Genomic DNA, 56,413 nt, shown 5'->3' on the forward strand with positions numbered 1-56,413 from the left:
TCGGCGCGCTCGCGTCGCTGTATGCGATCGGCCGCATCGCACTGCTGGGCTGAAGTCGCATATGAGAAGCCGCACATGACCACCGCATACAAGATCACCGAACACAAGTACGACATGGTCGTCGTTGGCGCCGGTGGCGCCGGATTGCGCGCGACCTTCGGCCTGGCGCAGAAGGGCCTGAGCACCGCGTGCATCACCAAGGTGTTCCCGACCCGCTCGCATACGGTCGCGGCGCAGGGCGGCATCTCTGCCGCGCTTGGCAACATGGGCGAGGACGACTGGCGTTTCCACTTCTACGACACGATCAAGGGCTCGGACTGGCTGGGCGACCAGGACGCCATCGAGTACATGTGCCGCGAGGCGATCCCGGCGATCATCGAGCTGGAGCACTACGGGGTGCCGTTCTCGCGCACCGAGGAAGGCAAGATCTACCAGCGCCCATTCGGCGGCATGACGACGCACTACGGCAAGGGCACCGCGCAGCGCACCTGCGCCGCGGCGGACCGCACCGGCCACGCGATCCTGCATACGCTCTACCAGCAGGCGCTGGCGCACGACGCTTCATTCTTCATCGAATACTTCGCGATCGACCTGATCTTTGACGAAGAGGGCGTCTGCCGCGGCGTGCTGGCGCTGGACATGAACGAGGGCACGCTGCACTTCTTCCGCGGCCAGTCCGTGGTGCTGGCGACCGGCGGTTACGGTCGCGCGTATTTCAGCGCCACCTCGGCACATACCTGCACGGGCGATGGCGGCGGCATGGTGCTGCGCGCGGGCCTGCCGCTGCAGGACATGGAGTTCGTGCAATTCCACCCCACCGGGATCTATGGCGCAGGCTGCCTGATCACCGAGGGCGTGCGCGGCGAGGGCGGTTACCTCACCAACTCCGAGGGCGAGCGCTTCATGGAGCGTTACGCGCCCAACGCGAAGGATCTTGCCTCGCGTGACGTGGTCAGCCGCGCCATGACGATCGAGATCCGCGAGGGTCGCGGCGTCGGCGAGCACAAGGATCACATCCACTTGAACCTGATGCATCTGGGCGCCGAGGTGATCAACGAGCGCCTGCCCGGCATCGCCGAGTCGGCGCGCATCTTCGCCGGCGTCGACGTGGCGAAGGAGCCGATCCCGGTGCTGCCCACCGTGCACTACAACATGGGCGGCATCCCGACCAACTTCCACGGCGAAGTGGTGCAGCTCAAGGACGGCAACCCGGACTCGGTGGTGCCGGGCCTTTTTGCCATCGGCGAGGCCGGTTGCGTTTCGGTGCATGGCGCCAACCGCCTCGGTTCGAACTCGCTGCTGGATCTGGTGGTGTTCGGTCGCGCGGTGGCCAAGCGCTGCGCCGAGATCATCACGCCTGGCGCGGCGCAGAAAGATCTTCCGTCCAGCGTGCTGGACAAGGCTCTGGCGCGTTTCGATGCCTTGCGTCATGCCGACGGCGGCACCCCGACTGCCAGGATTCGCGCCGAAATGCAGCGCACGATGCAGCAGGACGCGGCGGTATTCCGCACCGGGGAGACGCTGAAGGAGGGCAAGCGCAAGATTTCCGAGATCCGTGACTCCTTCAAGGACGTCAAGGTGTCTGACCGGTCGCTGGTCTGGAACTCCGACCTGATCGAGACGCTGGAGCTGGCGAACCTGCTCGACCAGGCCGTGGCAACCATGCACTCGGCCGAGCAGCGCCTGGAAAGCCGCGGTGCGCACGCACGCGAGGATTTCCCGGATCGCAACGACGACGAGTGGATGAAGCACACGCTGGTCAAGGTGGACGAGGCGGGCAACTCGAGCTTCGAGTTCCGTCCAGTGCACATGTACACGATGACCGACGAGGTGGATGTGGTGCCGCCGAAGAAGCGCGTCTACTGATGGTGGCCCCGCCGACAATGTCCGCGGGGCCTCGCGTGTAGCAGGCGGTCGGGCCGCAGGCCCTCCTAACGAGATTGAAAGGTTCCGCACATGGCAGAGTTCACGCTTCCCAAAAATTCGAAGATCCAGCCGGGCAAGCACTTTCCGGCACCGGGCGCGAAGAAGCCGCGCACCTTCCGCGTCTACCGCTGGTCTCCCGACGACGGGCAGAATCCCCGCATCGACACCTATGAAGTCGACCTGGCCGCGTGCGGCCCGATGGTTCTCGACGCGCTGCTCAAGATCAAGAACGAGATCGACCCGACCCTGACGCTGCGCCGCTCGTGTCGCGAAGGCATCTGTGGATCGTGCGCGATGAATATCGATGGCACCAACACGCTGGCGTGCACCAAGGCAGTCGACGACTGCAGCGGCGGTGACGTCAAGATCTATCCGCTGCCGCACATGCCGGTGGTCAAGGATCTGGTTCCTGACCTGACCCACTTCTACGCCCAGTTTGCCTCGATCAAGCCGTGGCTCCGTACGCAGAGCCCGGCGCCGGATCGCGAGCGGCTGCAGTCGCCCGAAGATCGCAAGCATCTGGACGGTTTGTACGAGTGCATCCTGTGTGCCTGCTGCTCGACCAGCTGCCCCAGCTACTGGTGGAATGGCGACAAGTACCTCGGCCCGGCCGTGCTGCTGCAGGCATACCGCTGGATCGTCGATTCGCGCGACGAGGACACCGGGGCGCGGCTTGACGATCTGGAAGATCCGTTCAAGCTGTATCGCTGCCACACCATCATGAATTGCGCGCGCACCTGCCCGAAGGGTCTCAACCCGGCCAAGGCCATCGCGGAAATCAAGAAACTGATGGTCGAGCGCCGCGCTGCGTGAGCAGCTGCCGTTGATCCTTGTTCTGACGGGCTGCCTCGCGCAGCCCGTCGTGTATGGGCGCCTAGCGTCATGACTGGCAGGAACCGCGCACGTGGATGAAGCCCGCATCAAGCGTCTGCGTTGGCGTACCCGGCGGGGAACGCGCGAGCTCGATGCCCTGTTCGGCGGCTGGCTCGACACCTCTTTCGCTGCCGCCGACGAGCCGACGCGGCACGCCTTCGAGGAGCTGCTGGAAGTGCAGGATCCGGACCTGTGGGGCTGGGTCATGGGCCATGCGCGACCGGATCGCCCGGACTGGCAGGCAATCATCGATGACATCCGCGCCCGCCATCGGCTTTGAATATCGGCCGTCTCCGGCGCTGGCCCGGTTGCATGTGCTGGTGATCTGCCTTGCGCTGATTGGCGTTGCCTCGTGTGGCGCCGCGCTCTGGCTGAAGGTGTGTCTCGTCGCCGCGCTGGTCGCGGGACTGACGAGCTGGCGCAGCCGCAGGCCGGCGGTGCCGGCAGCGGTGGGGTGGAGTGCGCAAGGCGGCTGGACGCTGCGCCTGGGCGATGGACGTGACAGCGCTGCGCGGTTGGTGTCATCGCGGGCACTGGGTGCGATGGTGGTGCTTTGCCTGAACGCAGAAGACGGACGGCATGCACTGTGGTTGCTGCCCGACAACAGTGACGCCGACACCCGACGCCGAGTGCGGATGCGCCTGGCGGTGCTGGCCTCCGGCGCTCCTGAAGCGGGCGATTGAGACGGCGCGACGGTTGCTGCCCATGCTTCCATCGGGCACTCTGCGGCGCTGGCGTGGTCCATGATGTTCCCGGCTGACGGGCGCTTCCTGCGGCCACTGCGCAGGCCCACTTAGACAGGTTGCCATGTTCCGACCGCTCGAGCTCTTCATCGGCCTGCGCTACACGCGCGCAAAGCGCCGCAACCAGTTCATCTCCTTCATATCCACGGTATCGATCATCTGTATCTGCATCAGCGTCATGGCGCTGATCACGGTGATGTCCGTGATGAACGGTTTCGACAACGAGTTGCGCACGCGCATCCTCGGTGCGGTGTCGCATGCCACCATTTCTGGCGTTGGAGAAAGCATTCAGGATTGGCGCGGAGCGGTGAAGCTGGCCCAGACCAATCCGCACGTGGAGGGAGCGGCACCTTACGTGGAGATGCAGGCGTTCCTGCAAGGCAGTTACAGCTCCAGCGGCGCAATCGTGCGGGGCATCGAGCCGGGCGAGGAGCCCAAGGCGTCGGACATCGACCGGCACATGGTGCAGGGTCGCTTCGACTCGCTGACGCCGGGCAGCTGGAACATCGTGCTTGGCAAGGAGCTCGCCATGCAGCTGGGCGTCAACGTGGGTGACCGCATCACCATGTACGTGCCACAACTGCGTGCCACGCCGATGGGCTCGGTGCCGCGCATTCGCGGTTTGCATGTGTCCGGTGTGTTCGAGCTGGGCATGCAGCAGTACGACGCCGGGCTGGTGTTGATCAACATGACTGATGCCCAGAAGCTGGCGAGCCTGGCCGGGCCCACCGGTATCCGCCTGCGGCTTGACGATCTTTGGAGCGCCGGCCCGGTGGCGCGCGAGCTGAGTCAGCGGCTGGGCCAGCTCTACAGCGTGCGCACCTGGATGCAGGAAAACAGCAACTTCTTCTCGGCCATCTCGATGGAGAAGAAAGTCATGTTCATCATCCTGTCGCTGATCATCCTGGTGGCGGTGATCAACCTGATCTCGATGCTGATGATGCTGGTCACCGACAAGCAGGCCGACATCGCCATCCTGCGCACGCTCGGCGCCACGCCGCGCAGCATCATGGGCATGTTCATGGTGCAGGGCTTGCTGGTGGGGTTCGTCGGTATCGGGTTCGGGGTGGGGCTCGGCTCGCTGCTGTCGTGGAAGCTGCCGGCGATCGTCGACTGGATCCAGGACGTGTTCCACGTGCAGTTCCTGTCGCCGGACGTTTATTACATCTCCAACGTGCCCAGCAAGCTCGATCCAACCGACGTCGGCTGGGTGGTCCTGGTGACGTTTGCATTCTCGCTGCTGGCGACCCTTTATCCGGCGTGGCGCGCGTCCCGCACGCAGCCGGCGCAGGCGCTGCGCTATGAGTAAGCCGATGACCAAAAGCAATGACGTGGTGCTGCGCGCCAGCCACATCGCCAAGAGCTACCGCGAGGGCGACCTCCACACCGACGTACTCACAGACGTCAGCTTCGAGCTCAAGCGCGGGCAGACGGCCGCGATCGTGGGTGCTTCCGGTTCGGGCAAGAGCACGCTGATGCATATCCTGGGCGGGCTCGACACCCTGACCGGAGGCGAGGTCGAGGTGGAAGGGCGGCTGCTGTCGTCGCTTTCCGATGCCGAGCGCGGACGCGTGCGCAACCGGTCACTGGGTTTCATCTACCAGTTCCACCACCTGCTGCCCGAGTTCACGGCGCTCGAAAACGTGTGCATGCCGCTGCTCATCCGCGGTGTGGCGATTGCCCAGGCGCAGCGCGAAGCCAGCGAGTTGCTTGGTCGCGTCGGCCTGGCCGCACGCCTCCAGCACAAGCCGTCGGAGCTTTCCGGCGGTGAGCGCCAGCGCTGCGCCGTGGCCCGGGCCCTGGTCACCCGGCCTGCGTGCGTGCTGGGCGATGAGCCTACCGGCAACCTGGACGAGGCCAATGCGGCACAGGTCTACGCCCTGATGCTCGAGCTCAATCGCGAGATCGGCACCAGCTTCATCCTGGTCACACATGACACGCGCCTGGCCGCGCGCATGGACCGGACCCTGGTACTGCACAACGGCGTGCTCTCCGAGCCGCCGCGCACCGATGCCGCCGCGCTCGTGCAGGAGCTCTGAACCAGGCCGCCCCTTGCCCCGCGGAGCCGCGGGTAATTCGCCTACGCGTATTTCGCCGGGCGCCCAGGGTGGTTGCCGCTAGCCTTGATCGCCTCGAAGCGGGGAGGCGCAGGGATGTCGCCGGCGGGGACAAGTCGATCGACCGTAGCGAGCTGCAGCGTGTTCCTGCTGCTCGGCGTGCTGGCGGTGCAGTGGTGGCCGGCGCTGCCGCGGGGCACGGCGCTCCTGGTGTTGCTGGTCGCCCTCGTGGTGCTGGCCGCAGTGGCGGCGCGCTGGTCGCTCACCCGACCGGCCGCATGGATGATTCTCGGCATTGGCTGGTCGGTGTGGTGTGGCGCCAGCGCGATGCAGGCGCGCCTGCCGGTGCCGCTGGAAGGACAGGATCTCGTGGTGGTTGGCCGTGTGCTGGGGCTGCCTGATCCGGCCGCCGATGCCACCCGGTTCCAGCTTCAGGTGCTTGCGGCCAGCCAGGCGGGGCGGCCCGTGCCGCTGCGTGGGCGCGTGCAACTGGCCTGGTACGACGATGCGCCGCCGCTGGCGCCATGCGAACGCTGGCAACTGCGGCTTCGCCTGAAGCGTCCGCGCAGCATGCTTGACCCCGGTGGTGCCGACACCGAGCGCAGTGCGCTGCAGCGGGGTGTCGTCGCGGTGGGTTACGTCCGCGAGGATCCAGCCAACAAGCGGCTGGGGCGCCGGTGGTGCATACACGAGGTGCGAGCACGGCTGGCGCAGGGCATCGAACTGAGGGTGCCGGATCGGCACGACGCCGCTTTGCTGCGTGCGCTGGCGCTCGGCGACGTGCGCGGCCTGGATCCGGACGACTGGTCGGTGGCCCGGGCCAACGGGGTGTCGCACCTGCTGGCCATCTCCGGCTTCCACGTCGGCGTGGCGGCGGCCTTCGGCGCATGGGGAGTCATCGCGATCTATGCGCTGTGGCCTGCGCTGGCACTGCGTTGCCCGCGCGTCCAGGCGCAGGCGGGCGGCGCGCTGACAGCAGCCGTCGCCTACGGCGCGCTTGCTGGCATGGGGCTGCCGACGATGCGCACGCTGCTGATGATTGCCGTGGTGGTGGCCGCCCGTGGCTGGCGTCGCCACGTGCGCGCAGGCCACGGCCTGGCGCTGGCTATGCTCGTGCTCTTGCTGTCCGATCCGCTGGCGGTCCTGTCGGCCGGCTTCTGGCTGTCGTTCGTGGGGGTTGCCTTCCTGATCCTGTGCCTGACCGAACACGCGCATGGGCTGCGCGGCATCGTGAAAGGCCTGACCACCGGGCAGTGGGTGATGACCCTTGCGCTGCTGCCGCTGAGCCTGTGGTTCTTTGGCCAGACCTCGCTGGTGGGCGGGCTGTCGAACCTGGTTGCCGTGCCGGTGGTCAGTTTCGTGCTCGTGCCGCTGGCCTTGCTCGGCGTGCTGGCCTTGGTGATATGGCCGCCGTTCGCCGTGTGGCCGCTGTCGCTGGCCGCGCACGTGGCCCATGGTCAGTGGTGGCTGCTGCAGCGCATCGCGGCATGGCCCGGCGCCAGCTGCTACCTGCCCAGCGTCAGCGTCTGGGCGCTGGTACTGGGCATGCTGGGCGCACTGTGGCTGCTGGCACCGCGCGGCATCCCGACGCGCTGGCTCGGCGCCATGTTGTTCCTGCCACTGCTGTGGCCGCAGTTGCCACGCCCGGCGCCTTCGGCCTTCGAGGCGTGGGTGCTGGATGTGGGGCAGGGGTTGTCGGTGGTGGTACGCACGCGCGGCCACACGCTGGTCTACGACACCGGAGCACGCTATCCCTCTGGCTTCGACATCGGCGCTGCGGCGGTGGTGCCGAGCCTTCATGCCCTGGGGGTGCGGCGGCTCGACATGCTGGTGGTCAGCCATGCCGACAACGACCACGCCGGCGGCGCCGGTGCGGTGCTCGCGGCCTACGCTCCAGGGCGCCGACTGGCCGGGGAGCCACGCCGCATGCCCTCGCCGATGGCCGGCTGCCACGCAGGCCAGGCGTGGACGTGGGACGGCGTTCGTTTCTCCGTACTCGGTCCGCTTGACGATACCGGGGCAGGCAACGACCGCTCCTGCGTGCTGCTGGTGGACGGCGGGGCGGATCGCCTGCTGCTCACCGGGGACATCACCAGTCGGGTCGAGTCGGCTGTTGCTGCCGCGTTGCCGTCGGGCGGGTCCGTGGTGATGACCGTGCCGCACCACGGCAGCATGACCTCCTCCAGCGAGCCTTTCCTGACCGCGGTAGCGCCGTCGCTGGCCGTGGTTTCGGCAGGCTGGCGCAACCGTTTCCGGCATCCGCGGCCGCTGGTCGTGGCCCGCTACGGCGCAGCCGGGGTGCCGTTGCTGAACACTGCGACCGCTGGCGCCATCCAGCTGAGCTTCCCGGCTCGTGGCCACGCGCGGGTCGTGCGCCAGGAGCGACAGCGGCAGGCGCGCTACTGGCGCGAGAAATAACCTGCCATCGCACATCGGCTGCCGGACGCAGCCCACGGAACCGCGGGTACACGCTGGTATGATGCGCGCTTCGTTCTTGGCTGCATGGTGCGGGAGTCGTCGTGCTGGAAATCCTGATGGCGGGCGGTTGGGCGATGGCGCCCATCGTGTTTTGTTCGGCAATCGCGCTGGCGATCGTGCTGGAACGGTTCTGGAGCCTGCGGCGTGCTTCGGTGATGCCGCCCGGCCTGGGGGAGGAGGTGCGCGAGTGGGCACGCAGCGGGCGGCTCGATCCGCAGCATCTCGATGCGCTGTCCGCCGGCTCGCCGCTGGGTGAGCTGCTGGGCGCCGCGCTGCGGGTGCGCGACCGCTCGCGCGAGCTGATCAAGGAGCGCATCGAGGACACCGGTCGCCACGTCGCGCACCGCATGGAGCGCTACCTCAATACCTTGGGGACGATCGCACTGATCGGCCCGCTGCTGGGCCTGTTCGGTACGGTGATCGGCCTCATCCGCATGTTCCTCGACGTCATGCGTGGCGGCGTCGGCGATCCGATGAAGATGGCCGGCGGTATCGGCGAGGCGCTGATCTGCACGGCCTCCGGCCTGGTCGTGGCGATTCCCGCTTACGTGCTGCACCGCTACTTCCGCTCCCGCGTCACCGGCTATTGCGTGGAAATGGAGAAGCAGGCCACGGCGCTGCTGGACGACCTCACCGTCGGTGCCACGACCCCAGTGCCGCGTCCGCGCCGCGCGCCGGCGGCAGGCTGATAGCAATGCGTATCGGTTCGGACCGCCGACGCGATGATTTCGAGATCAACGTCATCCCGTTGATCGACGTGCTGCTCACGCTGCTGATGTTCTTCGTGCTCACCACCACCTTCGTGCAGCACTCGCGCATGCAGGTGACCCTGCCCAAGGCCAGCGCGGAAGAGCGTGACGTGCAGCAGCCCGTGCTCACCGTGATGATCGATCGCGACGGCCGCTTCTACGTGGGCAGCGACGAGGTGATGGGCGAGGGCATCGAGCCGCTCAAGCGCATGCTCGAGCAGAACGCGGGCGATCGCCGCGATGGCCAGGTGGTGATCCGCGCCGATGCGATGACGCCGCACCAATACGTGGTCACCGCCATGGACGCGCTGGGCCAGCTCGGTTTCACCAAGCTGTCGATCGCCACCACGCCGACGCTAGGGTCGGGACGGTGACCAAAAAGCCCGGCAAGGTGGGCATCTGGGATGCCGAGACGCGCAGGGTTTATGGCCGCCTGCTCGGCTATACCCGGAGCTACCGCACCGTGGCGCTGCTGGCGATGCTGGGTATGGCAATCGACGGTGGCGGCCTCGCCCTGTTCACCAGCCTGCTGCAGCCGATGTTCGATGACCTGTTCGCGAGGAAAGATCCCTATCTGATCTTCTGGATGCCGATCTGGATCATGGCGATCTTCAGCGTGCGCGGCATCGGCACGTTCGTCAGCAACTACGGCATTGCCTATATCGGTCGCAACGTGGTGCAGGCGATTCAGCGGGACGTGTTCGCATCCTATCTGCGGTTGCCGGCCACGTTCTTTGGCAGCGAGCCATCGGGGCAGCAGATTTCCCGGATCACCTACACCTCCGAGCAGGTGGCATCGGCGTCCACCGATGCAGTGAAGATCGCCGTGACCGAAGGCGTCACCGTCATCGGCATGTTCGTCGTAATGCTGACCAAGAGTGCATACCTTACGCTCGCCCTGCTGGTGATGATCCCGCTGGTGATGCTGATCGCTTCGGTAGTCAGTAGGCGCTATCGCGCCATCAGTCGGCGCATCCAGGGGTCGATGGGCTCGGTAACCGGTACGGTTGAAGAGTCTGTAGGTGCGCACCGCGAAGTGCGCATCTACGGTGGTCAGCCGCATGAGGCGGGTCGTTTCGACGACGTAACCATGCGCACGCGGCGCCTGAATCTGAAAATCGCGGCGACCAGTGCAGCGTCCAGTACCGCTATCCAGACGGTAGCGGCTGGCGCTCTGGCGGTTCTGGTGCTGCTGGCGACGCGCCCGGACGAGATAGACCAGATTTCCTCCGGTGTATTCATTGCGGTCCTTACCGCCATGGGCGCGATGATGCCGTCCCTAAAGCGCTTGGCCAACGTCCAGGCCAACATCCAGCGGGGCATTTCGGCGGCAGAAGATTTGTTCGAGGTCATCGATCTCTCTCCTGAAGCGGATCACGGCACCCGCGTGATCGAACGCACCGGCGGCGACATACGGTTTGAAAGCGTAAGACTGCGTTACCCGCGTAGCGAAGCTGAGGCATTGCGCGGCGTGGACCTGCGCTGCCAGCCCGGCACCGTCACCGCGCTGGTGGGGCGCTCCGGTAGTGGCAAGAGCACGCTGGTCAGCCTGCTGCCGCGTTTCTATGAGCCGAGCGAAGGCCGCATCGTGCTCGATGGCGAGGATTACCTGGGGTACACGCTGGGTTCGCTGCGGCGGCAGATCGCCTGGGTGGGCCAGAGCGTGGTGCTGTTCGACGGCACCGTCGCCGAGAACATCGCCTATGGCGAGCTGGCCGGGGCCAGCGATGGGGACATCGAGGCGGCGGCCGCAGCGGCCAACGCGATGGAATTCATCAGCCGCATGCCGATGGGGCTGCACAGCCCGATCGGGCAGGCCGGCGGCATGCTTTCCGGTGGCCAGCGCCAGCGCATCGCCATTGCGCGGGCCATTCTCAAGAATGCCCCCATTCTCGTGCTGGACGAGGCCACCAGTGCCTTGGACACCGAGTCCGAACGGTTGATCCAGCAGGCGCTGCAGCGTTTGATGAAGGATCGCACTACGCTGGTGATTGCCCATCGCCTGTCGACCATCGAGGGCGCCGACCAGATCGCGGTCATGGATCAGGGGCGCATCGTGGAGCGCGGCACGCATGCCGAGCTGCTGGCAATGCAAGGCCATTACGCGGCGCTGCATCGCATGCAGTTCCATCAGCCCGCCAGCGACTGACGGGCCGTGGCGCTGGCCGACACGCTGCAGGCGAGCTGGTACGGCACGCGCGGCACGCCGCTCTGGACGTATCCACTGGCGTGGCTCTACGGCGCGCTCACCGCGCTGCGTCGCGGCCTGCACCGCATCGGCTGGCTGCGCAGCACGAGGCTGGCAGTGCCGGTGGTGGTGGTGGGCAACCTCACCGCTGGTGGCACCGGCAAGACGCCGCTCACGCTGGCGCTGGTCGACGCCCTCATCGCGCGCGGCTGGCGTCCTGGGGTGGTCAGCCGCGGCTACGGCGGTACGCAGCGCGAGCCGGCGCTGCTGGACGATCAGCCCGATCCGGCCCGCTACGGCGACGAACCCTGCCTGATCCGCGCCAGTGGCGTGCCGGTGGCCGTGGGGCGCGATCGTCCCGCCGCCGCGGCGCTGCTGCTGCAGGCCGGCTGCAACATTGTGATTGCCGACGACGGGCTGCAGCACTACGCGCTGGCCCGCGACGTGGAGATCTGCGTGATCGACGGCGCGCGGCGGTTCGGCAACGGCCGGCTGCTGCCTGCCGGCCCGCTGCGCGAGCCGCTGTCGCGCCTGCGTCATGTCGATTTTCGCGTTTGCAACGGTGAGGCGGGGCAGGGTGAGTTCGCCATGCGGCTGGCCGGCGACACGGCGGTGTCGCTCACGGATTACGTCGTGCGCCCGCTGTCCTCATTTATCGGCGAGCCGGTTCACGCCGTTGCCGCCATTGGCCACCCCGATCGCTTTTTCGACAGCCTGCGCGCGCAGGGGCTCGACGTGACGGCACACGCCTTCGCCGACCACCACGCGTTTGTTCCCGACGACCTGGCGATCGCTGGCGACGGTCCGCTGCTGATGACCGACAAGGACGCCATCAAATGCCAGCGGTTTGCCCGGCCGGGATGGTGGCGCGTGCCCGTGCACGCCGTGCTGGACGGCGGCTTGATTGATGCCTTGTGCCAGCGGCTCGACTCGGCCGCGGCGGCGCACAGCCGGTCCATCCGCTGAGGAAACTCGCGGGAAGCCGCGCAGCAGCGGCAGGCCTGCCAGCAGAGGCCGGCCTCGACCGGCGGGACAGAAACCTCAATGCCGGTGCATTCCGCTTCGCTGCTCGGAAAGTGTGTCGGACAGCGCGCCGACGCGGCGTGCGAGTCGCATGGTCCGGCGCCCGGCGCAGCTCGCGGACCGCAACCGCACTGCGGCCGCATGCCCCTCGTCATGCCGCTCGACAAGGCTCCGAGGCCTCGCTAGAATCGTCGTATTGTGTTAACGCGTTAGTACATTATGAAGCGTCGCTCCGTCGATCCCGAGACACCTGCCGCGTCTGCGGAATTGAGCCTGTGCGAGGCGCTGCTGTCGCTGAAGAACGCCGGAGAGATGTCGGCGTTCCTGCACGACCTGTGCACCCCGGCGGAGCTGGAGGTGCTGGTGGATCGCTGGCGGGTGGTGCCGTATCTGCTCGACGGCGTGGCCTATCGCGAGATCCACGAGCGCACCGCGGTAAGCATCACCACCATCGGCCGCGTCGCCCGCTATCTCAACCAGGGCAGCGGCGGTTATCTGGCGGCGGCCGCGCACGGTGCGCGACGTCGTTCGGCATTGAAAAAGGACAAGGCATGAAAACGCGCGACCGCCTGCGCATTGCGATGCAAAAATCCGGCCGGCTCACCGAGCCGGCACTGGACCTGCTCAACCGCTGCGGCCTGAGCTTTCGGCAGAGCCGCGACAAGCTGTTCTGCTTCGGCGAGGGTGAGCCGGTGGACCTGCTGCTGGTGCGCGACGACGACATTCCCGGGCTGATCGCGCAGGGCGTGTGCGATCTGGGCATCGTCGGGCGCAACGTGCTCAACGAGTTCCAGCTCACGGCCGGGGTGGATGCCGCGCCGCTGCACGAGTGGCGTCCGCTGGGCTTCGGCCGCTGCCGGCTGTCGATCGCCGTGCCGCAGGAGATGGCCTACGCCGGCGCACCGGACCTGGGCGGCAAGCGCGTGGCCACGTCGTACCCGGGCCTGCTCGGCGAATGGCTGCGCTCGCACGGCGTGGATACGCAGGTGGTGACCCTGGCCGGTTCGGTCGAAATCGCGCCCAAGCTGGGCACCGCCGATGCCATCTGCGATCTGGTGCAGAGCGGCGGCACGCTGGTGGCCAACCAGCTGCGCGAGGTCGAGGTGCTGCTGGAAAGCGAGGCCGTATTGGCCGGCCCGCAAACGCTGCCGGCGGACGAGCGCGGCGACATGATCGAGCTGCTGCTCAAGCGGCTGGACGGCGTGATCCAGGTGCGCGAGTCGCGCCTGCTGCTGCTGCAGACCTCGCGCAGCACGCTGGAGGCGGTCACCCGCCTGCTGCCCGGGGGCCCGCAGCCCACGCTGCTGCCGGTGGCCGGCCAGCCCGACCAGCTGATGCTGCAGGCGCTTTGCGCGGGCGAGGTGAGCTGGCGCCAGCTGGAAGAGATCAAGAAGGCCGGTGCGCGCGAGATGTTCGTGCTGCCGGTGGAAAAGATGCTCGCCTGAGCGAGCCCGAGGACACGAGACCATGAAGCGGCTGGACTGGAATACCTTGGATCAAACGGCCCGACGCGAGGCGCTGGCGCGCCCGGCGCAGGCCCGCGCGGACGAGCTCAAGCAGGGCGTGGCGGCGATCATCGCCCAAGTGCGCGCGCACGGTGATTCGGCGCTGCGCGAACTGAGCGCGAAATACGACCGCTGCGCGCTCGACGCCATCGAGGTGACGGCTGCCGAATTCGACGCGGCGGAGGCGGCGCTCGATGAAACCCTGAAGGCCGCGATCCGCGAAGCGGCCGGTCGCATCGAAACCTATCACCGCGCCTCGCAGCCCACCCCGGTCGGCGTGGACACCGCGCCGGGCGTGCGCGTGGAGCGCATGCTGCGTCCGATCACCCGCGTCGGCCTGTACGTACCCGCCGGCAGCGCGCCGCTGCCGTCCACCGCGCTGATGCTGGGCGTGCCCGCGGCGATCGCCGGCTGCCGCGAGGTGGCGCTGTGTTCGCCGGCACGCGCCGACGGCACCTGCGATGAGGCGGTGCTCTACGCCGCGCGCATCACCGGCGTGCACCGCGTGTTCAAGCTTGGCGGCGCGCAGGCGATTGCCGCCATGGCCTATGGCACGGCGAGCGTGCCCAAGTGCGACAAGTTGTTCGGTCCTGGCAATGCGTGGGTCACCGAGGCCAAGTTGCAGGTGTCCGGTGATCCGGACGGCGCGGCCATCGACATGCCGGCGGGCCCGTCCGAGGTGCTGGTGATCGCGGACGGTGAGGCGAACCCGGCCTTTGTCGCCGCCGACCTGCTTTCGCAGGCCGAGCACGGCCCGGACTCGCAGGTGGTGCTGCTCAGCCCCTCCGCGGCGCTGCTCGACGCGGTGGCGGCGGAAGTCGATCGCCAGTGCGCCACGCTGCCGCGCAGCGAGACGGCGTTCAAAGCGCTGGCGCAGAGTCGCCTGATCGCAGTCGACTCGCTGGCCCAGGCAGTGGCGGTAAGCAATCAGTACGCACCGGAACACCTGATCATCCAGACCGCCGAGCCGCGTGCGCTGCTCGACGGCATTGAGAGTGCCGGCTCGATCTTCCTGGGCGCCTGGACGCCGGAATCGGTCGGCGACTACTGCAGTGGTTCCAACCACGTGCTGCCCACCTACGGCTATGCGCGCAGCTACAGCGGCGTGTCGGTGGCCAGCTTCGTCAAGCAGATCAGCGTGCAGGAGGTGAGCGCCGATGGGCTGCGCGCGATCGGTCCGTGCACGGTGACGCTGGCCGCTGCCGAGCAACTGGAGGCGCACCGCCGCGCGGTATCGATGCGGCTGGACGTGCTGGAGGGCCGCGCATGAGCGTGCTCGATCTGGCGCGTGCGGAGATCCGCGCAATGCAGCCGTACTCCTCGGCGCGCATGGAGGCCAGCGGCGGGCAGATCCTGCTCAACGCGAACGAGTCGGCGTGGGCGCCGTTCGGCGAGGCCGGTGCTGGTTGCCACCGCTATCCCGATCCGCAACCGGCCGTGCTGGTCGACGCGCTGGCTGCGCTTTACGGTGTGGGCCGGGACCAGCTGCTGGTGGGCCGCGGCAGCGACGAGGCGATCGACCTGCTGGTGCGCGCGTTCTGCCGCGCCGGTGAGGACGCGATCCTGATCCAGCCGCCGACCTTCGGCATGTACGCGGTGTGCGCGCGCATCCAGAACGCGGCGGTGATCGAGGCGCCACTGGCCGCCGACTTCACGCTGGATGTCGACACCGTGCTGGCAGCAGTGACCCCGGCGGTGAAGCTGGTCTTCGTGTGTACCCCCAACAATCCGACCGGGCAGGTGATTCCGCTGGCCGCGGTGGAACGCCTGGCGCAGGCGCTCGCCGGGCGCGCGCTGCTGATCGTCGACGAGGCCTACGTCGAGTTCGCCAACGCACGCAGCATGGCGGGGCTGATCGACCGCCATGAGCATGTCGGCATCCTGCGCACGCTCTCGAAGGCGTGGGCGCTGGCCGGAGCGCGCATCGGCACGCTCTTGGCAAACGCGGAAGTCATCGCGCTGCTGCGCCGGATCATGCCGCCGTATCCGCTGCCGTTGCCCTGCGTGGATGCGGCGCTGGCCGCGTTGTCGCCGGCCGGCCAGGCCCAGGCGCGCGGGCATATCGCTGAGATCAAGGCCGAGCGGGCGCGGATGCGCACGGCGATCGCCGCGCTGCCCGGGGTGCGCGAAGTGCTGCCGTCGCAGGCGAACTTCCTGGCGGTACGCTTCGATGACGCCGGTGCTATCTACCAGCGCTTGCTCGCCGCCGGCATCGTAGTGCGCGACGTGCGCCGCTATCCGAACCTGGGCGATGCGCTGCGCATCACCATCGGCACGGCGGAGGAAAACGCCCGCGTGCTGGACGTGCTTTCGGGAAATCCTGCATGAGCCGCAAGATCCTCTTCATCGACCGCGACGGCTGCCTGATCGTCGAGCCGCCGGACGAACAGATCGACAGCTACGAGAAGCTCGAGCTGCTGCCGGGCGTGATCGCGGCACTGCAGCGCTGCGTGGCCGCCGGCTACGAGCTGGTCATGGTCACCAACCAGGATGGCCTCGGTACCGCCAGCTTCCCGCAGGACACGTTCGACGGCCCGCACGCGCTGCTGCTGCGCATCCTCGCTTCGCAGGGCATCACGTTCCGCGAGCAGCTGATCGACCGCAGCTTTCCACATGAAGGGCTCGATACGCGCAAGCCGGGCATCGGCATGCTGCGCCACTACCTCGCCGACGATGGCTGGAGTCGTGCGGCGTCGGCGGTGATCGGCGATCGCGAGACCGATTTGCAGCTGGCCGCCAACCTGGGCGTGCGTGGTTTGCGCGTGGGGCCGCAGGGCGAGTCGTGGGAGGCCATCGCGCACCGCCTGCTCGATGCGCCGCGCACCGCCACGGTCCAGCGCAACACGAAGGAAACCCGCATCACGGTGAGCGTGGATCTGGATCGGGTGGCCGAGCCGAAGATCCACACCGGGCTGGGCTTCTTCGACCACATGCTCGAGCAGATCGGCAAGCACGGCGGCTTTGCGCTGGAGCTGACCTGCGACGGCGACACCCACATCGACGAGCACCACACGATGGAGGACTGCGCACTGGCACTCGGCCAGGCGCTGAAGCAGGCGCTGGGCGACAAGCGCGGCATCGGCCGCTACGGCTTCACGCTGCCGATGGACGAATCCTTCGCCAGCGCCGCGCTGGACCTGTCCGGCCGGCCGTACTTCGTGTTCGAGGGCAGCTTCCCGCGCGAGCGCGTGGGGGACATCCCGACCGAGCTGGTGCCGCACGTGTTCCGTTCGCTGTGCGAGACGCTGGGCGCCAACCTGCACCTCACGGTGAATGGCGACAACGCGCACCACATGGTCGAGGCCTGTTTCAAGGTGGTGGCGCGCACCCTGCGCCAGGCGATCCGCCGCGAAGGCAGCGAGCTGCCCAGCACCAAGGGGACGCTCTGATGGCCGTGGTGCTGGTCGATGCGGGCGGTACGAACATCGGCTCGGTGCGCTATGCGCTGCAGCGCCTCGGCGTGGAGGCGGCGCTCACCGCCGATCCGGACGCGATCCGCGGTGCCGACAAGGTGATCCTGCCCGGCGTGGGCGCGGCCGGTCCGGGCATGGCCCGTTTGCGCGAGCTGGGCCTGGTCGAGCTGATGCGTTCGCTGACCCAGCCGGTGCTGGGCGTATGCCTGGGCATGCAGCTGCTGTGCGCGCATTCGGAAGAGGGCGACACCGAGTGCTTGGGCGTCATCGATGCCCGGGTGCGCCGCTTCCGCGAGGCACCGGGCCTGCGCGTGCCGCACATGGGGTGGAACGCGCTGGCGCCGGTGCGCCCTCATCCGTTGCTGGCCGGACTGGTTGCAGGCGAGCAAGCCTATTTCGTGCACAGCTATGCGGTGCCGGTCGGCGACTACACGCTGGCCACGGCGGATTTCGGTGGCCCGTTCTCGGCGGTGATCACCCGCGGCAATTTCCACGGGATGCAGTTCCATCCCGAACGCTCTGCCGCGGTCGGCGCCAGACTTCTCAGGAATTTTCTCAGCCTATGAGCTTCGACATCATTCCCGCGATCGACCTTCGCGATGGCCGCGTGGTCCGCCTGCGCCAGGGCGATTATGCGCAGCAGACCACCTACTCGAACGATCCGGCGGAGCTGGCCCGGCGTTATCTGCACGAGGGCGCGTCCTGGCTGCACGTAGTGGATCTGGACGGTGCGCGCTCCGGCCAGATCGCGAACCTGGCGGTGATCCGGGCGATGGCGGCCGACGGCCTGCGGGTGCAGGCCGGTGGGGGTGTGCGCGATGAAGACGACCTGCGGCGGCTGTTCGATGTGGGGGTGCAGCGGGTGGTGCTGGGCAGCATCGCCATCGGCGATCCCGACACGGTTGCGGCATGGCTCGATACCTATGGCCCGGAGCGCCTTACGATCGCGCTCGACACCCGCCGCGTCGACGGCCGCTGGTCACTGCCCAGTGCCGGCTGGACCGAAACCGGCGCACGCACCCTGGACGAGCTCGCGCCGTGGTACGCGCAGCGCGGTGCACGCCATCTGCTGTGCACCGATATCGAACGCGACGGAATGCTGGCGGGCTTCAACCTTGAGCTCTATCGCCACCTGGCGGACATTGCGCCGGAATTGACCGTGCAGGCCTCCGGCGGCGTGCGCTCGCTGGCGGACATCCGCGCCGTGCGCGACGTCGGCGCCGGCGGCGTGATCCTGGGTCGGGCGCTGCTGGAGGGCCGCTTTGCGCTCGAAGAGGCGCTCGCATGCTGAGTCGCCGCATCATTCCATGCCTGGACGTGCGCGACGGCCAGGTGGTCAAGGGCGTGCGCTTCCGCGACCACGTCGTGATGGGCGAGATCGTCGACCTCGCACTGCGCTACCGCGACGAGGGCGCCGACGAGCTGGTCTTCTACGACATCACCGCCAGCCCCGAGGGGCGCAGCGTGGACCGCACCTGGGTGGAGCGCGTGGCGCGGGTAATCGACATTCCGTTCTGCGTGGCCGGCGGCATCCGCTCGGTGGAGGAGGCGCGCGCCGTGCTGCATGCCGGCGCCGACAAGATCTCTGTGAACTCGCCCGCGCTGGAACGTCCCGAACTGATCGACGAACTCGCGCAGGCCTTCGGCGTGCAGTGCGTGGTGGTCGGCATCGATTCACTGCGCGACGCCGACGGCCAGTGGCGCGTGCGCCAGTACACGGGCGATCCGGACAAGACCCAGGCGCTGTCGCGCGGCACGCTCGACTGGATGGTCGAGGCGCAGCGTCGCGGTGCCGGCGAGATCGTGCTCAACTGCATGGGCAGCGATGGCGTGCGCGAGGGCTACGATCTGGAGCAACTGCGTGCCGCTCGGGCGCTCTGCCACGTGCCGCTGGTCGCCTCCGGCGGTGCCGGGGCGGCGGAACATTTCCGTGAAGCATTCACCCAGGCCGATGTGGACGGTGCGCTGGCCGCCAGCGTTTTCCATGCCGGCACCATCGCGATTCCCCAGCTGAAGCAGTACCTGGCCGGGCAGGGCGTGGCGGTCCGGCCTGCGGACCCTGCCGCGTAACGCAGGCCAACGTCCGGGGCTGTCGCGACACCGCGCGCCTCCATTCCATCGTCCAGAAGAGTTTCCTCATGACCGAGCCCCAGAACCCGCTGTCCCGCCTCGACTGGGCCAAGGGCGACGGCCTCTTGCCCGCCATCGTGCAGCACGCACTCAGCGGCGAAGTGCTGATGCTGGGATACATGAATGCGGCGGCGCTGGAGGCGACACGGCAGACCGGCCACGTCACTTTCTTCAGTCGCTCCAAGCAGCGGCTGTGGACCAAGGGCGAGAGCTCCGGCCACGTGCTGGCGGTGCAGTCGATTCGTGCCGATTGCGACGCGGACACGCTGCTGGTGGGTGCGCTGCCCCACGGCCCAACCTGCCATACCGGCACCTCGAGCTGCTTCGGTACCGACGTCGTCCCGCCGCTCGGCTTTCTGGGCGAGCTGGATGCGCTGGTGGCGCAACGTCATGCCGAGCGTCCCGAGGGCAGCTACACCACGCGCCTGTTCGAGGGCGACATCCGCCGCATTGCGCAGAAAGTCGGCGAGGAAGGGGTCGAGACCGCGCTTGCGGCGGTGGTGCAAGGCGACGAAGAGCTGCTGGGCGAAGCCGCAGACCTGATCTTTCATCTCATCGTCGCGCTGCGCGCGCGCGGGCTGTCCTTGCGCGAGGTAGCCGACGTGCTGTCCGCCCGGCACGCCGCCCGCCAGTGACTGCGCCAAGCAGGCCACCCGCCTGTTGGGCGATTGCCCGCAGTCCTAGTTTCACGGCGTAGCGGCGGGCGCCACTCCGGTGTGGTGGCGGCGGGGAACCTGACTGCCCGAGCGGCCCGAGGGAGCCGGGTATGTGCTGCGGATTCGCTGCCGTTGCCGCATACTCGCCCCTGGGGTGGGGGAACTCCTGAAAGCGCGGTTCACGTGAACCCGAGACAGCGTTTTTGAACGGGCGAACCCACGTGTTCTGCGCCTTGTGCAGGCCTGACGGCGAGACGTGGAAGCGTCTGCCGCAGCCGGCCAGCGGCGCTGCCGGGGCGACGTCCGAGACGGCGCTCCGCATGGCAGGGAAGACCGCATTGAAGCCAACGATGGCGTCTGAAGTCCTCAACCGCGTGGTGTTGGCCGCGGTGGTGTCCGACGGCTCGCGCAGCGCGTCTGGAGGCTCCTCGCCGCACTCTCTTGCCGCCAGTGCCCGGCTCGCCTTCACGAGCCGCATCGGCTCGGCACGCCTGCCTGCACCCTTGGCGCAGCCGTTTGCCCGGCCAGTCGTTGCACCGGTTGCCCGTCATGCATGAGTTCCTCCAGACCTGTCTCACCTTCCCGACCGTGGTCTACAGCGTGCTGCTGGCGTTCTGCGTGGTGTACTGGCTGCTGGCCATGACCGGCCTTTTTCATGTCGACGCAATGGACGGCCTGCTGCTGGGGGACGCTCACGCTGCGCACGGCATGCCCGGGCATTCGGACGGGGTCGATTCGGTAGCCACCGCAGGCGTGCTCGCCAGGCTCGGGCTCGCCCGGGTGCCGATCATGATCGTGCTGACCGCGCTTTCCTTTTTTTGCTGGCTGGGCACGTACTTCGTGCACCTGGCGCTGCTGGGGCATCTGTCCCAAGGTTTACGCGTACTGGCCGGCATCGGAACCCTGCTTGCGGTGCTGGTACCCGGCGCGCTGCTGACCTCGTTGCTGCTGCGGCCGCTCAGCCGCTGGCTGGCCAGGCTGCAGTTCTCTGCCAACGCATCGATCATCGGCCGCGTGGGCACGGTGATCTCGCCCCAGGTGGACGCGCAAGGCGGGCGTGCGGCGTTCGACGACGGCGGCGCCGGCCTCATCCTGCAGGTGCGGTCGTCTGCCGGCGAAACGCTGGCGCGCGGCGAACGCGTGGTGTTGCTGTCGCATGACGCCCAGGCGCACACCCACGCCGTGATTTCCGAAGCCGAATTCAACCAGCGCTGACCTGTCCAAACGGCCGGGCGCAGTAGCCACGGCACAACGATTCCCGCAAAGGAGCAACCCATGTCACTTCCTCTTGTCCTCCCGTTTGCGATCGGGCTCGGCGTCCTGCTGCTGCTCGCGCTCGGCGTGTTCGGCCTCTTCAAGGCGTTCTACCGCAAGGTCGACCAGGGCACTGCGCTGATCGTCAACGACCTGAGCTCGCAGCCCAAGGTGCACTTCACCGGGGCGTTGATCATTCCGGTCTTGTACAAGGCCGAGGAAATGCAGATCAGCCTGATCACCCTGCAGGTGGATCGCCGCGGCAAGGAAGGCCTGATCTGCCGCGACAACATGCGTGCGGACATCGCGGTGGCGTTCTATCTGCGGGTGAACGAAACCGCGGCCGACGTGCTGCGCGTGGCCAAGGCGGTGGGCGCGGCACGCGCCTCGGACCGCAATGCGGTGGAAGAACTGTTCAACGCCAAGTTCTCCGAGGGCCTGAAGACGGTCGGCAAGCGCTTTGAATTCATCGAACTGTTCGAGAAGCGCCAGGAATTCCGCGATGCGATCGTGGACGTGATCGGCAAGGATCTCAACGGCTACGTCCTCGAGGACGTGGCCATCGACTACCTGGAGCAGACGCGCAAGGCGGACCTGGATCCGAGCAACATCATGGACGCGGAAGGTATTCGCAAGATTACCGAGCTCACCGCGATGCAGAACGTGCGCACCAACGAGCTGGAGCAGAACGAGCGGCTCTCGATCACAAAGAAGAACACCGAAACGCGCGAAAACATGCTGCAGATGGAGCGCCAGCAGGCCGAAGCGGTGGCCAAGCAGAAGCGCGAGGTCGCCACGGTGGAAGCGCGCGAGGAGGCCGAGACCGCCAAGGTTCGTGAAGAGGCGCGGCTGGTGGCGGAACGTGCGCGGCTGGAGTCCGACGAGCAGATCAAGATCCGCGAGCAGGAACAGCTGCGCCAGGTCGAAGTGGCCGAGCAGAACCGCCGGCGCGCGGTGACCATCGAGGTCGAGCGCGTTGCACGTGCGGGCCAGCTGGAGCAGGTCACCACCGATAAGGAAGTGCAGCTGCAGGGCGTCGAGCGCGACAAGGTGGTCGAGCAGGGTCGCATGGACGTGGCCAACGTGGTGCGCGAGCGCACCCAGATCGAACAGACGGTCGCCGTGGCCGAGGAGAAGATCAAGGAGACCCGCCAGGTGGCCGAGGCCGATCGTGCCAAGCAGGTGGCGATCCTGGCGGCGGAGGCGCAGGCGCAGGAAAAGCTGGTGATGGACGTGAAGTCGGCCGAGGCAGCGGAGCAGGCGGCGCGCCACCGCGCGAACGAGCTGACGGTGCGCTCCGAGGCCGAGCTGGTGGCGGCAGGCAAGCAGTCCGAGGCCAAGAAGATCATCGCCGAGGGCACCCGCGCAGAGCGGGCCGCACCCGGCCTGGCCGATGCGCAAGTCAAGGAGGCCATGGCCGGCGCGATCGAGAAGACCGGCGTGGCCGAAGCGCGCGTGATCGAGTCCAAGGCGGACGCCAACTACAAGCAGGGCAACGCCGAGGCCCGGGTGCTGGCCGAGCGCCTTGAAGCCGAGGCCGGCGGTCAGGCCAAGATGGGCCAGGCCAGGGCCGATGCCACCATGGCGATGGGCGTGGCCGAAGCCGATGCCGTGGGTCGCAAGATGTCGGCCGAGTCCGAGGGCCTCACGTCGAAGTTCGAGGCGATGGGCAGGATGAGCCCGGAAGCGCGCTCGCACGAGGAGTTCCGCATGCAGCTGGAGACGACCCTGCGGCAGGTGCTGGCGACGCTGGAAGCGGGCAAGGAGGTGTCCCGCGAAAGTGCCGGCGTCATCGGCCAGGCACTCCAGGGCGCGAACATCGAGCTGATCGGTGGCGACGGCGGCGTGTTCGATGCGTTGACCAAGGGCATGTCGATCGGCAAGGCGATCGAGGGCATCACCGGATCCAGCCCCGCGATGCAGCAGCTGCTGAGCAAGCTGACCGGTGCGCCCGCGTCGGATCTGTCGGCCGAGGCGTGAGGTAGTGAGCCTGTCCACGCGACGTGCGCGCTCGCGCTTTCGCCTTCCAAGGACTGAACGAGCATGACTGATCCGATCAACCGCGACGCCACCGACTCGCTGGACCAGGCGGTGGCGCAGGGCGGCGCCTACGAGGTGCTGCGCAAGCGCCTGACCGTGCAGGGGCGACGCCTGCACGAGACCGCCGAGGCGCTCAATGCCAGGCGTTTGCAGGAATTCGGCGATTCCAGGATGGAGATCGTCGGCCGTCTGCGCGTGCGCAGCGAACAGAATGCGGTCGGTCGCGACATCGTGCAGGTCGGTGAGCTGCTGCTGTTCGGCTACAACGTGTTTCTCGGCCTGAAGGCCAGCACCGCTGTCGCCGACGTGTTCAGCCTGTATCGCCTGGTGAAAACGGCCGAAGGTTATGACGTGACGCCGGTGGAGATCGCCGGCAGCTTCCTCGCCGAGCCGCAGTTCCAGCGCGACTTCAACGAGCTGTACGAGTACTACAAGGAAGCGCGCCTGCTGCAGCTGCAGATCAAGGAAGGCAAGCTGCTGGCCGCTTTTCAGGTGGGACTGAAATCGACCGACGCGCGCGTGTTCCGCTGGCAACTGTCGGCGCAGGGCGAGGTGAACTACATCGACAGTCGCGGCGAGCGCGACATCGCGATGCCGCCGGCCTTCGATTTCGAGTGGGTCCGGGCAACCAAGGACATGGAAGTGAGCGGGCGCTTTCCGCACCTGAACATCCTGGACACCTTGTTCGTCGAGACCATCGGCGGCGACCTCACCATCAAGGTCGAGAACAACACCGAAACCGGTCAGGGCGTCTACAGCGAGCCGGTGGAGGATCGCACCCAGTCGCTGGACGACGCACAGGTGGCATTCGCACGCGTCGGTTCACTGATTCTGCTCAAGGTGCTGCCTTATCGCGAGGCGCAATGGCGTGGGCTGGTGTTCAACACCACGACCGGCAAGGTCTCGCGAGTCGACGCGATCGTGCAGGCCTGCATCCAGTTGCCGGAAGACCACGGCATCATTTTTCCCGGCGGGTATTACCTGCAGAACGGTGAACACAAGGCGTTCGATGCCGCGGTTGCCGGCATGCAGTACAAGCGCACCATTCGTTCGCCCAACGGCGAAGACGTGCTCTATGTCTTCTATGAGCCGCAGGGCGGCATGGCTGCGCTGCTGGTCTACAACCTGGTTCAGCGCCAGCTGCAGCCGCCGATACTGGCGCACGGCCATGCGCAGTTGGCCGATGGCCGGATGGTGCTGTTCCACGCCGGCAACGATGAGCCCACCCGGGTGCACCAGATGCAGGTGTGGCAGACGCCGTTCACGAGCGACGAGTTCGCGGCACAGCGTCCCCCCAGCGGCACCTTCATGGGGCGGATCGGCAACGCCGAATGGGTGCGGGCGATTTCCAATGTCTATGACCTGGCCCGCGACATCGCGAGCGAGGACGTCAATGCCCGGCGCTACGAACTGCTCGCCCACAACACCCGTCGCCTGTTCGACCTTCATCACTGGATTGACGACGAGCACGTCGACGGGCTGGCCAGCCTGCTCCACGAGGTGGCCGCGACCAGTGAATCGGTGCTGGACGAGTTCCAGAAGGTGGTGGAGATCCGGCGCCAGTCCGATCAGGCGATGGAGCAGGCCAGGGCACAGCATCGCGCGCTGCTTGGCCGCCTGCAGCCGGACGGGTGGACCCGGGTCGAGGACTATGTCACCGGCCTGAAAGAGATCGCTGCCCTGCGCGGGCATCTGTTGACGATCCGCGACTACCGATACATCGACACCGCTGCCCTCGACGCGATGTCGGACGAGCTGACGCAGGCACATGAGCGCGTCGGCGCCGCCACCGGCAGGTTCCTCTCCAGCGCCACGGTGTTTGCACCGTTCGAAAAGCGTGTCGACGAACTCGATCAGCTGGCCCAGAAAGTTGCCACGGCGACCCAACTGGTCGAATGTCTCGAACAGATGCGGACGATGTCCGCTGACATGGACATGCTGTCGGAGTTGCTGGCGTCGTTGAAGGTAGACGACCCGGCCCAGCGCACACAGGTGGTCGACCGGCTGTCGGCGCTTTACGCGCGGCTCAACCAGGCCAGGGCGCGTGCGGAGCTGCGTCGCAAGTCGCTCGGATCGGCCGAAGCGATAGCGCAGTTCGGCGCCCAGTTCACGCTCTTCGGCCAGTCCGTCACCAGCGCGCTGGGCATGGCCGGCACGCCCGAAAAGGCCGACGAACAGCTGGCACGGTTGATGGTGCAACTGGAGGAGATCGAGAGCCAGTTCGGTGAGCACGAGCAGTTTCTGGGCGACATCCTCGACAAGCGCGAGGAGTTGCTTGAGGCGTTCCAGAGCCACAAGCAGGTGCTGCTCGACGAGCGCCAGCGCAAGGCGGCCTCGGTGATGGATGCAGCGCAGCGCATCCTTGAGGGGCTTGGCAGGCGCACCGAACGCTTCGACAGCGCGGATGCGCTCAATGCGTTCTTCGCCAGCGATCCGCTGATCCAGAAACTGCGCGAATTGGTGTTGCGCCTGCGCGAGCTGAAAGACTCGGTGAAGGCGGATGATGTCGAGGCGCGGATCAAGGCCGCCCGCGACCAGGCGGTCCGCGCCCTGCGCGACCGCAGCGACCTGTTCGAGGACGGCGGGAACGTCATCAGGCTGGGGCCGCGGCACCGCTTCAGCGTCAATACCCAGCCGCTCGACCTCACCTTGCTGCCAAGGGGCGACACGCTGGCTGTGCACCTCACCGGCACGGATTTCATGGAGCCGATCGAAAACCCGGAGCTGGCGGCGCTCGAGCCGTTCTGGTCCGTCTCGCTCGAATCGGAGTCGCCGGAGCTCTACCGGGGCGAGTACCTCGCCGGGCAGATGCTGGACGCCGCCGTCGCATCACGTGACGGCCTAACTCTGGCGCGCCTGCAGCAGCTGGCACAGGATCCCGATGCCCTGGCGAAGGCAGTGCGCGAGCATGCGGCGCCGCGCTACCGCGACGGCTACGAGAAGGGCATCCACGACCACGACGCAACGCTGATTCTGAAGGCCCTGCTGCACCTGCATCGCACCGCCGGCACGCTGGTGCAACCACCGGCCGCGCGAGCGCTTGCTTTCAGCTTCTGGGCACGCTCCAAGGCGTCCAGCGACGAGTGGACGGCGCGCATCCGGACGGCACGCGCCATCGATGCGCTCAGCACCGGCGCCGCCGCACTGGCGGGACTGCACGACGAGCTGGCCGAGGCCATCCGCAGCGATGCCTGTTCGGAGCCGTGCGCCATCCCGCAGATCAATGCGCGGGCCGCCGATGCGGCCGTCTACCTTATCGACAGCATTACCGGGGCAACCCCCGAGTTCGTGGCCAGCGCCAGCGCCGATGCGCTGGACAAGGCGCTGCGCGAAGCCCTGCGCGGCAGTGATGCCGGTGCGGTGTTCGAGGCAACCCTGGCGCAACACGAGCAGCGACCGCCGGTGCGATGGCTGCTGGTGCAGCAGGCGATCTCGGCGATCGCGGCACGGCCGGAGCTGGCCCGGCATGCACGCTTCGCCGCCGAGGCCGCTGCGCTCTACCTGCATGGGCGTGCGCTAAAGGTCACGGTGCGCAACGCGGACATGTCGGCGACAGTGACCGGCCTGCTGGGCCAGCACCCACGCATCGACGGCGGGCGGCTGGAGCTCTCGATCGATGACTCACTCGCGCGCTTTCGGCGACACCTGACCGAGTTCGTGCCGGGATTCCAGCGCTACCTCGCGCTGCGCGCCGAAGTGGTCCAGCAGGAACGGCAGGCCATGCGGCTGTCCTCGTTTAAGGCCAGGCCGTTGACCTCGTTCGTGCGCAACCGACTGATCAACGAGGTTTATCTGCCGATGATCGGCGACAACTTCGCCAAGCAGATGGGCACCGCCGGCGAGGGAAAACGCAGCGACCTGATGGGTCTGCTGATGATGATTTCCCCACCCGGATACGGCAAGACCACGCTCATGGAGTACGTGGCACACCGGCTGGGCCTGGTCTTCATGAAGATCAACGGCCCTGCGCTGGGCCACGAGGTTCGTTCACTGGACCCGGCTCGCGCTCCCGACGCCAACGCCCGCGAGGAGCTGGAGAAACTGAACCTTGCGCTGGAAATGGGCAGCAACGTGATGCTCTACGTCGATGACATCCAGCACACGAGCGCGGAGTTTCTGCAGAAGTTCATCTCGCTGTGCGACGGCACGCGGCGCATGGAGGGTGTGTGGCGAGGCCAGACGCGCAGCTACGACATGCGCGGCAAGAAGTTCGCAGTGGTGATGGCAGGCAACCCCTATACGGAGTCGGGCGAGGTCTTCCGGATTCCGGACATGCTGGCCAACCGCGCCGACATCTACAACCTCGGCGACGTGCTGGGCGGGATGGAAGAATCGTTCCTGCTCAGTTACATCGAGAACAGCCTGACGTCGAACCCGGTGCTGGCGCCCATGGCCACCCGCGACATGGACGACCTCTACCTGCTGATGGACAAGGCGAGCGGCAAGGAGGTGTCGAACAACGCGCTGAAGCATGGCTACAGCGGCGCCGAGATCAACGAGATCGTGGCGGTGCTGCAGCGCCTGATGAAGGTGCGCGACATCGTCTACCGGGTCAACAAGGCGTATATCGAGAGTGCTTCGCAGGCCGACAAGTACCGCGTCGAGCCTGCCTTCAAGCTGCAGGGCAGCTACCGCAACATGAACAAGCTGGCGGAGAAGATCTCGCCCGTGATGAACGACCCGGAGCTGCAGCAGATCGTGTCCGACCACTATCTGGGTGAGTCGCAGCTGTTGACGAGCGGAGCGGAGGAAAACCTGCTCAAGCTGGCCGAGATCCGCGGCATCATGAGTAGCGCGCAGCAGGCGCGCTGGGCGCAGATCAAGGTGGATTTCATGCGCAACAAGGCGATGGGCGGCGAGGAGGCTGACGTCGGCGGACGCATGGTGGCGCAGCTGGCCGACATCGCGGGCAATCTGCAGGCGCTCAAGCCGGCGGCAGCAGCGCCTGGCGCATCGGTGGACCCCGGCGCGGAAACGCTGCAGACGTCGATGTTCGACATCCTGCGCGCCACCCTGGCGCGGCAGAACATGCTCAACGAAGCGCTGATCGAACTGTCGGACCGGCTCGAGCAGGACACGGACGCGCCCGAAGCGGCCGTGGACAGTGGCAAGCGCAGGGCAAAGGCCAGGGAGGCGAGGGAGGTCGCGTTCGGTACCGAACTGGCGCGGTTGCGATTCCTGAGCGAACAGGCGCAGGCAGAGGCGTCGAAACCGGGTCAATCCGGCGAAGGGTCGCTCCCTTGATCACGGGCCCGGCACCGGCATCGGGGACCGGCGGCCCGGGAAACATCCCGGCGGATGACGGTGAACAACACCGTCGGCTGCAGCAGCAGGCTCGTGCCACGCTGGCGGCGTCGCCGGCACCGGGCCTGCTCGAGCACCTGCAGGCGATCCACCGGATCGTGCTGGCGGCGGAACCTGCCGCGCTGCGACGCAGCGTCGGGTGGCTGGGTCGTCTGCTGGGCCGAGATATCACGCTGCAGGTCGAGGCCAACGCCCTGCGCAGCGAGCTCGGGGTGCATGTATTGCAGGCCCGCCAGCAGCTAGGCCGGCTGGCCGAACATGATCAACAACTGGAGGCCCTCGGCGTTGCGCTGCGCGCCGCGATCGAGGAACTCGATCGGCAGTCCAGCCGGCTTGTCGGCCAGCCTCCGACTGACGAGCAACAGCGGGGGCTGCACCATCTGGCCACGCTGAGCACCAGCCTGAGCACGACCGCGAGCCACCTCGGACTGATGGTCATTCACCACCGGCAGCTGACCCAGCGGGCGCGGCGGATATTGCCCCACGTCGAAATGCTGCTCGACCAGCAGCGCATGCTCCGCGCCGGGCTGAGCGCGCAGGCGGCGCTTCAGGCAGCCATGGTTCGCTCGATTCCGTGCAGGACCTTGCATCGGATGCGCCGAGCGGAGCTCCACCGATTTCATTCTCTCCCGACGATTCCACGCCCCGATGAGGACGCTCCCATGACCGACCCCACCCCGAACGACCACCCGGCACCGATATCGCCGGCGCTAAGCGACGCAGCGCTCCGGGACCTGGGCCTCTCCACTGCGGACATCGAGCAGGTGATGGAGGCGGCCAGGGCACTGCAGGATCTCAGTCCCGGCAACCTTCACAGCTATGGTCGGGAGGCGGCCGGACGCACCACCACGTTCAGCACGCAGTTGCTGGAGAAGGTTCGCAATGCCGATCTCGACAGCAGCGGCGAAAAGCTGGGCGAGGTGGTGCGGATTGCCCGCAGCCTCAAGCTCGCAGGCCTGAACGAGCGATCGAGCGTACCGATCATCGGTCCGTTGCTGGATCGCATGAAGGCCGGGAAAGGGGAGTTGGTGCAGCGCTACAGCACCACCAACCAGCAGATCGATCAGTTGATGATCGATGTCGGCAACACGCAGTCCACGCAGCAGCAGCGCGTGCGCGAGTACGACCAGATGCACGAGATCGTGCGCGAAGAGCGCCACCAGCTCGGCATCCACATTGCCGCCGGGCGGGTGCGCATCGGCGAGCTGCAGCAGGAGCTGGAGGCGCTGCGCGGTCAGGATGATCCGGACTCCCGCGTGCGCCGGGCGGAACTGGACAACGCGCTGCGCCTCATCGACAAGCGGGTATCGGACCTGCAGGTACTGCAGCAGGTGGCGGAACAGACCCTGCCGATGATCCGGCTGATCCAGGCGAATGCGATCCAGCTGATCGAGAAGTTCAGCGCGGTTCGGGACGTGACCATACCCATGTGGCGCAACCAGTTCGCGATCCAGTTGTCGCTGGCCGACCAGCGCAGCGCGGTGGAGCTGGCCAACGCCATCGACGACGCCAGCAACGAGCTGATGCGCAAGAACGCCGAGATGGTGCACGCGGCCACCGTGGGCGCGGCGCGTGCCAACCAGCGATCGATCGTCGACCTGGAGACGTTGCGCACCGTCAATGAGACGCTGATCAGCACGGTCGAGGAAGTGCGGCAGATCCACCGCGACGGCATGGCCGCTCGCCGGAACCTCGCCGCGGAAATCGTGGCCATGCGCGATGATCTGCAGAAGCGGCTCGCCCAGGCCACCAGTGATCAAACCGATGTTCAGGAGACAGGTTCATGAAGGAACAACACAGCCACCTCGAGATCGCCATCGCCTCGATCAAATGCTTTCAGGATGACGGCCGGCTGGATCCGGCGGAACTCGATCAACTTGTTTCGATCGCCGAGCGCGATGGGTCGATCGACCCTGAGGAGGCGCGCGTGCTGGAGAGGATCATGGGCAAGCTCAGGCCCGAGGAGCTGGATGAGGCCATGCTTACGCGGGTCGAGGCGCTCCGGGCAAAGCTTCTGCCGCTGCTCTAGCCCTGCTTGATCCGGACGGCCCGCCGGGCGACGCCGTTCGCCTGTTTCCCCGGTATGCCGCGGGATTCGCGCTCACGCTGGCCCGGCATCCCGGCATCCCGGCATCCCGGCCGCCGTGGCGGAGCGGAGGGTTCGTCCTCACCGCGCAAGGAATGAGCAGGCGGTGGTGCACCCGTCTCAGCGCAAGCGTTCGGGCTATCTAGCTGTGGAACGGAAGGCCTCGACCGGGAGAGTGTGCTCCCACGATTACTGGGTCGCAGGTGCGCCGGTACGTTCGCCGGGTCGGAAGGGTAGCGGCGAGCCGGCGCGGATGCCCGCGCGCCATTTGGACAGTTGCTGTTCGATCCCCGCGCCCACCGCGATCTGTGGCTCGGACGGGGTGAGATGGTCGCGGGACTCCCAGCGGGCCACTTCCGCACTGGCGTCGCGAAACGCCTGGACGGGATCAGGTGTGCGGTTGAGTGCGTCGACGAGCCATGCGCGGCCGAAGTAGGTGGCGTCGGAGTCGCTGCCGCAGCCGAACGAGGAGCGGTCGCTGCGGGCTGCGGTCATCACCAGGGTGCCATCCCCCTGCAGGGGTGAGACGAATCCGCCGGAATAGCAGGCGTTCACCACCACGACCTTCCACTTGAACGGGTGCTCTTCCAGGATGCCGGCGAGGTCGCGGGCGCCGATCTGGTCCAGCGGCAGGGGATCCATGTCCACCAGCAGGTTGTGCTCCGGGTCGCCGTGGCTGGTGAGGTAAAGCATGAGGATGTCGCGCCGCGGGTCCATCACGCGCGACAGCGCAGTCAGCAGATTTTCCAGATTGCTCCAGCTGGCCAAGGGCAATGTGTCGAGCGTTGCAGGGTTGTTGGCGAGTACCACGCTGTGAGCGCGCCGGCCGTAGCGCTGCTCGAACAAACGGGCCGCGTATTCCGCCTCGTTGCGGAAGACGTCTTCGCTGCCATCCCCGGCGAACGTCACCAGATAGAGGTTGGGTACGCCTGCGACAGGCGGTGTCAGCTGATCGAGCGCGCGCCGCAACAGGCGGGGCTGGGCGTAAAGCACCTGCTCGGGCGAAGGAGCATCGACGGGCCATCGGTCCGGGGGCGTATCCACGGGCTCGGCGTCGGCGGCTGTCTTCACGGCAGTTGCCGCCGTGGCCGGTGGGTGTGGCACGAGGACAGCGGAGGGTGGCGACTGGTGTGCCACCGTTGCGGTCAACGCCGCGCCGGTGGCGAAAGCGAGCAGGGCAGTGAGCAGCAAGCGCACGGAGTGCCGCCCTGGTCAGACGCTGATCGCGTCGAAATCGCGATAGGCCGGATGCGCCGCCGAGGGCGGCAGCTCCTGCAGCGGATCGCGCAGCAGCCAGGCAGTCTGGAATCCCGCCAGCCGAGCCGCGTCGAGTTCCTGGAGGATGTCGGACAGGAACAGGATGTGCGCCGGCTGCTCCCCAATCGCTTCGGCGATGGCCGTATACGAAGCGGCCTCGCGCTTGGGGCCGGTCTGGGTGTCGAAGTAGCCGGCGAACAGCGGACCGAGGTCGCCTGCCTCGCTGTGCCGGAAAAACAGCTTTTGTGCCGGCACCGAGCCCGACGAGTAAACGTAGAGCTTGAGGCCCTGGGCGCGCCAGGCGCGCAGGCGCGCCGGCACCTCGCCGTAGAGGTGGGCACGGTAGTCGCCGGCCTCGTAGCCTTCTTTCCAGATCATTCCCTGCAGCGCCTTCAGGGCGGTCGACTTGCGGTCCTCGTCGATCCAGCGCAGCAGCATCTCGATCACCTCCTGCCGATCTGCCTCGATCAACCCTGCCTCGCGGGCCGCCTCATGCAGCCAGTGCTGCACTTCGGGCGTATCCACGTGGGTCTCGATGAAGGCCGGCAGGCGCTTGCGCGCGTACGGGAACAGTACGTCGCGAACGAAGTCGATCGAGCTGGTGGTGCCCTCGATGTCAGTGACGATGGCGCGGATCTCGATCATCGGTGTGTCCTTGCATCTGCCGGTGGCGCCATCAGGCGTCGCCGCTGCGGTGTGGCGTCATGCGGGGAAACCGGCCCGCTATCTCCGTGCCGGTGAAGTTGGCCACCCAGCCTTCCTTGTTGGTGAACAGGCGGATGGCGACGAAATAGGGCGATTCGCTCATGTCGAACCAGTGCGGCGTACCGTCGGGCACGCCGATCAGGTCGCCCTGTTCGCAGAGCACCTCGTAGACCTTGCCATCGATGTGCAGCGTGAACTGTCCCGCGCCGGCAACGAAAAAGCGCACTTCGTCCTCGCTGTGGGTGTGCTCGTCCAGGAATTTTTTTCGCAGCGCGGCCCGGTCCGGATGGTCGGGGGCGAGGCTGATCACGTCCACCGCCTGGTAGCCCCCGCTGGCCATCAGCCGGTCTATGTCGGCCCGATAGGCTGCGATCACTTCATCCTGGCTGGCGCCGGGAGCGACCGGCTGGGCCGCCTGCCATTGCTCGAAGCGGATGCCCACCGCCGCCAGCGCGGCCGCGATGGCCACATGGTCGTGATGCTCGGCCAGCGCCCCGTCCGGGCGGGTGTCTTCGTAGATGCGCAGACGGCTCATGCGGACAACCTCCTCAGATCCAGTTCGCAGGAAAGCAGAAACTCCAGCGCCTCCAGGTGACGACGCGTTTCTGCCATGGTGCGTCCCCAGGTGTAGATGCCGTGGCCGTCGATCAGATAGGCGTGCAGCGGCTTTCCTTCATCCAGCCACGCATCCACCCGGGCGACCAGCTCCGGCATCTGCTGAGTGTTGGGGAATACCGGTATCTCCAGCACGCTTTCATGCGTGTCGAAACCGGTGATCGCCTTCTGCAGCTCCCAGCCGCGCAGGCGGATGACCCCGTCTGCGGCAAATAGACGCGAAGCCACGCTCTGGGTGCGCGAATGGGTGTGTAGTACCGCCTGCATCGCCGGCCAGCGCCGATACACCTGCGTGTGCAACGCCGTTTCGGCACTGGGCCGCGCCTCGCTGCCAACGGCATGTCCATCGAGGTCGATCAGCATGATGTCGCCGCGATCCAGCTTGCCTTTGTCACGCCCGGAAACGGTGATGGCGGCGTGCGAATCGTCCACCCGCATCGAGAAATTGCTGCTGGTGGCGGGGGTCCATCCGAGCGCGGCGAGTTCTCGCGCGGACTGTGCAATCGCGTCGGCGCAGGCGAAGAACGCGTCGGATGAAATGTTCTGTGGCAGCGCTGGTGACATGGCTATTTGGACGTCCAAACGGGTCGAAAGGATAACATGAGCAGTCGGCGCGCCATCGGTTAATGCGAGCCATTCTCGCAAGTCAGGAAACATTGCGGTCAAAGGGTTAGCATCACGTAGTCAATCGCCGCGTCGGCGGCAGTTTATCCATGACGGAGGTTTGCCAATGTCCCACGAAGAAAGCACTGAGTCGCGTCGTCGATTCCTCAAGATCGCTGCCGGTACGGCCGCGGCGGCGGTAGTGGTTGGTACGCTGCCGCGCTTGGCACGCGCTGCCGATCTGCCGCATGTTTCGGAGTCGGATCCGACTGCGAAGGCGCTCGGTTACGTGGAGAACGCCAGCGAGACCAAGGATCCGAAGCACAAGGCCGGCGACAATTGCGCCAATTGCCAGTTCTACAGCGGGGGTCCCACCGGCTTCGGCCCCTGCCAGTTGTTCCCGGGCAAGGCAGTGAGCGCGAAGGGCTGGTGCGTATCGCACGCGGTGAAGGCGGGCTGATAGTTTTTCCGTCTGCTGCAGGATGAAAAGAAAGGCCGGCTGCGAAGCCGGCCTTTTTCGTTTGTGCGTACGCGGCGCCATGTGCGGCGATGCCTAAAAGTGCTGCCCGGCGCGTCGGGATGAGGAGCTGACCCTGTCCGACGCGCCGGGCGGCGATCCGGGGCCCACTGCCAAGTGATATACCCGCGGACCACGGATCATACTCTCGCCCCCGCCGACTTTGGCGGACCTGCGGCCAATTTTCCGCAGAAATATATCGTTAAATCGTTTTAATACAGCGACTTGCGACAAAAATTCCGGCCGGGACTTCCCTTGCCGACGGCGCGTGACCAGCACCACGGAATATCTGCCGATGGTCGACGATTCGGGAGATTTCTCTCCTTTTTGCTGCCGTTCGGCGCATTTAGACGCCGTTCGTTGCCTCCGAGGTTTGCTTCAGCACGCTGTGCTTGCGGCCGTAGAGGAAGTAAATCGCGAACCCGAGCAGCGTCCAGACGCCGAGCACGGCCCAGTTGAACCAGTCGAGGCTGAAGAGCAGCGCGAAGCAGCTGCCGACGCCGGCGATGCAGGTGAACCATACCCACGGCACGCGGAACGTCCGGGGCAACTCGGGCAGGGTGTGCCTCAGGATCAGCACGCCGGCGCAGACGGCGGAGAAGGCGATCAGCGTGCCCATCGAGGTGAGATTGGCCAGCAGATCTAGGGGAAACACCGCTGCCAGAAGCGCGATCAGGGCGCCGGTAATCAGCGTGTTGATGTGCGGCGTGCGATAGCGCGGGTGCACCTTGGCGAACACGCTCGGCAACATGCCGTCGCGGGCCATGATCATGAAGATCCGGGGCTGCGCAATGATCATCACCAGCACGACCGACGACAGCCCGATCATGGCGCCGATCTCGACGATCAATCGCAGCCAGTCCAGCTGAGGGTGCGCTGCAACGGCGGTGACCACCGGCTCGGACGTATCCAGCACGGTATACGGGACCAAGCCCGTTAGCACCGCCGCCATGGCGAGGTAGAGCACGGTGCAGATCACCAGCGAGACGATGATGCCGAAGGGCAGGTCGCGCTGCGGGTTCTTGCACTCCTGCGCCGCGGTGGAGGTGGCCTCGAAGCCGATGTATGCGAAAAACACCATGGCCGCACCACGCATGATTCCCGACCAGCCATAGCGCCCGTCGCCCTGGGGCTCGGGAATGAACGGATGCCAGTTGGCCGGGTTCACATAGCGGTAGCCGGCCACGACCACCACCACGATCAGCCCGACCTTGATCAGCACCATCAGCGCGTTCAGTCCCGAGGACTCGCGGATGCCCACGTAGCAGAGCCACGTCAGTGCAAGCACGATCGCCACGGCGGGCATGTTGAACAGGTGCCCGGTCGCGACCAGCCGCCCGTCGGTGAAAGCCAGCGGCGCTTCGGTGAGTGCCACTGGCAGGTGAACCCCGACATGGTCCAGCAGGCTGGTGAAATAGCCGGTCCAGCTGGCCGCTACCGCCGCGGCGGAGATGCCGTACTCGGCGACCATGTTCCAGCCGATGAACCAGGCCGCCAACTCGCCGAGCGATGCATAGGCATAGGAATAGGAGCTGCCGGAAATCGGGATCAGCGTGGCGAACTCGGCATAGCACAGGGCGCTGAAGCCGCTGCAGATCGCCGCGAGGATGAAGGAGATCAGCACCGCGGGGCCTGCGTGCTCCGCGGCCGCGGTCCCGGTAACCACGAAGATGCCGGTGCCAATGACCGCACCGATGCCCAGCGCCGTGATGCCCCACGGGCCCAGTGTGCGGCGCAGGCCTGGCCCATGCTGGTTTTCGTCGTGGCTGAAGTCGGTCTTGCGGGCGAGTAGTTGCTTGAGCATGGTGGTCCCGGAAAAGGCGACGGCACGGCTTTCACCGTGCCGTCGTGGCGTCAATCGCAAAAGCGCGTTGGTTGTCTCAGTCTGCTTCGGTGCCGTTGGCGAGATGGCTGTGCCTGCGGCCGTAGAGGTAGTAGACGACGATGCCGATAGCCGCCCAGCCGAAGAACAGCTCGAGCGTGGTGGAGCCGAGATTCAGGAACAGCATCAGGCAGCCAGCGACGGCCAGCGGGCAGATGACCCACACCATCGGCGTGCGGAACGGACGTGGCCGCTGCGGTTCACGCACGCGCAGCACCATCACGCCGATCGAGACCATGACGAAGGCGAACAACGTGCCCGAGTTGGTGATGGCTGCCAGCTTGCCGACCGGGAACAGGGCGGCGAAGAGCGAGACCGCCACGCCGGTGATCATCGTCAGCACGTGGGGCGTGTTGAAGCGCGGATGCAGCTTGGACAGCCCGCCCGGGAGCAGGCCGTCGCGCGACATGGTGAAGAAGATCCGGGTCTGGCCGAAGATCATCACCAGGATCACGGAGGGCAGCGCGAGCACAGCAGCCAGGCCGACCAGATTGCCGATGTTGGGGAACCCGAGCAGGCGCAGAACGTGTGCCAGCGGCTCCTTGCTGCAGACCAGCGCCTGCGAACCCTCGCAAGCGGCAGCCATGGCCAGCGTGCCGGGCTGAAGGGCGGCGCCGTCTGCGCCCATCATCGGCTGCGAGCCCACCGAGCCCACCGCGCCGTAACCCACCAACAGGTAGAACACCGTGCAGATCGCCAGCGAGCCGATCAGGCCGATGGGAATGTTGCGGTTCGGATTCTTGGTCTCTTCGGCAGCGGTCGACACGGCATCGAAACCGACGTAGGCAAAGAAGATCGATGCTGCCGCGCCGAGCACGCCGATACCGCCCAGCGGCGTGCCCCAGCCATTGGGTGCGAACGGGTGGAAGTTCGGGCTCTTGGCGGCGGGTACCGCGATCAGGATGAACGCGGTGAGCGCGACGATCTTGATCGCCACGAGTATGGCGTTGACCTTCGCCGATTTGGACGTGCCCACCAGCAGCAGCAGGGCGATGACCAGCGATATCCCGAAGGCCAGCAGGTTGAAGGTGCCGCCCTCGTAAGGGCCCACCCGCAGCGCCTCCGGCAGCGCCATGGCGCCGGGCTGTACCAGTCCGAACAGGTCGCTGTGGGCCAGCAGGCCGTTCATGTATCCGGACCAGCCCACGGCCACGGTGCCGGCGGCGATCGCGTACTCCAGCACCAGCGCCCAGCCGACGATCCAGGCGATCGGCTCGCCCATGACGCCGTACGTGTAGGTATACGCGGAACCTGCGACGGGAATCATCGACGCGAGCTCGGCGTAGGCAAGAGCCGCCAGTGCACACACAACCGCGGCAATCACGAAGGCAACCATCATGCCGGGGCCGGCTTTCTGGCCTGCTTCGGCGGTCAACACGAAGATGCCGGTGCCGATGATGGCTCCGACGCCCATCAAGGTCAGCTGGATCGGGCCGAGCTGGCGGGTGAGGCTCTTCTTCTCGGCCGTTGCAAGAATCTGGTCTAGCGGCTTAACGCGCTGAAAAAGCATGTAGTGATTCCCCGTGGAAACAGACGCCATCCCCATGGCGGCACTGCGTGGTTGTAGCCACGGCAGGCGGAGGTGACGGGCAACCTTAGCCGACGGCGCAGGGGGGTACAAGCGCCAACGGATAGATGGACGCAGCTTAAAATCGGCGGCTTTCGCCGCGTCCCTGGAGCGACATTCTGGATACCTCGATAGAGCACTTGCGCGCTGCACTGCAGCGATTCCCGGCCGGCGACGATGTGGCCAACTCGGCGGCTACGTTCCTGGCCTTTCTCGAATCATCTTCCGAGGTGTTTCATCGTCACCACGGCCCGGGTCACTTCACCGGATCGGCGTGGCTGGTGAGTGCTGACGGCGAGCGTGTGCTGCTTACGCACCACCGCAAGCTGGACCGTTGGCTGCAGCTGGGCGGGCACGCCGATGGCGACAGCAACCTTTCCGCGGTGGCGCTCCGGGAGGCGCAGGAGGAGTCCGGCCTGGCGGATCTGCAGGTCGATCCGCGCATCTTCGATATCGATCGGCACTGGATCCCGGCCCGAGCCCATGAGCCGGGGCACTGGCATTTCGACGTGCGCTATGTGGTGCGGGCTACGGGCAGCGAGCGCTTCGCCGTCGGCGACGAATCTCTGGCGCTGGCGTGGGTGCCGATCGCCCCGCTGGTGGGCGATCCGGCGATTGAGCCATCGCTGCGGCGGATGGCTCGGCGCTGGCTTGCGCAGGAGCGGCGATGATCGGTTTGGCCAAGTCAGCTTGCGGGGTGGACATGGCCGCACTGTGCGCAGGTACGCCGGTCGAGCGAGTCACGGAAGCGTTTGAACACGGGCGGGAAATCCGTTTCGATGTCGCTGAGGACAAAGTACTCCTCGTACAGTTTGTGGTTGCACCTTGGACAGAACCACATCAGCCCGTCGCGCTCGCCGGGTTGCCGACGTCGCTCGATCACCAGCCCGACGGACCCCGCTGGTCGCTGCGGTGAGTGCGCCACGCGTGGTGGCAGGTAGAACAGCTCGCCGGCGCGGATCGGTATCTCGCGCATCGCGCCGTTCTCCTGCACCTTGAGCACCATGGTGCCTTCCACCTGATAGAAGAACTCGGCGCCTTCATCGTGGTGATAGTCGCTGCGGGCGTTGGGTCCGCCGACCACCATCACGATGAAGTCGTCGTCGACGATGCACTTGTTACCCACTGGCGGTTCGAGCAAGTGGCGATGCTCGTCTATCCAGCCTTGCAGGTTGAGCGGGCGGAGCAGGGACATGCGATGCCTTGGCGTGGTGCGGCGCGCCAACATAGCGCTCCGGGCCCGGCAAGAAAATGCCCCGGCAGGGCCGGGGCAAAGGGGAGGTGACGCGGTTACGAGAGCCGGATTACGGCATCAGCACGGTGTCGATCACGTGGATCACGCCATTGGACTGGTTCACGTCGGCAATGGTGACGTGCCCGGTGTTGCCTTTGTCGTCGGTGATGGCGACGCCCTTGGCATCCTTCGAGAAGGTCAGGGAATCACCTTCGACAGTCTTGACCGTGGCCTTGCCGCCGCCCTTCTTGATCAATGCGAGCACGTCGGCCGCGCTCACCTTGCCGGCAACCACGTGGTAGGTCAGCACCTTGGTCAGCGTGGCCTTATTCTCGGGCTTCAGCAGCGTGTCGACGGTACCGGCGGGGAGCGCCGCGAAGGCTTCGTTGGTGGGGGCAAACACGGTAAACGGCCCGGGGCCCGAGAGCGTGTCGACCAGGCCGGCGGCCTTCACGGCGGCGACCAGCGTGGTGTGGTCCTTCGAATTGACCGCGTTCTCGATAATGTTCTTCGAGGGATACATCGGCGCGCCGCCGACCTCGACAGTCTTTTCCATGCTCATGCCAGACATGTTGCCGGGCGCGGCCATGGCGGGCGCGGCGCACACGCCGGCGAGGGCAAGAACGAGCGCAGTGGAGAGAGCACGGCTGCGGTTGACGAGCTTCATGGGCGTATCTCCTGTGGGGAACAATGGGCTTCAACAGAGGAAGCTCAGGAGATACGCCTGCAGCGACGGCGAGGATGCAGCGAGTCAACCACTGCGACAGAACGCCTCATCACGATCGGCCGCCCCGATGGGGCGGCCACAGGCTCACGCGCCGCTGATGGCGCCCTTGGCGATGATCGGGCCGGTCGCCTGCCCGGTCGGCGAGCCGCCCAGCGGCTCGTTCGACACCGCAAGCAATGCCTTGGCGCTGAGGCGCGCCAGCAGGTCCGCGCGAAGATGCACGGTGGTCGGCTTGTTCGGCGCGATCACGCCGAGCGAAATCGGCTTTTCGCCCGGAGGCACCAGCCAGAGCTCGGCCGAGCGATCGGACGCAAGAGCTGCAGGCGTGGCTGGCACGATCACCATGCTGGACTGCTTGAGGTCCATGGTGGCGGTCCAGCCGGCGACGCCATTGTCCTGGGCGATGCTCGCGACCATGTACTCGGGACCCGCCGGCGCGGACGCCGGTGCCTGCGGTGCTGCAGGCGCGACGAACCACAGCGCGAAGCTTGCCGCGGCGGCGAGGGTGGCGCCGGCGCCGATCCAGCGCCACAGCTGCAGGCTGTTCCACCAACCGGCCCGGTCGGCCGCGGGGGCCGACCGGGCGCGTGTGGACGCAGCGGCATCGAGCCCGAGCGACTCGCGGATCCGCACCCAGACATATTGCGCCGGCTGCACCGGTTCGATGTCCTCGCTGAGCGGCATCAGATGACGCTGCCACAGCGATACGGCGGCAGCCGCGGACGGGTCCGCGCGCACTTCTTCTTCCACTGCCGTGCGCGCGTCGGCGTCCAACACGCCAAGCACGTACTCGGCGTATCGAAGCTCTTCCTGGCTGGGTGGCATCGGGTTGTTCATTGCTCCAGACATATCCGCAGGCGTATCAGGCTGCGCCGGATCCAGCTTTTCATGGTTCCCAGCGGCACCCGGCAACGTGCAGCCAAATCGTTATACGTGGCGCCTGAGAAAAAGGCTTCACGGATGGCGGACTTCTGTTGCGGCTCGAGGCCGTCGAGGCAGCGCTCCAGTCGCTTGCGCTCCTGGCTGCTCTGGGTGTTGGCGGCGGGGCCGGGGCCCTCGTCGGCGAGATCGAGCATCATCGTGTCGTCCATGGTCGACTCACGATGCTGGCGCAGCCGGTCGATCGAGCGGTTGCGCGCCATGGTGACGAGCCACGTGGTGGCGCTGGCCTTGGACGGATCGAAGCTTTCGGCGCGACGCCATACGGTGGTGAACACCTCCTGCAATACCTCTTCGGCATCGGAGCGATCCCGCAACATGCGCATGCACACGCCAAACAAACGTGATGACGTGCGGCGGTAGAGCTCGGCGAACGCCCGCTGATCGTGCCGGCTGGTAGCGGCCAGCAGCTCGGCCAACTCCTCACGCTCGGTCGTATCGACGGCGCTCATGCAGTCGCGGCCCGGCGCAGAGGCGCAACGCTGGATCGGAGGCAGGTGAAGGTTGTGTGTGTGCGCATGGGTCGAAGCATGGCTTCTGGCGCTTTCGCGGGCAAGAGGCGCGCGGCCACCTCACACCTCCAGCGTCGCGAGGTCGCCTTTTTCCTCCAACCACGACTTGCGGTCGCCGGCGCGCTTCTTGGCCAGCAGCATGTCCATCAGCCGCGCCGTGCCCTCGCCGTCGTCGACCGTAAGCTGCACCAGCCGGCGGGTGTCGGGGTGAATCGTGGACTCGCGCAATTGGGCCGGGTTCATCTCGCCCAGCCCCTTGAAGCGTGTGGTGCTGACAGCCCCCTTCATCTTTTCGCGCTCGATGCGATCGAGCATGGCCTGCTTCTCGCCCTCGTCCAGGCAATAGAAGACCTGCTTGCCCACATCCACGCGGAACAGTGGCGGCATCGCCACGAACACGTGGCCTTCGCGCACCAGCGCGGGAAAGTGCTTGAGGAACAACGCCGAAAGCAGGGTGGCGATGTGCAGGCCGTCGGAGTCGGCATCGGCCAGGATCACCACTTTGCCGTAGCGCAACCCGGAGAGGTCGTCCTTGCCCGGGTCGCAGCCGATGGCTACCGCGAGGTTGTGCACTTCCTCGGAAGCCAGCACCGAGGTGGATTCGACCTCCCAGGTATTGAGGATCTTGCCGCGCAGCGGAAGGATCGCCTGGAAATCCTTGTCGCGCGCCTGCTTCGCGCTGCCGCCGGCCGAATCACCCTCCACCAGGAACAGCTCGGTGCGGGTCAGGTCGGTGGCGCTGCAGTCGGCCAGCTTGCCGGGCAGGGCGGGGCCCTGGGTGATCTTCTTGCGCACCACCTGCTTGGCGGCCTTGAGCCGTGCGCTGGCACGCTCGATCGCAAGCTGGGCGATCTTCTCGCCCAGATCCACATGCTGGTTGAGCCAGAGGCTGAAGGCATCGTGGATGACGTTTTCCACCAGCGCCGCCGCCTGCCGCGACGACAGCCGCTCCTTGGTCTGGCCGGCGAACTGCGGATCCAGCAGCTTCGCGCTGAGCACGAAGGCCAGGCGCTCCCACACGTCCTCCGGTGCCAGCTTGACGCCGCGCGGAAGCAGGTTGCGGATGTCGCAGAACTCGCGGATCGCGTTGGTCAGGCCGGTACGCAGGCCGTTGACGTGGGTGCCGCCCTGCGCGGTGGGAATCAGGTTGACGTAGCTTTCCTGCACCAGCTCGCCTTCCGGGAGCCAGGTCAGGGCCACGTCCAGGCCCTCGGTGTCGCGCGCCACGTGGTGCACGAACAATTCGGCCGGCAGCGCTTCGGCGCCTTCCAGCTCGCCGCGCAGGTAGTCGCGCAGGCCGTCCTCGTAGTGCCACTGGATGGTTTCGCCGCTGGCCTCGTCCACCAGGGTGACGTTGAGGCCGGCGCACAGCACGGCCTTGGCGCGCAGCAGGTGCTTGAGCTTGGAGACCAGAATCTTCGGCGAGTCGAAGTACTTCGGGTCGGCCCAGAAATGCACGGTGGTGCCGGTCTTTTTCTTCGGCACCGTGCCGATGATTTCCAGCTCGCTGACCCGGTCGCCGTGCTCGAACGCCATGCGGTATTCGTTGCCGTCGCGGCGGATGGTCACCTCGACGCGCTGCGACAGCGCGTTGACCACCGACACACCCACGCCGTGCAGGCCGCCGGAAAAGTTGTAGTTCTTGCCGTTGAACTTGCCGCCCGCGTGGAGGCGGGTGAGGATCAGCTCGACACCCGGCACGCCCTCTTCCGGGTGGATGTCCACCGGCATGCCGCGGCCGTCGTCGGTGACCTTGACCGAGCCATCGGCCAGCAGCACCACCTCGATGTTCCTGGCGTGGCCGGCCAAGGCTTCGTCCACCGAGTTGTCGATGACCTCCTGCGCCAGATGGTTAGGACGCGAGGTGTCGGTGTACATGCCGGGGCGGCGCTTGACCGGGTCCAGGCCGGAAAGGACTTCAATATCGGCGGCGTTGTAGCGACTGCTCATGGATGGGTTCGATTCAGGCTGAGGCGCGGGAGGATGGGAGGTGCCGCCGGTGGGGTCAAGCTGCGGCAAGGTCGGCGCGTGAGCCTGTGCGATGGTCGTCTCGCGCGCCGCGACAGGCCGATCAGAGCGGGGCGCAGTGGCGCTCCAGCCAGGCGAGGTCGGCGCCATCGAGCAGGGGGCTGAGCGCAGTACGCACGCTGGCGTGGTAGTCGTCGAGCCACGCGCGCTCTTCCGGATTGAGCAGGCCAGGCTCCAGCGCGCGACGGTCGAACGGACACAGAGTGAGCGTTTCAAAGGCGTAGTAGTCGCCGAACTCGGTCTGCTCCGACTCCACGACCAGGGCCAGGTTCTCGTGCCGGATACCGTGGCGCGCCGGTTTGTACAGGCCCGGTTCGATCGAGGTGATCATGCCCGGCTCCAGCGCCACCAGGGCGCTGCCGGAGACGGGCGGGCGAATGCCTTGCGGACCTTCGTGCACATTGAGGAAGTAGCCCACGCCGTGCCCGGTGCCGTGCCCGTAGTCCATGCCGGCCGCCCACAACGGGGCACGGGCCAGGGCGTCGAGCTGCGGACCGCTGGCACCCTTGGGAAAGCGCGCGCGGGACAGCGCGATCAACCCCTTCATCACCAGCGTGGCGTCGCGGCGCTGTTCTGCGCTGGTCTCGCCCAGCGCCAGCACGCGAGTGATGTCGGTGGTGCCGCCGAGGTACTGACCGCCCGAGTCGACCAGCAGCAGGCCCTTGCGCTGCAACGTGCTGTGGCTTTCAGGTGTGGCCCGGTAGTGGGGCAGTGCGCCGTTTGCCTGGTAACCGGCGATCGTGGCGAAGCTCTCGCCCACGAAATGGGGTTGTGCCGCACGTTCCTCGCGCACCAAGGTGTCCACGTCGAGCTCGGTCTGCACCATGCCGGCCGCAAGCCGCTCTTCCAGCCGGCGGAACGCCCGCACCAGCGCCGCGCCATCGCGGCGCATCACCTCACGCACATGCGCCAGCTCGCCGCCGGACTTGCGCGCCTTCAGCGCCATGGAGGGGTTGGGCGCCTCGATTCGCCTGACGGCGTCGCGCACTGCGTCGGCGACGGCACACACCACACGGGAAGCATCCAGCAGCAACGCGGACGAGCCATCGAGCTCGCGCAGCGCATCGCTCACGCTGCGATAGTCGGCCAGTTGCAGCCCGTCGGTGGCCAGGGCGGCAACGGTTGCGTCCTGCAACTTGCCGCGGTCGACGAACAAGGTGGCACGGCCGTCCGCCTCGATCAGCAGGTGGGCCAGGAACACCGGGTTGCATTCGACGTCGCTGCCTCGCAGGTTGGTCAGCCACGCGATGTCGTCGAGGCTGGAGATGAGGTGGTGGGTGGCGCCGTGCCGGCGCATCGCGCTGCGCACCCGCGCCAGCTTGTCGGCCCGCGCCACGCAGGCCCACTGCATGGCGTGTTCGACCACCGGCGCGCGCGGCAGGGCGGGACGGTCGCTCCAGATTTCGCCGGGCAGGTCCAGGTCGGTGCGCAGCGAAGCGCCAACCTCGGCCAGCAGGCGCTCGATCTGGCGCTTTGTTCCCAGCGATACGCTGTCACCTGCCACGGCAACGACATCTCCCTGGTGCAGATGCTTCTGCAGCCAGCTCAGATGCTCCGGCGCATGCGACACGTGCTGATTCATCAGCGTGATGCCGCTGCCGGCAAGCTGCTGCTCGCCCTGGGAGAAATAGCGCGAATCGGTCCACAGGCCGGCATGGTCCGGCGTGACGAGCAGCGTCCCGGCCGAGCCGGTGAAGCCGGAAAGCCATTCGCGCGCCGACCAATGCCCGGGGAGGTATTCGGACAGGTGCGGGTCGGCCGTGGGGACGAGGCAGGCGGCGGCGCGGTGCTCGCGCATGGCGGCGCGCAGGGCGGCGAGACGGTCGGGGACGGGTGAGTTCATGCGGCCATGCTATCAGCGCGCCGTCGCGGCGCGCCCCGCGGGGTAGGTTCGCGTGAACCGATTCCCGGCGATTTGCTCAAGGTGTATCGCGGTCCGGCCCGTCTGCCGCTAAAATGCCTAATTTCCAGCACGGCTGCATCCCATGACCCCCCTGATTTTCGTCACCGGCGGCGTGGTGTCCTCGCTTGGCAAGGGCATCGCCGCGGCGTCGCTGGCTTCCATCTTGGAAGCGCGCGGACTCTCGGTCACCATGATGAAGCTCGATCCGTATATCAATGTGGATCCGGGCACCATGAGCCCCTTCCAGCACGGCGAGGTGTACGTCACCGACGACGGTGCCGAGACCGACCTCGACCTGGGCCACTACGAGCGCTTCGTCCGCACCCGGCTGACCGGCAAGAACTCCATCACCACCGGCAAGATCTACGAGAGCGTGATCCGCAAGGAGCGCCGTGGCGACTACCTTGGCGCCACCGTGCAGGTGATCCCGCACATCACCGACGAGATCAAGCACTGCATCCACGAAGCCACCCGCGGCTTCGACGTGGCGCTGGTGGAGATCGGCGGCACCGTGGGCGACATCGAGTCGTTGCCGTTCCTCGAGGCGATCCGCCAGCTGCGCATCGAACACGGGCCGGAGAAGTGCCTGTTCATGCACCTGACTTTGGTGCCCTTCATCAAGGCCGCTGGCGAGATCAAGACCAAGCCGACCCAGCACTCGGTGAAGGAGCTGCGCTCGATCGGTATCCAGCCCGACATCTTGCTGTGCCGTTGCGAAGAGCCCCTGCCGGACGGCGAGCGCCGCAAGATCGCGTTGTTCACCAATGTTCCCGAGAACGCGGTGATCAGTGCGGTGGACGTTGACGTCATCTACAAGATGCCGCTGTGGCTTCACAGCCAGGGGCTGGACGACATCGTGGTGAAGAAGCTGGGCCTCGACGTCCAGCCGGCCGATTTGAGCGCCTGGCAGCGCACGGTCGATGCCGTGGTGCACCCGAAGGACGAAATCACCGTTGCCATCTGCGGCAAATACGTTGAACACAAGGACGCCTACAAGTCGTTGGGCGAGGCATTGCGGCACGGTGGTATCAAGCAGCAGACCCGGGTCAACCTGGAGTGGGTGGACTCGGAGCAGATCGAGGCCGAGGGCGCACAGAAGGTGCTTGGCCAGGCGGACGCCATCCTGGTCCCGGGCGGCTTCGGCAAGCGCGGTTTCGAGGGCAAGGTGCTGGCGGCCAAATATGCGCGCGAGCATGGCGTGCCGTATTTCGGTATCTGCTACGGCATGCATGCGGCGGTGGTGGATTTTGCCCGCCATGTGGCCGGTCTCGCCGACGCCGACTCCAGTGAAAACGACCGCCACACCGCCAACCCCGTCATTGCGCTGATCACGGAGTGGACCACGGCCTCGGGCGAGGTCGAGCAGCGCTCGGATCGGTCGGATCTGGGCGGCACCATGCGCCTGGGCGCGCAGGAATGTCGCCTCAAGAGCGGCACGCTGGCGCGCGAGCTGTACGGGCAGGACGTGGTGCGCGAGCGCCATCGCCACCGTTACGAGTTCAACAATCGCTACCGGCAGTCGTTCGAAGATCTGGGGATGGTGATCTCGGGCAAGTCGATGGACGACCTGCTGGTCGAGATCGTCGAACTGCCGGCGCAGAAACATCCCTGGTTCCTCGGTTGCCAGGCGCATCCGGAGTTCACCTCCACCCCGCGGGACGGCCATCCGCTGTTCATCGGGTTCGTGCGCGCCGCGCGCGAATACAAGGCCGTGCAGGGCGCCGAGCGCCTGGCGGAGAAGGAGTCAGTCGCATGAAGTTGTGTGGATTCGAGATCGGGCTGAACCAGCCGCTGTTCCTGATCGCCGGGCCGTGCGTGGTGGAGTCCGAGCAGTTGCAGATCGATACGGCCGGCACGTTGAAGGAGATCACCGCGCGGCTGGGCATCCACTTCATCTTCAAGTCCAGCTTCGACAAGGCCAACCGTTCCTCCGGCCAGAGTTTCCGCGGCCCGGGCATGGAGGAGGGCCTGCGCGTGCTGGGCGAGGTCAAGCGTCAGCTCGGCCTGCCCGTGCTCACTGACGTGCACGAGTACACCCCTATGGACGAGGTGGCCTCGGTGGTCGACGTGTTGCAGACGCCGGCGTTCCTGTGTCGCCAGACCGATTTCATCCAGAAGGTTGCCCGCGCCGGCAAGCCGGTGAACATCAAGAAGGGCCAGTTCCTGGCGCCGTGGGACATGAAGCACGTCGTCGCCAAGGCCAGGGATGTCGGCAATGAGGACATCCTGGTGTGCGAGCGCGGCGCCAGCTTTGGCTACAACAACCTGGTCTCGGACATGCGCTCGCTCAGCGTGATGCGTGATACCGGCTGCCCGGTGGTGTTCGACGCCACCCATTCGGTGCAATTGCCCGGCGGGCAGGGTGCGACCTCCGGCGGCCAGCGCGAGTTCGTGCCGGTGCTGGCGCGCGCCGCCGTGGCGGTGGGCGTGGCCGGCCTGTTTGCCGAGACGCATCCCAATCCGGAGAAGGCCCTCAGCGACGGCCCGAATGCTTGGCCGCTGGGCAAGATGGAAGCGCTGCTGGAGACGCTGCTCGAACTCGATGCGGTGACCAAGCGCCACGGTTTCATCGAACAAACCCTCTGACAGCCCGGTAGGAGCCCGCTCGCGGGCGATGCTTTCTGCTTTTGTGCAGCATCAAAGCGAGAGCATCGCCCGCGAGCGGGATCCTACGGTGCACTGACATCCACACGACTGACCTTACGGACGCCCCATGACCACCGAGATCACCCGCATCCACGCTCGCGAAATCCTCGACTCCCGCGGCAATCCCACGCTGGAGGCCGAAGTCACCCTGGCCGGCGGCGGCTTTGGTCGTGCCGCGGTGCCCAGCGGCGCCTCCACCGGCACCCGCGAGGCGGTAGAGCTGCGCGACGGTGACAAGGCGCGTTACGGCGGCAAGGGCGTGAAGACGGCCGTCGGCCACGTCAACGGCGCCATCGCCAGTGCGCTGAAAGGCTTCGATGCGGCCAACCAGGGCGGGCTCGACGCCAAGCTGATCAACCTCGACGGCTCGCCGAACAAGGGCAAGCTGGGCGCCAATGCGCTGCTGGGCGTCTCCATGGCTGCCGCGCATGCCGTGGCGGCCCAGCGCAAGCTGCCGCTGTGGCGCTACCTGGCCGAGATCAACGGCACCACCGGCAAGCCCGGCATGCTGCCGGTGCCGATGATGAACATCATCAACGGCGGCGAGCACGCGGACAACAACATCGACGTGCAGGAATTCATGGTGCTGCCGGTGGGCATGCCCACGTTTGCCGAGGCGCTGCGCGCCGGCGCGGAGATCTTCCATGCGCTCAAGAGCGTGCTCAAGGGCAAGGGCCTGAACACGGCGGTGGGCGACGAGGGCGGCTTTGCGCCGAACCTGCGTTCCAACATCGAGGCGCTGGACACCATCATCGAGGCGATCACCAGGACCGGCTACAAGGTCGGCAGCGAGATCCTGCTGGGCCTCGATGCCGCAAGCTCCGAGTTCTACAAGGACGGCAAGTACGACCTGGCCGGCGAGGGCAAGCAGTACACCTCCGAGCAGTTCGTTGACCTGCTGGCCGGCTGGGCGAAGCAGTACCCCATCGTGACGATCGAGGACGGCATGGCCGAGGGCGACTGGGCCGGCTGGAAGCTGCTCACCGAAGCCATCGGCGATCGCGTGCAGGTGGTCGGCGACGATCTCTTCGTCACCAACCCGACGATCTTCCGCGAGGGCATCGAGAAGAAGATCGCGAACTCGATCCTGATCAAGGTGAACCAGATCGGCACCCTGTCCGAGACGCTGGAAGCCATCGCCATGGCCGACGCGGCGAAGTACTCGGCGGTGATCTCGCATCGCTCCGGCGAGACCGAGGACACCACCATCGCCGATATCGCGGTGGCCACCACGGCGACCCAGATCAAGACCGGCTCGCTGTGCCGCAGCGATCGCGTGGCCAAGTACAACCAGTTGCTGCGCATCGAGGAGCAGTTGGGCACCGAGGCCCGCTACGCCGGGCGTCATGCGTTCCCCAACCTCGCGCGTCTGCCCGGCTGAGCCGGACCCGACCGCCATGTTGCGCTGGGTCGCGCTGATCCTGCTGGTCATGTTGATCGCCCTGCAGATGAAGCTGTGGAGCGACGCCGGCGGCATGCGTGAGGTCGAGGCACTGCGTGCAGCGGTGAAGAAGCAAGCCGAGGACAACCGCCACCTGCAGCAGCGCAACCAGGCGCTGGCCGCGGACGTGGCCGACCTGAAAGAGGGCGAGCAGGCGGTAGAGGCACGCGCGCGTGCAGAGCTGGGCCTGATCAAGCCGGGCGAAACCTTCTACCAGGTGGTTGAAAAGCCCGCGGGCGTGGATGCCTCGTCGCCTGCGGCGGCCGCTACCGCGGATGATCCGCGGCCATGAGCACCGCGCCACTGTGGTGCGTGGTCCCGGCCGCCGGGCGCGGTGCGCGCGTGGGCGGTGACCGCCCCAAGCAGTACCTGCCGATCGCGGGCCGCGCGCTCATCGAACACACGCTGGAGCGGCTCGCCACGCATCCACGCATCGCAGGTCTGATGGTGATCCTGGCGCCGGATGACGGATTCTGGCCCGGCTTCGAGCAACTTCACGGCACGCCGGTGCGGGTCGCGACGGGTGGTGCGGAGCGCTCCGACTCGGTGCTCGCCGGGCTCGAGGCGCTGCCGGCCGAGGTTCACGCGGACGACTTCGTGCTGGTGCACGACGCAGCGCGCCCGTGCGTGCGTGCCGCGGACATCACCCGTTTGATCGCACACGCCGGCGCTGGCGACGGCGGGCTGCTCGGGGCGCCGCTACGCGATACGCTCAAGCGCGCCGACCGCCAGCACCACAGCATTGCAACCGAGCCGCGCGAGCTGCGCTGGCGCGCTTTCACGCCACAGATGTTCCGGCGTGGTCCACTGGCCGCGGCGCTGCGTGCCTGCAGCGCCGAAGGCATCGCGGTGAGCGACGAGGCGATGGCGATGGAGAGCGCCGGACACGCGCCGCTGCTGGTGGAGGGGGCGGAAGACAATCTCAAGGTGACTACCGCCGCGGATTACGCGCTGGCCGAGTTCCTGCTGGCGAGGACGTCGTGATGGATGAGGGTATGCAGGCGTGAGGATCGGCCAGGGTTTCGACGTACATGCATTCGGCGCGGGCGAGTTCGTCACGCTGGGCGGCGTGCGGGTGCCGCACGACCGCGGCGTTACCGCGCATTCCGACGGCGACGTGGTGATCCATGCCCTCTGTGACGCCATTTTCGGGGCCCTCGCGCTGGGTGACATCGGCAAGCACTTTCCGCCTTCGGACGAACAATGGCGTGGGGCTGACAGTCGCGTGTTCCTGCGTCATGCCGCTGCGCTGATGGTCGACCAGGGCTACCGCCTCGGCAACGCCGACGTCACGGTGATCGCCGAGGCGCCGAAGGTCGGGCCGCATGCCGCGGCCATGCGCGCTCACCTCGCTGCCGACCTCGGATGCGCAGTCGACCGGATCAGCATCAAGGCCACCACCACCGAGCGGCTCGGCTTCACCGGCCGTGGCGAAGGCATCGCCGCGCAAGCCTGCGTGCTGCTGGAGCGCGCATGAGCGAAACCGAGGCCCGCGGTTCCGGCAACCGGCTGCACGAGCAGCTGGAAACCATTGTCGAGCTGTTGCGGCAGCAGTCGCGCATGCGCGACGAGCTGGACGAGCTGCGCGACGCCGGCGCAAGCCCGGTGGACCGCGCGCCCATTGCCGAAGCCCTGAAGGACAGCGCCGAGGTGCTGCAGCAGCAGCTCGATCCGCTGCATCCGGCGGATATCGCCTTCATCCTCGAGTCGCTGCCGCTGGATGACCGCATTGCGGTATGGCAACGCGTGCGCGCGGATCGTGACGGCGAGATCCTGCTGGAGGTATCCGATTCGGTCCGCGAATCGCTGATCGCGGACATGGATCAGGGCGAGATCATGGCGGCGGTCGAGCCGCTGGACGCGGACGAACTGGCCGACCTGGTCGAAGACCTGCCCACCGAGGTGCTGCCCGAGCTGATGGCCAGCCTCGATGCGCAGCAGCGCGAGCGCGTGCAGTCGGCGCTGTCTTACGAGGAAGACCAGCTCGGCGCGTTGATGGACTTCGAGATGGTGACCATCCGGGAGGATGTGAGCCTGGAAACGGTGCTGCGCTACCTGCGCCGCTTCGAGGAGCTGCCCGCGCAGACCGACAAGCTGTTCGTGGTCAACAGCGACAACCTGCTCACCGGCGTGCTGCCGCTGCACTGGTTGCTGGTCAACTCCCCGGACAAGATGGTCGGCGAGGTGATGGCGCCGGACGTCAACACGTTCCATCCGCATGACGATGCCTACGAGGTCGCCCAGGCGTTCGAGCGCTACGACCTGGTCACGGCGCCGGTGGTGGACGAAGGCGGCCACCTGATCGGACGCATCACCGTGGACGCCATGGTCGACGTGATCCGCGAGGAAGGCGAGAGCGAAGCGCTCAGCCGCGGCGGCTTGCGCGAGGAGGAGGACATCTTCGCCTCGGTCTGGGCCAGCCTGCGCAACCGCTGGTCGTGGCTGGCGATAAACCTGGTGACTGCCTTCATCGCCTCGCGCGTGATCGGCCTGTTCGAGGGCTCGATCCAGAAGCTGGTGGCGCTGGCCACGCTGATGCCGATCGTGGCCGGCATCGGCGGCAATTCCGGCAACCAGACCATCACCATGATCGTGCGGGCCATGGCGCTGAACCAGATCACCCCAGACAGCGCCCGGCGACTCTGGCGCAAGGAGCTGGCCGTGTCGCTGTTCAACGGGCTGGTGTGGGGTGGCGTGATCGGGGTGGTGTCGTACCTGCTGTACAGCAACGTCGCGCTCGGCGTGGTGATGACCGCCGCCATGACGCTGAACCTGCTGCTGGCGGCCTTCGCCGGGGTCGGCATCCCGATGCTGATGACCCGCTTTGGCCGCGACCCGGCGCTGGGCTCCAGTGTGCTGATCACCGCCATGACCGACAGTGGCGGTTTCTTCATTTTTCTCGGTCTGGCCACGCTGTTCCTGATGTAGCCGACCGTTCTTGCGGCCGGTCTGCCGGCGGAGCGCGATGCCTGTTTCCGAACTTCCCACCGCCTACGGCGCCGTGCCGCTGACGGCACGCCTGCGCACCACGCCCGAAGACTTCGTGGTGGAGGAGATCCTCGGCTACGACGCCGAAGGGCAGGGCGAGCACGCACTGTTGTGGGTGGAAAAGCGCGGCGCCAACACCGACTGGGTGGCGCGTGAGTTGGCGAAGTTCGCCGACGTCGCGCCGATGAACGTCGGTTACGCCGGCTTGAAAGACCGTCATGCGGTGACCCGCCAGACCTTCTCGGTGCAGCTGCCGGGGCGCCCTGATCCGGACTGGTCCGCATTTCCGCACGCGGAGGTTCGCGTGCTGGCAGCGACGCGGCATAGCCGCAAGCTCAAGCGCGGCGCCCTGCGTGGCAACCGCTTCGTGTTGATCCTGCGTGATGTGCAGGGCGTGCGGGAGGAGGCCGAGCGGGTGCTGCAGCAGATTGCCGCCCGCGGCGTCCCGAACTACTTCGGCGAGCAGCGCTTCGGCCGCGAGGGCGGCAACCTGGCGCAGGCGCGTGCCATGTTCGCCGGACGCCGGATCGACCGGGACAAGCGTTCGTTCCTGCTCTCGGCGGCGCGCTCGCAGATCTTCAACAGCGTGCTGGCCAGCCGCGTGGAGCAGGGCAGCTGGGACACCGCGCTGGAAGGAGAGATCTGGGCGCTGGCCGGATCGCGCTCGTGGTTCGGCCCGGAGCCGTTCGACGGCGCGCTGGCTGCGCGGCTATCCCAGGGCGACATTCATCCGTCCGGCCCGCTCTGGGGCGATGGCGAGCCACCGACCACCGGCGAGGTGGGGGCTCTGGAACGGGCCGTCGCCGCTGGCTATGCCGACCTCGCGCAGGGCCTTGCCAGGGCGCGGATGGATCAGGAGCGCCGGGCCCTGCGCCTGATGCCGAGGGAACTGCGCTGGCGCTGGCTCGATGACGCAGCGCTGGAACTGGCGTTCGAACTCCCTGCCGGCGCTTACGCGACGGTGGTGGTGCGGGAGCTGGCGACGGAGCCGGCCGCTTAAGCAGGTGTTGCCAGCGCCTCTGGTGCCGCTGACCGACTGCCCCAGAGCGAACGCTAGCGTTTCAGCAACACGACCACCGCGCCGGTGCCCCCCAGGGCGGGGCGTGCGGAGGCGAAGGCGATCACCTCGTCGCGCCGTCGCAGCATGCGGTCGGTGAGTGCCTTGAGCACGGGCCCGGCCGCCTTGGACCGCAACCCCTTGCCGTGCACGATGCGCACGCAGCGAAGTCCGGCACGCCGTGCTTCGGCGAGGAAGTCGGTGATGCTCGCCTGCGCCGCGGCCGCGTTCATGTGGTGCAGGTCCAGATCGTCCTGCACGCTGAAGTGCCCGCGCTTGAGTTGCTTCAGCAGCTTGGGCGGATACCCGTCGTGCAGGAAGCTCAGTTCCTCGCCCACCTCCAGCAGCGCGGGGTCGAACGCCATGTCGAGCAGCTCGCCAGGTACGGCCGCCTCGTCCTGTTCGAACATGCGGGCTCGCGGCGGCGGTTTCGGCGCTGGCGGCGGCCCGGCCACGGCGTCGAACTGGCGGACCTCGCCGATGGCTTCCCGGAATAACCTGGCGTCGTCGTCGGTGATCCGCGTTGGCGTGCGCCCTTTCATGCGCCCATGCTACCCAAACTGAGCAGGCGCCGCGGCGCGAGGATTACCGGCGACGCGATGAAACCGGCGACACCCTCGGTTAGACTCGCCCTCTTGCACTCAGGCATTGCAGCCGGCTCCACCGCTGCCTGCCAACGGCTTTCGACGGATCAACATGCGAGTTCTGGTAAGCAACGATGATGGCGTGGATGCACCGGGCATCCGCGTGCTCGCCGAGCGTCTCGGCGCGGTGGGTGAGGTGACCGTGGTCGCGCCGGACCGTGACCGCTCTGGCGCCAGCAATTCGCTGACGCTCGATGCACCGATCCGGGTGCTGCGGATGGACAACGGCTTCTATCGGGTCGCAGGTACCCCTACCGACTGCGTGCACCTGGCCCTGGCGGGGTTGCTCGAGGAGGAACCGCACATCGTCGTGTCGGGCATCAACAATTCGGCCAACCTTGGCGACGACGTGATCTATTCGGGCACCGTCTCTGCCGCCATGGAAGGGCGTTTCCTTGGGTTGCCGGCGATCGCGGTATCGCTGGCCAGTCGCGACCATCGCGGCGAGCACTACGAGTCAGCGGCGCGAGCCGTGGTGATGCTGATGGAGCGGCTGCTGGTCGATCCGCTGCCCGCGGACACCATCCTCAACGTCAACGTGCCGGACCTGCCATGGGAGCAGATCCAGGGGTTCGAGGTGGCACGCCTGGGCAAGCGCCATCGCGCGGATGCATGCATCGAGCAGACCGATCCGCGCGGTCGTCCGATGTGGTGGATCGGCCCGGCGGGTGACGCGGAAGACGACGGCCCGGGTACCGATTTCCACGCGGTGCGCCGGGGCTATGTCTCGGTCACGCCGATCCACGTCGACCTGACCCGTTACCAGGCGCTGGAGAAGGTCAGCGGCTGGATGCAGGCGATGACCGCCGCAATCGACGCCCCGGCGGCCTGACGCGATGAACATCCATCCGCTGCCGCCATCGGCTCTCAAGGGCGAAGGGATGACGTCCCAGCGCGCGCGCGACCGCCTTGCGTCCGCACTGAAGGAAGGCGGGATCCGCGACGCCCGCGTGATCGACGTGATCCGCCATCTTCCACGGCATCATTTCATCGACCAGGCGCTGCACTCGCGCGCGTACGAGAACACCGCGCTGCCGATCGGCCACGGCCAGACCATCTCGCAGCCGTGGGTCGTGGCGCGCATGACCGAGGCCCTGCTCGAGTTCGGGATGCCGCAGAAAGTGCTGGAGATCGGCACCGGCTCGGGCTACCAGGCCGCGGTGCTGTCAGCGCTGGTACCGAAGGTCTACACGGTCGAGCGAATCGAGGAACTGCTGCGCCAGGCGCGTCGGCGATTCCGTCAGCTGGGCATCGAGAATCTCCGCTCGCGCCATGACGACGGCAAGCTTGGCTGGCCTGACGAGGGCCCGTTTGATGCCGTCATCCTCACGGCCGCGGGTGACGCCATTCCGCACGCGATCCTGGATCAGATGACGCCCACGGGGGTGCTGGTGGCTCCGGTCGGTTCCCCAAGCAGCCAGACGCTCATCCGCATCCGCGGCGATGGGCAGGGCGACTTCGTCCAGGAAGAACTCGGCGCAGTCAGCTTCGTTCCGCTGCTGGGCGGCATCGGCTGATGCGCCTGTTCGGGGCGCTGTACGCACGAGCACTGGTCTGGGCGCGTCATCCGCAATCGGTCTACTACCTGTGCGGCTTGAGCTTCGTGGAGGCTTTCATCTTCCCGGTGATGCCCGAGGTGATGCTGGCGCCGATGATGCTCGGCAAGCGCCATCGTGCCTTCTTCTACGCCAACCTCAGCCTGGTGTTTTCGCTGCTCGGGTCACTGGTCGGCTACGCGCTCGGGCACTGGGCTTACGAGGGAATCCGGCCGCTGCTCAGCGACGGCATGCAACAAACCATCGGCACATGGGTGGAGCACCTTCGTGCCGACATGGCCCAGCACTGGCTGGCGATGCTCGGCGCGCTGATGCTCGCTGCCTTGCAGCCGGTGATTCCAATGAAGTTCGTCACCTGGGCCGCCGGTATCGTCGGTGTGCCGCTGCTGCCGTTCCTGGCCTGCATGGCGATTGGACGCGGCAAGCGCGTGTGGCTGCTTGCCTTGCTGGTACGTCTGGTGGGGGAACGCGCGGAGCAGATCCTGCGCAAGAACATCGAGTGGATCGGCTGGGCTGCGATTGCGCTGCTCGGCGCGTTGCTCGCCTGGTGGTTGTGGCCGCGCTGAGCTCGCACCTGCTGCCTTTTCATAGGAAACACGCGCGGTGCTCGCTATGCTCAACGGCATGAAAGGAACCTGTTACGCCGCCACGATCGTGGCTGTCGCTTTTGCCATCAGCGCGTGCGGAACCCGCCGCTCCGTCGTGATACAGCCCGCCTCAGGTCGACCGGCGCGCGCGGTGGACCATCCCGTGCGCAATGTCGGCACCAGCGGGATCTACCGAGTGAGCAAGGGCGACACGCTGTACTCCATCGCCTTCCGCCATGGGCAGGACTTTCGCGACGTCGCCCGCTGGAACAGCATCGCACCGCCGTACACCATCTGGCCCGGGCAGCAGCTCGTGCTGCACGCGCCGACTGTCTCGCGAGCAGCCGCCCCGGTGGCGTCAGTGCGCCCGCCCGCCCGCCCACCCGCCGCTCGTCCCCCGGCCATTCCCGAACCTCGCCCGGCGGTTGCAGTAGCCGTGCCGGCGCCAGCTGCACCAGCTGCAGTAGTCGACAACGTGCCGGTTGCTGGCGTGCCGCCGGCCGTTCCGCCACCGCCGCCGCCGGCCGCTCCGGTTCCAGCCGCTGGCGGCTCGAGGTCGATCGGCGGCGTGAGCTGGCGC

Annotated in this window: 52 protein-coding genes (1 of these 52 cut by a window edge); 39 read left to right on the forward strand and 13 right to left on the reverse strand. The window is 67.0% G+C overall.

Going from position 1 to position 56,413, the window contains the following annotated elements; all coding sequences use genetic code 11:
• Positions 1 to 75 precede the first annotated feature (75 nt).
• From sdhA to VFG40_RS14640, 25 genes are all read left to right on the forward strand, one after another.
• Positions 76 to 1,866, forward strand: a complete 1,791-nt coding sequence (gene sdhA / locus VFG40_RS14520) for a succinate dehydrogenase flavoprotein subunit (protein WP_324898741.1) — start codon at positions 76 to 78, stop codon at positions 1,864 to 1,866.
• Positions 1,867 to 1,956: 90 nt separating this feature from the next.
• Positions 1,957 to 2,739, forward strand: coding sequence for a succinate dehydrogenase iron-sulfur subunit (sdhB, locus tag VFG40_RS14525; protein ID WP_324898743.1), 783 nt, complete (start codon positions 1,957 to 1,959; stop codon positions 2,737 to 2,739).
• Positions 2,740 to 2,830: 91 nt separating this feature from the next.
• Positions 2,831 to 3,079 carry an FAD assembly factor SdhE gene (locus VFG40_RS14530; protein WP_324898745.1) on the forward strand — a complete coding sequence of 83 codons (249 nt, stop codon included), beginning with the start codon at positions 2,831 to 2,833 and terminating at the stop codon, positions 3,077 to 3,079.
• A complete protein-coding gene (locus VFG40_RS14535) occupies positions 3,012 to 3,482 on the forward strand; it encodes a protein YgfX (protein ID WP_324898747.1) in 471 nt (156 codons plus the stop codon). The genes VFG40_RS14530 and VFG40_RS14535 overlap by 68 nt, the downstream gene beginning before the upstream one ends.
• Positions 3,483 to 3,606: 124 nt before the next feature.
• The gene (locus VFG40_RS14540) at positions 3,607 to 4,851 is read left to right on the forward strand and encodes a lipoprotein-releasing ABC transporter permease subunit (RefSeq protein ID WP_324898749.1); all 1,245 of its coding nucleotides are present in this window, start codon (positions 3,607 to 3,609) and stop codon (positions 4,849 to 4,851) included.
• A gap of 4 nt (positions 4,852 to 4,855) precedes the next feature.
• Positions 4,856 to 5,581, forward strand: a complete 726-nt coding sequence (gene lolD, locus VFG40_RS14545; protein WP_324898751.1) for a lipoprotein-releasing ABC transporter ATP-binding protein LolD — start codon at positions 4,856 to 4,858, stop codon at positions 5,579 to 5,581.
• 159 nt (positions 5,582 to 5,740) lie between these two features.
• Complete coding sequence (locus VFG40_RS14550; protein WP_324898753.1) at positions 5,741 to 8,017, forward strand: DNA internalization-related competence protein ComEC/Rec2; 2,277 nt, start codon at positions 5,741 to 5,743, stop codon at positions 8,015 to 8,017.
• 116 nt (positions 8,018 to 8,133) lie between these two features.
• On the forward strand, positions 8,134 to 8,766 hold the full coding sequence (locus tag VFG40_RS14555; protein ID WP_324898877.1) for a MotA/TolQ/ExbB proton channel family protein: 633 nt from the start codon (positions 8,134 to 8,136) through the stop codon (positions 8,764 to 8,766).
• A 5-nt stretch (positions 8,767 to 8,771) separates the two neighbouring features.
• The gene (locus VFG40_RS14560; RefSeq protein WP_324898755.1) at positions 8,772 to 9,200 is read left to right on the forward strand and encodes an ExbD/TolR family protein; all 429 of its coding nucleotides are present in this window, start codon (positions 8,772 to 8,774) and stop codon (positions 9,198 to 9,200) included.
• A 104-nt stretch (positions 9,201 to 9,304) separates the two neighbouring features.
• Entirely contained in the window at positions 9,305 to 10,975 is a 1,671-nt protein-coding gene (gene msbA / locus VFG40_RS14565; protein ID WP_414649309.1) for a lipid A export permease/ATP-binding protein MsbA, read from the forward strand.
• Positions 10,976 to 10,981: 6 nt separating this feature from the next.
• Positions 10,982 to 11,980 (forward strand): tetraacyldisaccharide 4'-kinase, encoded by a 999-nt coding sequence (gene lpxK / locus VFG40_RS14570; RefSeq protein WP_324898759.1) that lies wholly within the window; start codon positions 10,982 to 10,984, stop codon positions 11,978 to 11,980.
• A 276-nt stretch (positions 11,981 to 12,256) separates the two neighbouring features.
• On the forward strand, positions 12,257 to 12,592 hold the full coding sequence (locus VFG40_RS14575) for a YerC/YecD family TrpR-related protein (RefSeq protein ID WP_324898761.1): 336 nt from the start codon (positions 12,257 to 12,259) through the stop codon (positions 12,590 to 12,592).
• On the forward strand, positions 12,571 to 13,482 hold the full coding sequence (gene hisG, locus VFG40_RS14580; RefSeq protein WP_414649310.1) for an ATP phosphoribosyltransferase: 912 nt from the start codon (positions 12,571 to 12,573) through the stop codon (positions 13,480 to 13,482). The genes VFG40_RS14575 and hisG overlap by 22 nt, the downstream gene beginning before the upstream one ends.
• Positions 13,483 to 13,504: 22 nt before the next feature.
• Complete coding sequence (gene hisD / locus VFG40_RS14585; RefSeq protein ID WP_324898765.1) at positions 13,505 to 14,812, forward strand: histidinol dehydrogenase; 1,308 nt, start codon at positions 13,505 to 13,507, stop codon at positions 14,810 to 14,812.
• Positions 14,809 to 15,870, forward strand: coding sequence for a histidinol-phosphate transaminase (gene hisC / locus VFG40_RS14590; RefSeq protein ID WP_324898768.1), 1,062 nt, complete (start codon positions 14,809 to 14,811; stop codon positions 15,868 to 15,870). Before hisD ends, hisC begins: the two co-directional genes overlap by 4 nt.
• Positions 15,867 to 16,931 (forward strand): bifunctional histidinol-phosphatase/imidazoleglycerol-phosphate dehydratase HisB, encoded by a 1,065-nt coding sequence (gene hisB, locus VFG40_RS14595; protein WP_324898770.1) that lies wholly within the window; start codon positions 15,867 to 15,869, stop codon positions 16,929 to 16,931. The genes hisC and hisB overlap by 4 nt, the downstream gene beginning before the upstream one ends.
• Positions 16,931 to 17,521, forward strand: a complete 591-nt coding sequence (gene hisH, locus VFG40_RS14600; RefSeq protein ID WP_324898772.1) for an imidazole glycerol phosphate synthase subunit HisH — start codon at positions 16,931 to 16,933, stop codon at positions 17,519 to 17,521. The genes hisB and hisH overlap by 1 nt, the downstream gene beginning before the upstream one ends.
• A complete protein-coding gene (gene hisA / locus VFG40_RS14605) occupies positions 17,518 to 18,246 on the forward strand; it encodes a 1-(5-phosphoribosyl)-5-[(5-phosphoribosylamino)methylideneamino]imidazole-4-carboxamide isomerase (protein ID WP_324898774.1) in 729 nt (242 codons plus the stop codon). The genes hisH and hisA overlap by 4 nt, the downstream gene beginning before the upstream one ends.
• Positions 18,240 to 19,025 carry an imidazole glycerol phosphate synthase subunit HisF gene (hisF, locus tag VFG40_RS14610; RefSeq protein WP_324898776.1) on the forward strand — a complete coding sequence of 262 codons (786 nt, stop codon included), beginning with the start codon at positions 18,240 to 18,242 and terminating at the stop codon, positions 19,023 to 19,025. Before hisA ends, hisF begins: the two co-directional genes overlap by 7 nt.
• Before the next feature lie 68 nt (positions 19,026 to 19,093).
• Entirely contained in the window at positions 19,094 to 19,720 is a 627-nt protein-coding gene (gene hisIE, locus VFG40_RS14615) for a bifunctional phosphoribosyl-AMP cyclohydrolase/phosphoribosyl-ATP diphosphatase HisIE (protein ID WP_324898778.1), read from the forward strand.
• A gap of 570 nt (positions 19,721 to 20,290) precedes the next feature.
• A complete protein-coding gene (locus VFG40_RS14620) occupies positions 20,291 to 20,956 on the forward strand; it encodes a hypothetical protein (RefSeq protein ID WP_324898780.1) in 666 nt (221 codons plus the stop codon).
• A 60-nt stretch (positions 20,957 to 21,016) separates the two neighbouring features.
• Positions 21,017 to 22,975: a hypothetical protein gene (locus tag VFG40_RS14625; protein WP_324898782.1), complete on the forward strand. Its 1,959-nt coding sequence runs from the start codon at positions 21,017 to 21,019 to the stop codon at positions 22,973 to 22,975.
• A gap of 63 nt (positions 22,976 to 23,038) precedes the next feature.
• Positions 23,039 to 28,279 (forward strand): DNA repair ATPase, encoded by a 5,241-nt coding sequence (locus VFG40_RS14630; RefSeq protein ID WP_324898784.1) that lies wholly within the window; start codon positions 23,039 to 23,041, stop codon positions 28,277 to 28,279.
• Positions 28,276 to 30,126 (forward strand): toxic anion resistance protein, encoded by a 1,851-nt coding sequence (locus VFG40_RS14635; protein WP_324898786.1) that lies wholly within the window; start codon positions 28,276 to 28,278, stop codon positions 30,124 to 30,126. The genes VFG40_RS14630 and VFG40_RS14635 overlap by 4 nt, the downstream gene beginning before the upstream one ends.
• Complete coding sequence (locus VFG40_RS14640) at positions 30,123 to 30,368, forward strand: hypothetical protein (RefSeq protein ID WP_324898788.1); 246 nt, start codon at positions 30,123 to 30,125, stop codon at positions 30,366 to 30,368. The genes VFG40_RS14635 and VFG40_RS14640 overlap by 4 nt, the downstream gene beginning before the upstream one ends.
• Positions 30,369 to 30,614: 246 nt before the next feature.
• On the opposite strand, the gene VFG40_RS14645 is transcribed toward VFG40_RS14640, so the two are convergent.
• Genes VFG40_RS14645 through VFG40_RS14660 form a run of 4 tightly spaced genes read right to left on the reverse strand, consistent with a single transcriptional unit; the run spans position 30,615 to position 33,566 of the window.
• Positions 30,615 to 31,622: a C13 family peptidase gene (locus tag VFG40_RS14645; protein ID WP_324898790.1), complete on the reverse strand. Its 1,008-nt coding sequence runs from the start codon at positions 31,620 to 31,622 to the stop codon at positions 30,615 to 30,617.
• 15 nt (positions 31,623 to 31,637) lie between these two features.
• Entirely contained in the window at positions 31,638 to 32,327 is a 690-nt protein-coding gene (mtnC, locus tag VFG40_RS14650; RefSeq protein ID WP_324898792.1) for an acireductone synthase, read from the reverse strand.
• Positions 32,328 to 32,358: 31 nt separating this feature from the next.
• Positions 32,359 to 32,922 (reverse strand): 1,2-dihydroxy-3-keto-5-methylthiopentene dioxygenase, encoded by a 564-nt coding sequence (locus VFG40_RS14655; protein ID WP_324898794.1) that lies wholly within the window; start codon positions 32,920 to 32,922, stop codon positions 32,359 to 32,361.
• On the reverse strand, positions 32,919 to 33,566 hold the full coding sequence (locus VFG40_RS14660) for a methylthioribulose 1-phosphate dehydratase (RefSeq protein WP_324898879.1): 648 nt from the start codon (positions 33,564 to 33,566) through the stop codon (positions 32,919 to 32,921). Before VFG40_RS14660 ends, VFG40_RS14655 begins: the two co-directional genes overlap by 4 nt.
• Positions 33,567 to 33,732: 166 nt before the next feature.
• On the opposite strand from VFG40_RS14660, the gene VFG40_RS14665 reads away from it, so the two are divergent.
• Entirely contained in the window at positions 33,733 to 34,065 is a 333-nt protein-coding gene (locus VFG40_RS14665) for a high-potential iron-sulfur protein (RefSeq protein WP_324898796.1), read from the forward strand.
• 403 nt (positions 34,066 to 34,468) lie between these two features.
• On the opposite strand, the gene VFG40_RS14670 is transcribed toward VFG40_RS14665, so the two are convergent.
• Together VFG40_RS14670 and VFG40_RS14675 are read right to left on the reverse strand one after the other, a co-directional pair.
• Positions 34,469 to 35,926, reverse strand: a complete 1,458-nt coding sequence (locus tag VFG40_RS14670) for an amino acid permease (protein WP_324898798.1) — start codon at positions 35,924 to 35,926, stop codon at positions 34,469 to 34,471.
• A gap of 76 nt (positions 35,927 to 36,002) precedes the next feature.
• Positions 36,003 to 37,514 carry an amino acid permease gene (locus tag VFG40_RS14675; protein WP_324898800.1) on the reverse strand — a complete coding sequence of 504 codons (1,512 nt, stop codon included), beginning with the start codon at positions 37,512 to 37,514 and terminating at the stop codon, positions 36,003 to 36,005.
• Positions 37,515 to 37,687: 173 nt separating this feature from the next.
• Here VFG40_RS14675 and VFG40_RS14680 point away from each other — a divergent pair, with 173 nt between their 5' ends.
• The gene (locus VFG40_RS14680; RefSeq protein WP_414649311.1) at positions 37,688 to 38,242 is read left to right on the forward strand and encodes an NUDIX hydrolase; all 555 of its coding nucleotides are present in this window, start codon (positions 37,688 to 37,690) and stop codon (positions 38,240 to 38,242) included.
• Between the two features lie 14 nt (positions 38,243 to 38,256).
• On the opposite strand, the gene VFG40_RS14685 is transcribed toward VFG40_RS14680, so the two are convergent.
• The 6 genes from VFG40_RS14685 to VFG40_RS14710 all read right to left on the reverse strand — a co-directional run bounded on the left by VFG40_RS14685 (position 38,257) and on the right by VFG40_RS14710 (position 44,854).
• Positions 38,257 to 38,766 (reverse strand): 3-hydroxyanthranilate 3,4-dioxygenase, encoded by a 510-nt coding sequence (locus VFG40_RS14685; protein ID WP_324898804.1) that lies wholly within the window; start codon positions 38,764 to 38,766, stop codon positions 38,257 to 38,259.
• Positions 38,767 to 38,875: 109 nt separating this feature from the next.
• Positions 38,876 to 39,472 (reverse strand): fasciclin domain-containing protein, encoded by a 597-nt coding sequence (locus VFG40_RS14690; protein ID WP_324898806.1) that lies wholly within the window; start codon positions 39,470 to 39,472, stop codon positions 38,876 to 38,878.
• 144 nt (positions 39,473 to 39,616) lie between these two features.
• Positions 39,617 to 40,369: an anti-sigma factor gene (locus tag VFG40_RS14695; RefSeq protein WP_324898808.1), complete on the reverse strand. Its 753-nt coding sequence runs from the start codon at positions 40,367 to 40,369 to the stop codon at positions 39,617 to 39,619.
• The gene (locus tag VFG40_RS14700; RefSeq protein WP_324898810.1) at positions 40,366 to 40,923 is read right to left on the reverse strand and encodes a sigma-70 family RNA polymerase sigma factor; all 558 of its coding nucleotides are present in this window, start codon (positions 40,921 to 40,923) and stop codon (positions 40,366 to 40,368) included. Before VFG40_RS14700 ends, VFG40_RS14695 begins: the two co-directional genes overlap by 4 nt.
• A gap of 120 nt (positions 40,924 to 41,043) precedes the next feature.
• On the reverse strand, positions 41,044 to 42,933 hold the full coding sequence (parE, locus tag VFG40_RS14705; RefSeq protein WP_324898812.1) for a DNA topoisomerase IV subunit B: 1,890 nt from the start codon (positions 42,931 to 42,933) through the stop codon (positions 41,044 to 41,046).
• A gap of 121 nt (positions 42,934 to 43,054) precedes the next feature.
• On the reverse strand, positions 43,055 to 44,854 hold the full coding sequence (locus VFG40_RS14710) for a M24 family metallopeptidase (RefSeq protein WP_324898814.1): 1,800 nt from the start codon (positions 44,852 to 44,854) through the stop codon (positions 43,055 to 43,057).
• A gap of 142 nt (positions 44,855 to 44,996) precedes the next feature.
• Between VFG40_RS14710 and pyrG the strand changes: the two genes are divergently transcribed.
• The 8 genes from pyrG (at position 44,997) to truD (ending at position 52,989) form a co-directional block, all read left to right on the forward strand.
• Positions 44,997 to 46,670: a CTP synthase gene (gene pyrG, locus VFG40_RS14715; protein WP_324898816.1), complete on the forward strand. Its 1,674-nt coding sequence runs from the start codon at positions 44,997 to 44,999 to the stop codon at positions 46,668 to 46,670.
• Positions 46,667 to 47,500: a 3-deoxy-8-phosphooctulonate synthase gene (kdsA, locus tag VFG40_RS14720; protein WP_324898818.1), complete on the forward strand. Its 834-nt coding sequence runs from the start codon at positions 46,667 to 46,669 to the stop codon at positions 47,498 to 47,500. Before pyrG ends, kdsA begins: the two co-directional genes overlap by 4 nt.
• A gap of 127 nt (positions 47,501 to 47,627) precedes the next feature.
• Entirely contained in the window at positions 47,628 to 48,941 is a 1,314-nt protein-coding gene (gene eno, locus VFG40_RS14725) for a phosphopyruvate hydratase (RefSeq protein ID WP_324898820.1), read from the forward strand.
• A gap of 16 nt (positions 48,942 to 48,957) precedes the next feature.
• Entirely contained in the window at positions 48,958 to 49,293 is a 336-nt protein-coding gene (gene ftsB, locus VFG40_RS14730; protein WP_324898822.1) for a cell division protein FtsB, read from the forward strand.
• Positions 49,290 to 49,985, forward strand: a complete 696-nt coding sequence (gene ispD, locus VFG40_RS14735) for a 2-C-methyl-D-erythritol 4-phosphate cytidylyltransferase (protein WP_324898824.1) — start codon at positions 49,290 to 49,292, stop codon at positions 49,983 to 49,985. The genes ftsB and ispD overlap by 4 nt, the downstream gene beginning before the upstream one ends.
• 19 nt (positions 49,986 to 50,004) lie before the next feature.
• The gene (gene ispF / locus VFG40_RS14740; protein WP_324898826.1) at positions 50,005 to 50,478 is read left to right on the forward strand and encodes a 2-C-methyl-D-erythritol 2,4-cyclodiphosphate synthase; all 474 of its coding nucleotides are present in this window, start codon (positions 50,005 to 50,007) and stop codon (positions 50,476 to 50,478) included.
• Positions 50,475 to 51,929 (forward strand): magnesium transporter, encoded by a 1,455-nt coding sequence (gene mgtE / locus VFG40_RS14745; protein ID WP_324898828.1) that lies wholly within the window; start codon positions 50,475 to 50,477, stop codon positions 51,927 to 51,929. Before ispF ends, mgtE begins: the two co-directional genes overlap by 4 nt.
• Before the next feature lie 37 nt (positions 51,930 to 51,966).
• Positions 51,967 to 52,989: a tRNA pseudouridine(13) synthase TruD gene (truD, locus tag VFG40_RS14750; RefSeq protein WP_324898830.1), complete on the forward strand. Its 1,023-nt coding sequence runs from the start codon at positions 51,967 to 51,969 to the stop codon at positions 52,987 to 52,989.
• Positions 52,990 to 53,042: 53 nt separating this feature from the next.
• Here truD and VFG40_RS14755 read toward each other — a convergent pair whose 3' ends face one another.
• Positions 53,043 to 53,588: a Smr/MutS family protein gene (locus tag VFG40_RS14755; protein ID WP_324898833.1), complete on the reverse strand. Its 546-nt coding sequence runs from the start codon at positions 53,586 to 53,588 to the stop codon at positions 53,043 to 53,045.
• 154 nt (positions 53,589 to 53,742) lie between these two features.
• Here VFG40_RS14755 and surE point away from each other — a divergent pair, with 154 nt between their 5' ends.
• The 4 genes in view from surE to VFG40_RS14775 are tightly spaced (at most 46 nt apart) and all read left to right on the forward strand, a layout consistent with a single transcriptional unit that may run on beyond the window.
• On the forward strand, positions 53,743 to 54,522 hold the full coding sequence (surE, locus tag VFG40_RS14760) for a 5'/3'-nucleotidase SurE (protein ID WP_324898835.1): 780 nt from the start codon (positions 53,743 to 53,745) through the stop codon (positions 54,520 to 54,522).
• Between the two features lie 4 nt (positions 54,523 to 54,526).
• Positions 54,527 to 55,207 (forward strand): protein-L-isoaspartate(D-aspartate) O-methyltransferase, encoded by a 681-nt coding sequence (locus VFG40_RS14765; protein ID WP_324898837.1) that lies wholly within the window; start codon positions 54,527 to 54,529, stop codon positions 55,205 to 55,207.
• Entirely contained in the window at positions 55,207 to 55,812 is a 606-nt protein-coding gene (locus tag VFG40_RS14770) for a YqaA family protein (RefSeq protein ID WP_324898839.1), read from the forward strand. The genes VFG40_RS14765 and VFG40_RS14770 overlap by 1 nt, the downstream gene beginning before the upstream one ends.
• Before the next feature lie 46 nt (positions 55,813 to 55,858).
• A protein-coding gene (locus tag VFG40_RS14775; RefSeq protein ID WP_324898841.1) for a peptidoglycan DD-metalloendopeptidase family protein crosses the window boundary here: on the forward strand, positions 55,859 to 56,413 show its 5' portion. It continues 354 nt past the right edge of the window; 555 of the gene's 909 nt are visible here — the first part of the coding sequence; the start codon lies at positions 55,859 to 55,861; its stop codon lies beyond the right edge, outside the window.

The organism is Dyella sp. (assembly GCF_035685805.1).
Lineage (GTDB): Bacteria > Pseudomonadota > Gammaproteobacteria > Xanthomonadales > Rhodanobacteraceae > Dyella_A.

What these genes read in the sequence shown, in the direction of transcription:
- sdhA (WP_324898741.1), top strand. Translation starts at nt 76, where the DNA reads ATGACCACCGCATACAAGATCACCGAACACAAGTACGACATGGTCGTC.
- sdhB (WP_324898743.1), top strand. Translation starts at nt 1,957, where the DNA reads ATGGCAGAGTTCACGCTTCCCAAAAATTCGAAGATCCAGCCGGGCAAG.
- VFG40_RS14535 (WP_324898747.1), top strand. Translation starts at nt 3,012, where the DNA reads ATGCGCGACCGGATCGCCCGGACTGGCAGGCAATCATCGATGACATCC.
- VFG40_RS14540 (WP_324898749.1), top strand. Translation starts at nt 3,607, where the DNA reads ATGTTCCGACCGCTCGAGCTCTTCATCGGCCTGCGCTACACGCGCGCA.
- lolD (WP_324898751.1), top strand. Translation starts at nt 4,856, where the DNA reads ATGACCAAAAGCAATGACGTGGTGCTGCGCGCCAGCCACATCGCCAAG.
- VFG40_RS14555 (WP_324898877.1), top strand. Translation starts at nt 8,134, where the DNA reads ATGGCGGGCGGTTGGGCGATGGCGCCCATCGTGTTTTGTTCGGCAATC.
- VFG40_RS14560 (WP_324898755.1), top strand. Translation starts at nt 8,772, where the DNA reads ATGCGTATCGGTTCGGACCGCCGACGCGATGATTTCGAGATCAACGTC.
- msbA (WP_414649309.1), top strand. Translation starts at nt 9,305, where the DNA reads ATGCTGGGTATGGCAATCGACGGTGGCGGCCTCGCCCTGTTCACCAGC.
- VFG40_RS14575 (WP_324898761.1), top strand. Translation starts at nt 12,257, where the DNA reads ATGAAGCGTCGCTCCGTCGATCCCGAGACACCTGCCGCGTCTGCGGAA.
- hisD (WP_324898765.1), top strand. Translation starts at nt 13,505, where the DNA reads ATGAAGCGGCTGGACTGGAATACCTTGGATCAAACGGCCCGACGCGAG.
- hisC (WP_324898768.1), top strand. Translation starts at nt 14,809, where the DNA reads ATGAGCGTGCTCGATCTGGCGCGTGCGGAGATCCGCGCAATGCAGCCG.
- hisB (WP_324898770.1), top strand. Translation starts at nt 15,867, where the DNA reads ATGAGCCGCAAGATCCTCTTCATCGACCGCGACGGCTGCCTGATCGTC.
- hisH (WP_324898772.1), top strand. Translation starts at nt 16,931, where the DNA reads ATGGCCGTGGTGCTGGTCGATGCGGGCGGTACGAACATCGGCTCGGTG.
- hisA (WP_324898774.1), top strand. Translation starts at nt 17,518, where the DNA reads ATGAGCTTCGACATCATTCCCGCGATCGACCTTCGCGATGGCCGCGTG.
- hisF (WP_324898776.1), top strand. Translation starts at nt 18,240, where the DNA reads ATGCTGAGTCGCCGCATCATTCCATGCCTGGACGTGCGCGACGGCCAG.
- hisIE (WP_324898778.1), top strand. Translation starts at nt 19,094, where the DNA reads ATGACCGAGCCCCAGAACCCGCTGTCCCGCCTCGACTGGGCCAAGGGC.
- VFG40_RS14620 (WP_324898780.1), top strand. Translation starts at nt 20,291, where the DNA reads ATGCATGAGTTCCTCCAGACCTGTCTCACCTTCCCGACCGTGGTCTAC.
- VFG40_RS14625 (WP_324898782.1), top strand. Translation starts at nt 21,017, where the DNA reads ATGTCACTTCCTCTTGTCCTCCCGTTTGCGATCGGGCTCGGCGTCCTG.
- VFG40_RS14630 (WP_324898784.1), top strand. Translation starts at nt 23,039, where the DNA reads ATGACTGATCCGATCAACCGCGACGCCACCGACTCGCTGGACCAGGCG.
- VFG40_RS14640 (WP_324898788.1), top strand. Translation starts at nt 30,123, where the DNA reads ATGAAGGAACAACACAGCCACCTCGAGATCGCCATCGCCTCGATCAAA.
- mtnC (WP_324898792.1), bottom strand. Translation starts at nt 32,327, where the DNA reads ATGATCGAGATCCGCGCCATCGTCACTGACATCGAGGGCACCACCAGC.
- VFG40_RS14655 (WP_324898794.1), bottom strand. Translation starts at nt 32,922, where the DNA reads ATGAGCCGTCTGCGCATCTACGAAGACACCCGCCCGGACGGGGCGCTG.
- VFG40_RS14660 (WP_324898879.1), bottom strand. Translation starts at nt 33,566, where the DNA reads ATGTCACCAGCGCTGCCACAGAACATTTCATCCGACGCGTTCTTCGCC.
- VFG40_RS14665 (WP_324898796.1), top strand. Translation starts at nt 33,733, where the DNA reads ATGTCCCACGAAGAAAGCACTGAGTCGCGTCGTCGATTCCTCAAGATC.
- VFG40_RS14670 (WP_324898798.1), bottom strand. Translation starts at nt 35,926, where the DNA reads ATGCTCAAGCAACTACTCGCCCGCAAGACCGACTTCAGCCACGACGAA.
- VFG40_RS14675 (WP_324898800.1), bottom strand. Translation starts at nt 37,514, where the DNA reads ATGCTTTTTCAGCGCGTTAAGCCGCTAGACCAGATTCTTGCAACGGCC.
- VFG40_RS14685 (WP_324898804.1), bottom strand. Translation starts at nt 38,766, where the DNA reads ATGTCCCTGCTCCGCCCGCTCAACCTGCAAGGCTGGATAGACGAGCAT.
- VFG40_RS14690 (WP_324898806.1), bottom strand. Translation starts at nt 39,472, where the DNA reads ATGAAGCTCGTCAACCGCAGCCGTGCTCTCTCCACTGCGCTCGTTCTT.
- VFG40_RS14695 (WP_324898808.1), bottom strand. Translation starts at nt 40,369, where the DNA reads ATGAACAACCCGATGCCACCCAGCCAGGAAGAGCTTCGATACGCCGAG.
- VFG40_RS14700 (WP_324898810.1), bottom strand. Translation starts at nt 40,923, where the DNA reads ATGAGCGCCGTCGATACGACCGAGCGTGAGGAGTTGGCCGAGCTGCTG.
- parE (WP_324898812.1), bottom strand. Translation starts at nt 42,933, where the DNA reads ATGAGCAGTCGCTACAACGCCGCCGATATTGAAGTCCTTTCCGGCCTG.
- VFG40_RS14710 (WP_324898814.1), bottom strand. Translation starts at nt 44,854, where the DNA reads ATGAACTCACCCGTCCCCGACCGTCTCGCCGCCCTGCGCGCCGCCATG.
- pyrG (WP_324898816.1), top strand. Translation starts at nt 44,997, where the DNA reads ATGACCCCCCTGATTTTCGTCACCGGCGGCGTGGTGTCCTCGCTTGGC.
- kdsA (WP_324898818.1), top strand. Translation starts at nt 46,667, where the DNA reads ATGAAGTTGTGTGGATTCGAGATCGGGCTGAACCAGCCGCTGTTCCTG.
- eno (WP_324898820.1), top strand. Translation starts at nt 47,628, where the DNA reads ATGACCACCGAGATCACCCGCATCCACGCTCGCGAAATCCTCGACTCC.
- ftsB (WP_324898822.1), top strand. Translation starts at nt 48,958, where the DNA reads ATGTTGCGCTGGGTCGCGCTGATCCTGCTGGTCATGTTGATCGCCCTG.
- ispD (WP_324898824.1), top strand. Translation starts at nt 49,290, where the DNA reads ATGAGCACCGCGCCACTGTGGTGCGTGGTCCCGGCCGCCGGGCGCGGT.
- mgtE (WP_324898828.1), top strand. Translation starts at nt 50,475, where the DNA reads ATGAGCGAAACCGAGGCCCGCGGTTCCGGCAACCGGCTGCACGAGCAG.
- truD (WP_324898830.1), top strand. Translation starts at nt 51,967, where the DNA reads ATGCCTGTTTCCGAACTTCCCACCGCCTACGGCGCCGTGCCGCTGACG.
- VFG40_RS14755 (WP_324898833.1), bottom strand. Translation starts at nt 53,588, where the DNA reads ATGAAAGGGCGCACGCCAACGCGGATCACCGACGACGACGCCAGGTTA.
- surE (WP_324898835.1), top strand. Translation starts at nt 53,743, where the DNA reads ATGCGAGTTCTGGTAAGCAACGATGATGGCGTGGATGCACCGGGCATC.
- VFG40_RS14765 (WP_324898837.1), top strand. Translation starts at nt 54,527, where the DNA reads ATGAACATCCATCCGCTGCCGCCATCGGCTCTCAAGGGCGAAGGGATG.
- VFG40_RS14770 (WP_324898839.1), top strand. Translation starts at nt 55,207, where the DNA reads ATGCGCCTGTTCGGGGCGCTGTACGCACGAGCACTGGTCTGGGCGCGT.